Annotated in this window: 40 protein-coding genes, 3 tRNA genes and 2 pseudogenes; 15 read left to right on the plus strand and 30 right to left on the minus strand. The window is 54.2% G+C overall.

Annotation, left to right across the window (positions count from 1 at the left end; translation table 11 throughout):
* The 11 genes and pseudogenes from HMPREF9463_RS11195 to HMPREF9463_RS11510 form a co-directional block, all read right to left on the minus strand.
* Positions 1–324, minus strand: a pseudogene (locus tag HMPREF9463_RS11195) (IS21 family transposase); the annotation flags it as partial.
* Positions 325–455: 131 nt separating this feature from the next.
* The gene (locus HMPREF9463_RS08825; RefSeq protein ID WP_035138619.1) at positions 456–917 is read right to left on the minus strand and encodes a hypothetical protein; all 462 of its coding nucleotides are present in this window, start codon (positions 915–917) and stop codon (positions 456–458) included.
* A 350-nt stretch (positions 918–1,267) separates the two neighbouring features.
* Positions 1,268–1,621, minus strand: a complete 354-nt coding sequence (locus tag HMPREF9463_RS08830; RefSeq protein ID WP_035138621.1) for a DUF2304 domain-containing protein — start codon at positions 1,619–1,621, stop codon at positions 1,268–1,270.
* Entirely contained in the window at positions 1,621–2,352 is a 732-nt protein-coding gene (locus HMPREF9463_RS08835) for a glycosyltransferase family 2 protein (protein WP_232219793.1), read from the minus strand. Before HMPREF9463_RS08835 ends, HMPREF9463_RS08830 begins: the two co-directional genes overlap by 1 nt.
* Before the next feature lie 324 nt (positions 2,353–2,676).
* The gene (locus HMPREF9463_RS08840) at positions 2,677–4,653 is read right to left on the minus strand and encodes a DUF2142 domain-containing protein (RefSeq protein WP_035138622.1); all 1,977 of its coding nucleotides are present in this window, start codon (positions 4,651–4,653) and stop codon (positions 2,677–2,679) included.
* Between the two features lie 112 nt (positions 4,654–4,765).
* On the minus strand, positions 4,766–5,911 hold the full coding sequence (locus tag HMPREF9463_RS10765) for a glycosyltransferase family 4 protein (protein ID WP_084591857.1): 1,146 nt from the start codon (positions 5,909–5,911) through the stop codon (positions 4,766–4,768).
* Between the two features lie 33 nt (positions 5,912–5,944).
* Positions 5,945–6,805, minus strand: a complete 861-nt coding sequence (locus HMPREF9463_RS10770; RefSeq protein ID WP_158558654.1) for a LicD family protein — start codon at positions 6,803–6,805, stop codon at positions 5,945–5,947.
* Between the two features lie 4 nt (positions 6,806–6,809).
* Entirely contained in the window at positions 6,810–8,054 is a 1,245-nt protein-coding gene (locus HMPREF9463_RS10960) for an MATE family efflux transporter (protein WP_052044193.1), read from the minus strand.
* Positions 8,055–8,098: 44 nt separating this feature from the next.
* Positions 8,099–9,034 carry a glycosyltransferase gene (locus HMPREF9463_RS10775; protein WP_198019968.1) on the minus strand — a complete coding sequence of 312 codons (936 nt, stop codon included), beginning with the start codon at positions 9,032–9,034 and terminating at the stop codon, positions 8,099–8,101.
* A 119-nt stretch (positions 9,035–9,153) separates the two neighbouring features.
* On the minus strand, positions 9,154–11,223 hold the full coding sequence (locus HMPREF9463_RS10780) for a L,D-transpeptidase family protein (protein ID WP_084591860.1): 2,070 nt from the start codon (positions 11,221–11,223) through the stop codon (positions 9,154–9,156).
* 42 nt (positions 11,224–11,265) lie between these two features.
* Positions 11,266–13,437 carry an NlpC/P60 family protein gene (locus tag HMPREF9463_RS11510; RefSeq protein ID WP_035138635.1) on the minus strand — a complete coding sequence of 724 codons (2,172 nt, stop codon included), beginning with the start codon at positions 13,435–13,437 and terminating at the stop codon, positions 11,266–11,268.
* Positions 13,438–13,602: 165 nt separating this feature from the next.
* Here HMPREF9463_RS11510 and HMPREF9463_RS08875 point away from each other — a divergent pair, with 165 nt between their 5' ends.
* Both HMPREF9463_RS08875 and HMPREF9463_RS08880 read left to right on the plus strand, forming a co-directional pair.
* Positions 13,603–15,375 (plus strand): phosphotransferase, encoded by a 1,773-nt coding sequence (locus tag HMPREF9463_RS08875; RefSeq protein WP_035138636.1) that lies wholly within the window; start codon positions 13,603–13,605, stop codon positions 15,373–15,375.
* 2 nt (positions 15,376–15,377) lie between these two features.
* Positions 15,378–16,319, plus strand: coding sequence for a DMT family transporter (locus HMPREF9463_RS08880; protein WP_035138637.1), 942 nt, complete (start codon positions 15,378–15,380; stop codon positions 16,317–16,319).
* A 61-nt stretch (positions 16,320–16,380) separates the two neighbouring features.
* Here HMPREF9463_RS08880 and HMPREF9463_RS10525 read toward each other — a convergent pair whose 3' ends face one another.
* The 5 genes and pseudogenes from HMPREF9463_RS10525 to HMPREF9463_RS08900 all read right to left on the minus strand — a co-directional run bounded on the left by HMPREF9463_RS10525 (position 16,381) and on the right by HMPREF9463_RS08900 (position 23,947).
* On the minus strand, positions 16,381–18,522 hold the full coding sequence (locus HMPREF9463_RS10525) for a C39 family peptidase (RefSeq protein WP_052044194.1): 2,142 nt from the start codon (positions 18,520–18,522) through the stop codon (positions 16,381–16,383).
* Between the two features lie 100 nt (positions 18,523–18,622).
* Positions 18,623–19,576 carry a hypothetical protein gene (locus HMPREF9463_RS11430; protein ID WP_232219794.1) on the minus strand — a complete coding sequence of 318 codons (954 nt, stop codon included), beginning with the start codon at positions 19,574–19,576 and terminating at the stop codon, positions 18,623–18,625.
* Positions 19,577–19,603: 27 nt separating this feature from the next.
* Positions 19,604–20,356 (minus strand): annotated as a pseudogene (locus tag HMPREF9463_RS11610) (glycoside hydrolase family 25 protein); the annotation flags it as partial.
* A 262-nt stretch (positions 20,357–20,618) separates the two neighbouring features.
* Complete coding sequence (locus HMPREF9463_RS10790) at positions 20,619–22,667, minus strand: N-acetylmuramoyl-L-alanine amidase family protein (RefSeq protein ID WP_084591862.1); 2,049 nt, start codon at positions 22,665–22,667, stop codon at positions 20,619–20,621.
* Positions 22,668–22,726: 59 nt separating this feature from the next.
* Positions 22,727–23,947 carry a hypothetical protein gene (locus HMPREF9463_RS08900; protein ID WP_052044196.1) on the minus strand — a complete coding sequence of 407 codons (1,221 nt, stop codon included), beginning with the start codon at positions 23,945–23,947 and terminating at the stop codon, positions 22,727–22,729.
* Between the two features lie 360 nt (positions 23,948–24,307).
* Here HMPREF9463_RS08900 and HMPREF9463_RS08905 point away from each other — a divergent pair, with 360 nt between their 5' ends.
* Positions 24,308–24,757 (plus strand): DUF4869 domain-containing protein, encoded by a 450-nt coding sequence (locus tag HMPREF9463_RS08905; protein WP_035138642.1) that lies wholly within the window; start codon positions 24,308–24,310, stop codon positions 24,755–24,757.
* Entirely contained in the window at positions 24,757–25,734 is a 978-nt protein-coding gene (locus tag HMPREF9463_RS08910; protein ID WP_035138643.1) for a hypothetical protein, read from the plus strand. The genes HMPREF9463_RS08905 and HMPREF9463_RS08910 overlap by 1 nt, the downstream gene beginning before the upstream one ends.
* Here HMPREF9463_RS08910 and HMPREF9463_RS08915 read toward each other — a convergent pair.
* The 5 genes from HMPREF9463_RS08915 to HMPREF9463_RS08935 all read right to left on the minus strand — a co-directional run bounded on the left by HMPREF9463_RS08915 (position 25,731) and on the right by HMPREF9463_RS08935 (position 32,641).
* Complete coding sequence (locus HMPREF9463_RS08915) at positions 25,731–28,217, minus strand: glycosyltransferase family 2 protein (protein ID WP_035138644.1); 2,487 nt, start codon at positions 28,215–28,217, stop codon at positions 25,731–25,733. The genes HMPREF9463_RS08910 and HMPREF9463_RS08915 overlap by 4 nt on opposite strands.
* A complete protein-coding gene (locus tag HMPREF9463_RS10530; RefSeq protein WP_052044197.1) occupies positions 28,218–29,285 on the minus strand; it encodes a glycosyltransferase family 2 protein in 1,068 nt (355 codons plus the stop codon). It abuts the gene before it with no gap.
* 12 nt (positions 29,286–29,297) lie between these two features.
* The gene (locus tag HMPREF9463_RS08925) at positions 29,298–30,416 is read right to left on the minus strand and encodes a glycosyltransferase family 2 protein (protein ID WP_052044198.1); all 1,119 of its coding nucleotides are present in this window, start codon (positions 30,414–30,416) and stop codon (positions 29,298–29,300) included.
* Between the two features lie 74 nt (positions 30,417–30,490).
* Positions 30,491–31,531, minus strand: coding sequence for a glycosyltransferase family 2 protein (locus tag HMPREF9463_RS10535; protein ID WP_052044199.1), 1,041 nt, complete (start codon positions 31,529–31,531; stop codon positions 30,491–30,493).
* A gap of 6 nt (positions 31,532–31,537) precedes the next feature.
* On the minus strand, positions 31,538–32,641 hold the full coding sequence (locus HMPREF9463_RS08935; RefSeq protein ID WP_052044200.1) for a glycosyltransferase family 2 protein: 1,104 nt from the start codon (positions 32,639–32,641) through the stop codon (positions 31,538–31,540).
* A 256-nt stretch (positions 32,642–32,897) separates the two neighbouring features.
* Here HMPREF9463_RS08935 and HMPREF9463_RS08940 point away from each other — a divergent pair, with 256 nt between their 5' ends.
* Entirely contained in the window at positions 32,898–33,920 is a 1,023-nt protein-coding gene (locus tag HMPREF9463_RS08940; protein ID WP_035138645.1) for a glycosyltransferase, read from the plus strand.
* Between the two features lie 17 nt (positions 33,921–33,937).
* Here HMPREF9463_RS08940 and HMPREF9463_RS08945 read toward each other — a convergent pair whose 3' ends face one another.
* From HMPREF9463_RS08945 to HMPREF9463_RS08965, 5 genes are all read right to left on the minus strand, one after another.
* Positions 33,938–35,734: an AAA family ATPase gene (locus tag HMPREF9463_RS08945; RefSeq protein WP_148334221.1), complete on the minus strand. Its 1,797-nt coding sequence runs from the start codon at positions 35,732–35,734 to the stop codon at positions 33,938–33,940.
* A gap of 202 nt (positions 35,735–35,936) precedes the next feature.
* The gene (locus HMPREF9463_RS08950) at positions 35,937–37,715 is read right to left on the minus strand and encodes a VgrG-related protein (RefSeq protein ID WP_052044201.1); all 1,779 of its coding nucleotides are present in this window, start codon (positions 37,713–37,715) and stop codon (positions 35,937–35,939) included.
* A gap of 128 nt (positions 37,716–37,843) precedes the next feature.
* Positions 37,844–38,263 carry an HI0074 family nucleotidyltransferase substrate-binding subunit gene (locus HMPREF9463_RS08955; protein ID WP_035138648.1) on the minus strand — a complete coding sequence of 140 codons (420 nt, stop codon included), beginning with the start codon at positions 38,261–38,263 and terminating at the stop codon, positions 37,844–37,846.
* Positions 38,250–38,537, minus strand: coding sequence for a nucleotidyltransferase family protein (locus HMPREF9463_RS08960; RefSeq protein WP_035138649.1), 288 nt, complete (start codon positions 38,535–38,537; stop codon positions 38,250–38,252). Before HMPREF9463_RS08960 ends, HMPREF9463_RS08955 begins: the two co-directional genes overlap by 14 nt.
* 8 nt (positions 38,538–38,545) lie before the next feature.
* Positions 38,546–38,977: an RrF2 family transcriptional regulator gene (locus HMPREF9463_RS08965; RefSeq protein WP_035138650.1), complete on the minus strand. Its 432-nt coding sequence runs from the start codon at positions 38,975–38,977 to the stop codon at positions 38,546–38,548.
* Positions 38,978–39,199: 222 nt separating this feature from the next.
* Here HMPREF9463_RS08965 and sufC point away from each other — a divergent pair, with 222 nt between their 5' ends.
* From sufC to sufU, 5 genes are read left to right on the plus strand one after another with little or no spacing between them, the layout of a single operon-like run.
* Positions 39,200–40,000, plus strand: coding sequence for a Fe-S cluster assembly ATPase SufC (gene sufC / locus HMPREF9463_RS08970; protein WP_006235561.1), 801 nt, complete (start codon positions 39,200–39,202; stop codon positions 39,998–40,000).
* A 12-nt stretch (positions 40,001–40,012) separates the two neighbouring features.
* Positions 40,013–41,425 (plus strand): Fe-S cluster assembly protein SufB, encoded by a 1,413-nt coding sequence (gene sufB / locus HMPREF9463_RS08975; RefSeq protein ID WP_035138652.1) that lies wholly within the window; start codon positions 40,013–40,015, stop codon positions 41,423–41,425.
* Complete coding sequence (locus HMPREF9463_RS08980; protein ID WP_035138653.1) at positions 41,425–42,696, plus strand: SufB/SufD family protein; 1,272 nt, start codon at positions 41,425–41,427, stop codon at positions 42,694–42,696. Before sufB ends, HMPREF9463_RS08980 begins: the two co-directional genes overlap by 1 nt.
* Positions 42,693–44,018, plus strand: coding sequence for an aminotransferase class V-fold PLP-dependent enzyme (locus tag HMPREF9463_RS08985; protein ID WP_198019969.1), 1,326 nt, complete (start codon positions 42,693–42,695; stop codon positions 44,016–44,018). Before HMPREF9463_RS08980 ends, HMPREF9463_RS08985 begins: the two co-directional genes overlap by 4 nt.
* Positions 44,011–44,433, plus strand: coding sequence for a Fe-S cluster assembly sulfur transfer protein SufU (gene sufU, locus HMPREF9463_RS08990; protein ID WP_035138654.1), 423 nt, complete (start codon positions 44,011–44,013; stop codon positions 44,431–44,433). Before HMPREF9463_RS08985 ends, sufU begins: the two co-directional genes overlap by 8 nt.
* Positions 44,434–45,104: 671 nt before the next feature.
* On the opposite strand, the gene HMPREF9463_RS08995 is transcribed toward sufU, so the two are convergent.
* On the minus strand, positions 45,105–45,917 hold the full coding sequence (locus tag HMPREF9463_RS08995; RefSeq protein WP_035138656.1) for a transposase: 813 nt from the start codon (positions 45,915–45,917) through the stop codon (positions 45,105–45,107).
* A 403-nt stretch (positions 45,918–46,320) separates the two neighbouring features.
* On the opposite strand from HMPREF9463_RS08995, the gene HMPREF9463_RS09000 reads away from it, so the two are divergent.
* The 4 genes from HMPREF9463_RS09000 to dinD all read left to right on the plus strand — a co-directional run bounded on the left by HMPREF9463_RS09000 (position 46,321) and on the right by dinD (position 50,883).
* Positions 46,321–47,055: an iron-sulfur cluster assembly scaffold protein gene (locus HMPREF9463_RS09000; protein WP_006235554.1), complete on the plus strand. Its 735-nt coding sequence runs from the start codon at positions 46,321–46,323 to the stop codon at positions 47,053–47,055.
* A gap of 18 nt (positions 47,056–47,073) precedes the next feature.
* Positions 47,074–48,078 (plus strand): GGGtGRT protein, encoded by a 1,005-nt coding sequence (locus tag HMPREF9463_RS09005; RefSeq protein ID WP_006235553.1) that lies wholly within the window; start codon positions 47,074–47,076, stop codon positions 48,076–48,078.
* Positions 48,079–48,334: 256 nt separating this feature from the next.
* A complete protein-coding gene (locus HMPREF9463_RS09010; RefSeq protein WP_035138658.1) occupies positions 48,335–49,861 on the plus strand; it encodes an FAD-dependent oxidoreductase in 1,527 nt (508 codons plus the stop codon).
* Between the two features lie 161 nt (positions 49,862–50,022).
* Positions 50,023–50,883: a DNA damage-inducible protein D gene (dinD, locus tag HMPREF9463_RS09015; RefSeq protein ID WP_035138660.1), complete on the plus strand. Its 861-nt coding sequence runs from the start codon at positions 50,023–50,025 to the stop codon at positions 50,881–50,883.
* 264 nt (positions 50,884–51,147) lie between these two features.
* On the opposite strand, the gene HMPREF9463_RS09020 is transcribed toward dinD, so the two are convergent.
* The 3 genes from HMPREF9463_RS09020 to HMPREF9463_RS09030 form a co-directional block, all read right to left on the minus strand.
* Positions 51,148–51,220, minus strand: a tRNA-Lys gene (locus tag HMPREF9463_RS09020).
* Between the two features lie 43 nt (positions 51,221–51,263).
* A tRNA-Lys gene (locus HMPREF9463_RS09025) sits at positions 51,264–51,339 on the minus strand.
* Between the two features lie 22 nt (positions 51,340–51,361).
* Positions 51,362–51,438, minus strand: a tRNA-His gene (locus tag HMPREF9463_RS09030).
* Positions 51,439–51,663: 225 nt separating this feature from the next.
* On the opposite strand from HMPREF9463_RS09030, the gene HMPREF9463_RS09035 reads away from it, so the two are divergent.
* Positions 51,664–51,990 (plus strand): helix-turn-helix domain-containing protein (locus tag HMPREF9463_RS09035; protein WP_035138661.1); only part of this gene is annotated, 327 nt, incomplete at its 3' end.

Genomic DNA, 51,990 nt, shown 5'->3' on the forward strand with positions numbered 1-51,990 from the left:
GGTGAGGCCGCCGGCGTAGCCCTGGCCGAGCAGCCGCTCGAATATCACCTGCGAGTTGGTGACGCCCTTCCGCAGGAGGTCGTCCACCAGGCCGGTGTGGCCGGCGAGCACGCCCGGCGCGGCCCTCCTCCCGCTGTTCCCGTGGGGCAGGGCCCTGAACCCGTGTGCCCTGACCGTCCTCGCGCGGGAGCGGGTGAGCCCCGTCCTCCTGCAGAACTCCGCGAGGTTGCATGCCTGCGGGTCGAACCCGTCGCCCTCCTCCGCGGCCATCTCCCGGAGCGCCGCGTCTATAATCTCCTGTAGGTCATCGTGTCTCTCGTTCACCTCAATGGTCCTCCTAACGCCGGCGTGTTGGCACCACCAGCGTAGTGGCGGCGGGGAGGCACGGTGGCCATTATTCGGTGACCGGGATTGGTCAAAATAGTTTGACTATTAGCGGCTAAAATCGCCCGGCGCTAACAAAGCCCCTCCAATATATAGGGGAGCAGCAAAATAAGGCCGGCATCAGAAGTGTTAAACCACCATCCATACCCCGTGGCAATTGGAAAGACCGTATTGATAAAGAAAGAGGCCGAAAGGGGCAAACTGCCCGTAAAAATAGAAATAATCCCTAAAGTTATACTGTAAAAAACAACCTCATTGTTAAGAATTATTAGCTTCTTGACCGCATCTTTAATGCTAAAAGAAGCTCTGTCGGCTATAAACCAAACGGCTATAAACCAAACGGCGATAAACACGAAGCAGCCAACTGCAACTTTTCCAATAGGGAGAAACACTCCCTTAAAAATAAAACGGGTTAAAGGACTAGCAAAAACCGATATATCATCTGCATTATGTATTACAAAATGATGCGCAAATACACACCACATTGAGATTAACCAAAAAAGCTCGACAATGGAATTACGTTCTTTTGCCATGGAGTTCTCCGGCTGGCTTAAGTTGACTCTATGCATCGATACAAGCCAATTGGCGTACAGTAGTGGTGAATTATAACGGCTGAGACGATTTAACAATCGGACCAAGGACCTCGTCACCGCTGTCCATCCAGATGACTATTTACAGCGAAACACCCCAGTCAAATTATGCTTCGGAAAGAATATTGCTCAGGCAGTTCGATAATGAAAGGACTTTTGACTCAAGAGCGAGCCCCCACCACCGGGACCACTCGAGCATAACGGTCCCTGGGCTCCGGCACTAGATTGACAACCACCCTGGGAGACTTAATGAGGAATAGCCGAAGGAACTGAATCAAACCATCGTATTGAGCTCATTCATGATTAGACCATTTCTCAAGTTCCTTTTCGAGTAGGGCAATCCTATGAGTAAGGTTTTTAATCGCCAAAACATGACGACTCACGGCAACGCTAAGAGACAGAGAGATTGCAAGCAACAGCACGATTGCACCCAAAAAAAGGAAATTGGCTGGGTTGACAAACCCAATAGCTGTTGAGCAACTATAAATAATTTGAGGACATATATCACAAATCAAGGCCGCCATACACATCAAAATCCACAACAGAGAGTACTTAAGAAGCATCTTTCCGTTGGACACGAGCCGCAAAACATAGACGAGAAAGCCGCCGAAAAAGAGGGCCGCACCAATCCTCAAAATTAGATTCATTATTTATCTCCCCTATGAACCCAGCACACAAGAACAATGGCTAACGTGACATTGATCATGTAGTAGACGGAAGAGAAGCCCCCGATGGACGAACGTCCGCCTTGGCGTTCATTCATCTTTACAGGCGCCTCCATAACGGGAAGACCAAGCTTCATAGCCAAAGCAATCGACTCTGGCTCCGGGTAGTCATCAGGATAACTCTTGCAGAACAGGTCGATAGCATCTTTATTGCATGCCCTAAAACCAGAAGTGGGATCGGTGACCACCTTACCCGTAAGCAGCTCGAGCAAAAATGAAAGCCACCTGATTCCAACGCGACGCATAAAAGTTGACTGAAAACCATCAGTCTCAACCAGAAATCGAGAGCCTATCGCCAGGCTCGCCCCACCCTCAATCAGCTTTACAAGCTCAGGAACATAAGAAGGATCATGCTGGCCATCGCCGTCAACCTGAATGTCAATATCATAGCCAAATCTCTGAGCATACTTATGGCCCGCTTGGACCGCTCCACCGATACCAAGGTTCTGTGGCAGGTCCAATATGTTGACACCATGCTCTCGACAAAGCTCAAGCGTTCCATCTTGTGACCCGTCGTTGATTACAACATAGTCATATCCCGCAGCTTTTATAGACGCAACGGTATCGAGAATGCACTCCTGTTCGTTATAGGCAGGGATTATTACGAGAACACGCGGATATCCTTTTGAACATGTTGTTGCAGCAAGAGACAATCGAGATTCATCCATTCCAAAAAAGTTGGCTCTTAGCGACGCTTGAAGAAATTGCGACTCTTACAGCCCAACGCACAGCTTAACTCAAACTTAAGTTTACAGTATCCTGACTAGCCATCGCGAAGTTACATCTCAAGCTTAGATATTTAGCTTGCTTAACTGGGGCCCACACGGAGTCCCCACCCATCATAGCAGGGTAAGGGCCCCGTGCACCTCTGTCTCAAATGCGGAACGCATGTCCTGAGTCCTCAACGCCGTCCCATTCGAACCAATCTAATCCAACTATTATCCCCTCTTACTATAGCCATGACTTATAGCGCTAGTTTAGAAAAATCGGATATACAAAAGCTCGAAAATCACAAAATACAGCAGCCCAAATGGAATCCCGAGCATAAAGGCTGTACATTTAGTCTTCTCTTCCTCATCGCAGTAAATAGGAAACCTGAGCAAAAGACAGGCGAAAGGTATTAACAAAGGTATGAGGTATCGCGCCTGAACACCCGCAACTGTCTGGCTTCCAACTCCTGTAAAGGCGATGTATAGAGCCAAAGCAACTAAATAGCAAGTAGCAAGAACCAGGAATAGAGTCCAAACAATCCCGAAACGGCTAAACTTAAATTTAGTAACTTTTTCATTATCAATAATGCATATAGCCTCAAACAACACGATGGGAAGATATGAAAGCCATGGGAACAGATTGGACACGTCCCCAAGATAAGCCATATTCGTTGATATTGAATTGAGAAACGCCGGGGTCAGCATCGATCCAAAAACGAAATTCGAGATTACAACTATAGTTCCAACTGGATTTGCAAGCACTCCCGTCGTTTGACCAGCCGTAGAGACTTCGGAGGCACCACGTGCATCAGAAATGTTATTTACGACAGAAGAGAAATATGGCGTCAAGAAAGATAAAATCATTATGGCGCAAACGAATAGTGCAGCTCCAATCAAGATACGTCTTTGCTTGCTCGAAGTATATTTATCTGCAGGAATTAAAAGCGCAAGTCCGAATAAGGGAAAATAAATCGCTTTAGCTGCAAATCCGATTGCAAAAGATAATAGAAATCCGAAGAATGTTTTTGCAGAAATATCCTCTTCAGAAACAAGCATCTTCAACAAAAGAGCTGTTCCTAGCAAACTGAACGATATCACACAGGGATCATACGAGTAACTGGCTGCCATTAACACGGCAGACGGGAACAACGCAATACAAGTGAAAAGACATTTTCTGCAAGGGGCTATACGAATTGCGATTCCGCAGATAACTGCATACGCAAGTAAATTAAATAATTTTCCCAATGCAAATTTGATAGAAAATGGGAGATGAAGCAAGCGACCCAAACAAAGGCCGATAGATGAAGGAATATAGGCAATTTTAGAAAGAGCCACACTATCAAAACAATTAACACGTTCGATACCTTCAGCTATATTATTTTTATCGGCCTCTCTGACTAATTGCTCAACAGAGCCACGGTTAAACTCTCTTGTTTCATCTATTGGGTACTTACCCAAAGATGCATCCAAACTAAAGCCGTCCCCCCTATAAAACTGTTCGACTATCATTCGGTCAGAATTTGTTATTTCAGCATTTGTGAGGTAGGAAACACTATTTGCATTTCCATAGTGGACCTCATCATCCCATGTCAGAAAATTTGTAACGGGGAAGCAAATAATTACGGATAGACCGACCGAGACAATGCATGCGAAAGCGAACAGTTCGGGCTTCAGATAAGAAGTGCCCCCATTAATAGCAATCAACCCGATCAAAACAGTAATGGGCAAAGCAGACGCGAACAACACCGTCTTTGACTTATCGAGCGGAATGCCAATAAAAGCGATTAAAACAGCAAAGCCAACAGAAACCGTCAAAAAAAAGAAACACTTCTTAGTATCAGTTTTCTTAACCGAGGCTACAAAGCTCTTCACCAGGCCATAGCAAAGCTCAATGCCTTGAAACGCTAAAACTAAATGAAAGCATATAACAAGACTTGCGATATTCCATGCGTCAAGATCGAAGGGGCCAAACGTCTTCGCACCAGTCAATATGATTAAAACTAGCAGAAAGCTGCTGAGAATGCTGGACGCGACGAGGACGGTTATCTGACGAATAGCGTCACCACCCGACTGTGATTTCGGTTGCAAATATAAGCACGCAACAGCAACGACATCGCAAAAGAGTTCAAGAATGAATAGATTTAAATTCTTATAGTGCAATGATGTCGCAATAGCTAATAAAAGAAGTCCCAGCCCAAAGATGGCAAGCGCGTACTCGCTTTTCTTAATTGCAGGATTATTCAAAACGTGCATCTCCAACTAAAGACAAAATCGAATAGGGTAAGTCGACAATAACAAATTCGTATCTCAAATCCAACTTCACTCAAAAGCTAAGCAAAAGCCAGCCAAGTATCACTTAGCAAATACAAAACGCCTTCTCGACATCCATAGCAGTGGCATCCCAGTTATATCGATTTTCAACAAGCGCCCTAGAGTTTCGAGACTGAAGAGAAAGCAGCTTTCGATCATCAAAAAGCCTGCATAATGCCGAAACCACCTCATCAGATGCCATGGACCGAATTATTGTGCCGTAGCTATCATCTAAGATAAGCTCGCGTGCCCCGCCCACGTCTGTTACCACTGCAGGCGTTCCGCAGGCTGAAGCTTCAAGAAGTACCGTTGAAAAGCCTTCGGAACGAGTTGGAAGACAAAGCACATCTGCTTGCTGAAGTAAGGAGGAAATATCCTCTGTGTTACATCTCCCAAGCCAAAACAAGTTAGACGAACAAGCTTCCTTGACCTCATTAGCCAGCGGACCATCCCCTGCAAGAACAAAACAAATATCACGCTTGGTAATATCTTTTGTGCGAGCCGCCTCAATAATTGAATAAATTCCCTTTTCAGGAATAAGCCGCCCGACAAAAGCTACAACCAAAGATGACTGAGGGATACCTAATTCAGATCGGAAATCTCTCCCCGAAGAAATACTCCTATAGAATGAGGCATTGATTGAGTTTGAAATTACGCCTTTTGCAGTGATATTAAAGTGCTGAAGCCATTCAACACTTTTAGAAGAAATCCCATAGAAATCAGGTTCAAACGACTTTACGCGATCAGTAATCCAATCTTCATATCGGCGAACAAAATAATCAAGAAATGGCTGATTGAAAGAGAGATACGCTGAGCCGTGGTCGAGAACAACAGCCTTAGCACTATGATCCGCAGCAAACTTCAGCCCTTCGAGCGAGAGAGGGAAAAGTCTCGTGTTTATCAGAACACCATTCCACTCATAATCATCAAGGGTTTGCAGGAGTCGGTAATAATCACTGGTTTTTTTGGGAAGAGGAAGTCTTCCATCAAGTAACGGAATGCAAGGAAGACGAATTACCTCCAGGCCGTTTTCGACTGAATGACCGACTCCCACGCGCATCGAATCATTAGTAACGATAACCACCCTATCGCCGCGTGCAGTCAAGGCGTGAGCGAGACCATCGACAAAATTACCAATTCCACTAAGTTGCGGGTGATAATGGTGAGTGAAAATACAAATAGAGGAGCTCATCACATAACCTCATCTGATATAGATGTCATATCCTTAATTCTGTGCCGTCCAGACTTCCCCATCTCCAAAGTCGAGCAAGAGCGGAAGATGGGTATGTCGATTATCCGGTGACGGTATTTTTTTCCAATCGCCATACATCGTTGTAAGATATTTATCCGTCATACGAGGAACAGGGAATTCACTGCCTTCGAAAACCGCACTGCTCAGAGGGAAAATCTCTGAAATAGGCACTGGCGCCATATTCGGCCAGCTTAACGTCAGACAGTAATCAGAGACCTCACCCGTATTTGAGTCGGCAATACAGGAATCGAACAAATCCTGGTAAGAGCATGCGCCTCGAGAAACCAGTTGTTCCACCACGTGCATAGCAGAACAACCAATTTGCTCGAGTTGACCAAGGAACCCTTTATGAGGGACAACAATGGAAGAAGAATGATATAAATAGGCTCTTTTCTGTGCAATTGATGCAGTTCGGACTTGCTTTGCACGAAGGCGTTTATCTGTATAGAGCTGGTCATATGGAAAGATGTCGACAAAAATGCCCATCGAACTGGAAGCCTCTCGAGCCTCTTGATTCTCGAAGCGAGTTCCATCGCGATACACCTTAGCAAACATCGCAGCATAGCCAGTAGTATTCCGCGATGTATGGAGCGAATATCCTTCCGGTAACCCACCCTCGGCTAAAGAGCAAAAGCGGTCATAATCTGAACGCATCATTCCGATATCTATATCATCATCCCAAGGGATAAACCCCCTATGACGCATTGCTCCTAAACATGTTCCACCGTCAAGCCACCACCTGATGCCGTGCTTAGAGCAGAATGCGGCGACAACCTGAAGGATATCCAATTCAGTGTTTTGAAGCTTTAATAGCGCGTGAGCTTTAGACATCATCGGCCTATCTCTTTTCCCCGAACCATTGTTGCGTCTGTTTCCCCAAAACAGAAGACTGATAAATAAGGCAAATGGCATTGGATATAAGCGCCGATACAGTAGGGCCATTTAAGCCAAACAGCATTTGCGCAGGAGCCATAACAGCGACAGCACTAATTAAGGACAGCATGCTGCCAACAAATACCCCTCGGTAATTATCAAGAGAAACCAACAAATCGTTGACAAACCAAGCGATGCCAGTCAAAAAGGCACAAGCCAACATAGGCTGAAGGAGATCGGTATGTTTAGCTATTCCAGCGCCATAAAACAGTGACAGCAATAATTTACCGAAAAAGAAAAGGGCAACTGAAGATATGACACCGACAAAAAAGATGCCAGCAAGTATTTTACCTATGAGCGAAAAAAAGGACTTTTCTCTAGAATGGTAACGCTCTACTAGATAACCTAATAAAGGATTATAAATATAGGTCGCACCCATTTGGATAATTGCCACAGGTGCAGCAACTGATGCATAAATACCCAGAGCAGAATCTCCGTATGAATAAGATAAATACTGCCTGGGAATATTCGGCGCCGCAGAAGCAGCAATGCCGCCAAGAACGATGGGCAAACAGCTACATAGGAAGGCTCTGACCTTCGCTCGGCTAATTCCAAGCTTGATTGCAGAAATCCGATTTGATCTTGGATAATCGTAAATAACTCCGATGCCTATTGTCACTACCGTCATAAGCAACAGTGCACCTTCGAGGCTATTAAAAAATCCAAAGACAAGAATGAATGAAAGGAGAGAGCCGATGCCCTGCATTATGAGGGATTTCCCAATATAGTCCATCCTATGACCAACCTGATCATTAGCATGCATGACATCAATGACTAAGCCAGCGGTTTTATAGAGAGCATACAGAAGAATAGCGGGCACCGTACCAATACGACACGTTGCAATGGAATAGACGGCTAACATTGCAAACGCTATAAAAGTAGTAAAGAAACGAAAAGTCAGGTATTCACCAGCAGAGTTTTTCCTTTCAATATCTGCAATTTGCACCGTGTACATCCTGTATTGGGCTAATTGAGAAAACATGTTGAAAATAGACATAGCCAGCGAATAAATGCCTGCAGCACTATATCCATCAGACAGCCGAACGACCAAAATGGTGATAAGCCACTGACAGCCTAAATTAGTCAACGAACCGACGGTATTCCAGAACATATTATGTTTAATCGAAAGAGTCTTCTCTGTGGCCTTCACAAATATAAGCGCCCTTCTAAACCTGTCGAAATGAGGATACGGAGCTATCTCGCAGCTTTAAGTTCTTTTAAAATCAAAATAAACAGCCAATTCGGCACAAGACGTATAATGATATCTGCTTTAGCGATAGACGGGCAAGCTCGTCGGTATTTAAGTAAACCAATTATGGAGCGCCGCTCCCTTGCTTCAGCGAACCCCAATATTTCCTTTAGATGCGGTGAATCGGGAAATCTATCGGCAAATCGCCTAGCAGTATCAACCCTGTTTTTAACTCTTGTCGAATACCAATCATCTTTTGAAGAAACACCTGCAAGGAATCCAGTTTCGTTACCACCATGTCGACGATACTTAACCAAAGGAGTCATAGTAAAGCTGCACTTCCCCAGTTCACTGCAACCCAATGTCAACCACAAGTCATGTGCAGTCGATTCCGGAAAGGGAATCATCGACTTCGCCGCACTCGCATCTAACATGAGAGCCATACCAATGCCGTAACATACGCTTGCGGCCTGTACAGTAATATCCTCTCCAGAGCACCAATTTACTTCCGGCGAATTAGGATGAGCTTTCCTATAACTCTTTACCAGAATATTTCCGTTTTCGTCAATTACCGATCTATCACAAACATCTAGAATTGAGCCTTCTTCTAGCATATGGTTGAGCGAAACTTCAACTCTATTAGGCTCCCAAATATCATCCTGATCGCAAAGTACTACGTAATCCCCTTCCGCCAAGGAGAGCAGCGCCTCGAACGATTTGACATAACCGAGATTATTATCACCGTGATAATACCGATAGGCGTTTTTCGTTATATGCGCTTGGATAAACCGCTCTAATGAATCCGATTCAGGGCAGTCATTTCTAACTAGAAGCGTAAGCGGAAACGTTTGTTTATCTATCGAATCAAGTTGTTCCGCGAAAAACTTAAGATCGGGTTTATAAGCTGAGAGAAGTACGCATACGCCAATATCATTTCCCATTTCTATTTCCAAAAATCCTCTCAAATTCATTGCTAAAGATTATCAAAGCACCCTCAGTTAAAAGAAACTCTTTTAAAAATAGAGTATTTATCCCTGTCTCTTAAAACGAGTGCCTAATATCAATAAGTAACAACCTTCGTTCCATAGGGAATGTTATCGTAAATCCATTTTGCATTCTGAATCTCAAGGCGTACGCATCCAGCAGAGGATGGAACGCCCATCGTGGGATCCATCACGCGGTTGCTGTTGACGTAGTAGGGTGAGGAATGGAATAAGTAATCACCATAGAACTGCGTGTAGTAATAGCAAGTATATCCATGCCCAAAGGAGTTTCCCTTACCGTAGACCTGATACTCCCCTATCACCGTAGGCGTGCTAGCTTTTCCCGTCGAACATACATATCGACGGTTTAAGGACCAGTTATTCCAGGATCCAGTGTAAATACTCGTAACGCAACGTGACGTATCGACAAGTATCAGCCAATTTGTATTGCTTGAATAACTTTGAGCCTTAGCATCCATATAGTCTGACACCCACGCGCCGTTGGCCATGAAGTAATTCCAGGATCCGTCCACAACGCGCCAGCCAGTAGCCATGGCGCCACTAGCGTCGAGCCAATACCAGGTACCCCCCAGGTTAAGCCACCCTGTTTGCATATAACCAGACGAATTCAAGTAATACAAAGATCCGTTAACGGCAACCCAGCCGGTTTTCATAACGTAGGTAGATGGGTCCAAATAGAACCAGGAGCCATCCTTGTACAGCCAGTCAGATCGTGCATAGCCAGCGGTCTCATCAAAGAAGTACCATTTTCCGTTAACGTTCTTCCATCCAGCGTAGGGGGAGCCATCGGTTGGATCAGCATAGAACTTGCACCCTCCAAGCGTCACAAACCCGTGAGCTTCGGCTAATTCGCCATCACCGTTTGTTGTAAATAGCTTTCCACTACGCAACGCTCCACACAATGAGCAATCAGAACCAGCAAAAGCCTTAGACGGCTCATCCTGGACCGAGTCCTGGACATCTACCCATTCACGACAAGCAACAGCGCCTGAAGTTTTTGCATAATAGCTTTTCCCATTTACAGAAAAATGACCTAGCAGCATTTTACCGTCGGCGGCAGGATCGAGATAATAGTATTGGCTATTGTCCTTCAGCCATCCCGTCTTTACAATGCCCGACGCATGAGAAGGCTCAGCGTAATACCAGTCTCCATCGCTCATAAACCAGCCGAGTGACAGCGCTCCCGTTGAAGAAAAATGATATTGATTGGATCCGATGACAAAAAAGCCGGTAGCCATTCTATTGTCATTTGCGACATCGAGCCAATACCAAACGCCATTCACCAAACGCCAGCCCGATGCAAGTGCGCCGGAACCGTCAGCGTAATACCAGTCCGTCCCATCAAACGCCCAACCAACAGCCATTGCGCCTGAATCCGATAAATAGTAACGAGACGAACCGACAGAAACGATTCCTCTAGACATAACACCATCATTGGCGGGATCAAGCCAATACCAGTTATTGCCAGTTTGAAGCCAGCCGGTTAAGACTTCACCATTGCTACCCCAATACCATAAACCGTTATCAAGGCACCATCCATTAATCAGTCCATAGGTTCCAAGAAGATAAGGGTGCCCATCAATAACACGTCGACCAGTAGCCATAGAACAGCTGTTAAGGGAGTCAAACCAGTACCATTGACCTCCAATAAACTGCCAGCCACTTGCCAAAGCGCCTGATGGACCCGCGTAATACCACTTATTTTCAGTAAAAATCCAACCGCAGCTCATTGCGCCGTCACGAGCGGGGTCTAAGTAGTACAGCGAGTCGTCAATATTCTGCATTCCGGTCAAACGACAGCCATCTAGATAGTAATACCAGGACAAACCGTTCCATTGCCATCCAGATAGTTGTTCTGTAGTCGACGGGTCTTGGCTTTCGACAACCTGTAGACTCGAATCTTCCGTTGTCTTGCCGGCACAATCACTGGAGTCTTGAGAGCAAAAGCCACCGGCAAATGCTCCCAACCTTCCTGTCGAGTCGCGCCCTACGACACCGTTATCCGCCCCCTCTTCCACGGCATAAGCAGTGCTAGAAAATGCGGGGGCGGAAACTGAAAACAAGGCGGAAAATAGCATCAAGCCAATTACTCGCCAGCAAATTCGATGATCAATCCGGACATTCATTTCAGGCCCCTAACCGGTACCGGCTGTCTTACAGGGAATCAATTAAATAAACGGACGAGCTGCGCCGATTACATTTCCCCTTGCGCTAATAGGATGAATTCCGACACCCTGATGAGGCCAAGAGTCGATCATCATACCGCCGCCAAGTGCAATTGCGATATGCCCGCGATAATAAACAACATCGCCACGTTGAATCGAGCTCGTGCTCACGGGCATAAAGATATTGCTTCGATACCAATTCATGGAATTGTAGGTTTGGCTTGGATCCCAGCGATAGTTATAAGGGTTGTAAACACCCATATCCATGCCAGTAGCATAAAGGCACTGCAAGACAAAACCAGAGCAATCAACAGCTCCACCGGGAGCGGTAGACCAAGGCTCAATATATTGCGTACCAATATACTCATAGGCGCGCTGGATAAAGGCGTTCACGCAATCTTCCCGCGTTGCTTCGACAGAAATGCGAGAAGGGGTCACATAGGTAAAGTATCCGGTGCAATAGCTAGGCAGCTGAACAGTCCAAGAACTGACCTGAGGATACTGGGATGGATTTTGCCAGCCAACTTTGTCGCACTGACCATCGCTCCAGAAAACTCGACGAACGCCATCGATGGTTCTTGCGCCCGTTGCCATAGCGCCGCTACCGTCTAGCCAATACCACTTACCCGAATCTTTAAGCCAGCCAACATGCATGCTTCCATTGGACTCAAGGTAATACCATGTTCCATTCAGGCATTTCCAACCAGTTGCCATTTTTCCGTCAGCGTTTAGGTAATACCATGCACCGCCAGTAAAAACCCATCCGGTCTTCATCACGCCAGAATCGGCATCAAGCCAATACCAATCGCCGTCAATCTGCAGCCATCCAAGATGAATGGCACCCGTTCCGGGCTCAGCGTAAAACCTTAGATTTGCGACATTAACCCAGCCGGACGCAACCTGCCAACCATCAGCTCCAGCGGTTTTTAGGATAGTGTCGTTTTCGCGAATCACATCCTTGCAAAGATATCCATTATCATCAGCGTATCTTTGAACGCCGTCATTAACGGTAACCCAGCTTGAAACCACAAGCCTACCGCTCTGGTTTGCAAAACAATCGTTGCCGCTCACCTCAAATAAGCCCGTTTTCATGAGATGGCTAACAGGGTCCAAATAATACCAACTCGTGCCATCTTTATACCAGTCAGAAATAAGCGCACCAGATTGAGAGGCTTGATACCAGCCGTTCTCGGACTGAGCCCAGCCAACAGCCATAACCCCATTGGGGTTCAAATAATATGCTGCGTTACCAAGGTCTAAATACCCAACGAACATTTTGCCGTCGGAAGCTGGGTCGAGATAATACCAAGCGCCGTTAACGAGTTTCCAGCCAGTAGCCGCAATACCGTTGGAACAGTAATACCAATCTGCTCCGTCTTTGTACCATCCACTTGCGAGGCCATAGTCACCAAAAATGTAACTGCTTCCATCGATGTCGTGACGGCCTTTGAACATAGCCAGCGTCTGCGGGTCAAAGTAATAACGAGCTCCGCCTATCGACTGCCATGATGAAGCGAGGGCGCCAGACGAATAGGCCCAGTACCAATTCCCGTCTAGGAGAATCCAACCGGTTTTCATAGCGCCAGAAGCATCTAAATAGTATTTCCCGCTCCCGAGGTTGACAAAACCAACCTGCATAACATGAGAAACAGGATCCAAGTAATACCATGTGCCGTTTTGGTAAAGCCAACCAGCAGCTAAATCGCCTCCAGCATTGGCATAAAACCAATTTCCATCTGAGTTACGTAGCCAGCAGTTCTGATATAGCGCGCCAAAAGGCGTTGCGGCATTGCCGTCATTCGCATAAAACGAAGCAGTCGATCCGCCAGCATCGGTCACATTGAAATAACCTGTCTGCATTGCACCATCATTGGCTGGATCAAGCCAATACCAATAGCCCCCGCTTTGCAGCCAGCCAGTTTGGTGTTTACCGTTTTTTCCGTAATACCAAACTCCAGACGACTCGTCTCGTTGCCAGCCATCTTTTATGACGGAAGAATTATCAGGTTGCAAATCATCGGAAACCACAGAAGAAAAATCCGCTTTTGACTCAATACTCTGAGCCTCAACGGAATCCTGTGCAAACGCGACATTCGCACTCAGGGGCAAGCAGCAAGCAGTGATTAATGACGCAGCAGCACAAACAAGCGTGGCCTTCTTTTCGAATCGATACATAAGCGACCCTCCCAGATATCTCGTTTATTTATTTTAGTCCACATTCCAGGATTGATTTTCGTTACCGTCTGTTCAGTCTGTGTAGATAAATTTAATAAATTGAACAAATCGTTCAATCATTCTATTCTTTTTCTAAGCAATGAACATCTTAATTGGAGGCCTGTAGTGAAACTGACCAAGCGTAACTTTACAGTTCTGTACGAATACCTAAAGAACCCATATGCTAGCCAGCGAGAAGTTGCCGAGCGCACTGGCCTTTCACTTGGATCAGTAAACGCATCAAATAAAGAGCTTACGAATGAGGGCCTTCTCGAATCGGACAGCCTAACCGACAGCGGTTACGAAGCACTTCACCCCTATAAGGTTGAAAACGCAGTGATATTGGCTGCGGGGCTTTCGAGCCGCTTTGCTCCCATTTCGTATGAAAAGCCCAAAGGCCTTTTAAAGGTACGTGGTGAGATTCTCATCGAACGTCAGATTAGGCAGCTGCAAGACGCAGGTATCAGCAATATCACCGTCGTTGTCGGCTATAAAAAAGAATATTTCTTCTATCTCGAAAGCAAGTTCGGCGTCTCGATTGTCGTCAACAACGAATATGCATCCAAAAATAACCACGCATCGCTTATGTGCGTAAAAGAGCGGCTTGGCAACACCTATATTTGCTCAAGCGATGATTACCTTCTAAACAATCCGTTTGAAGCATACGTTTGGAAAGCATTTTATTCTGCTCAATATGCTGAAGGCGCCACCAAAGAATGGTGCATTCAAACCGGAGCAATGGACAGAATTACCAATGTTACGATTGGCGGTTCCGATGCTTGGTATATGCTCGGACATGTCTACTTTGATAAAGCCTTCTCGCTTGCATTTAAGCAGATTCTTGAAACGGAATATAACAAGCCCGAAACAACGGACAAGCTTTGGGAAGATCTATATATCGAGCACATCAAGGAGCTCGATATGGTTATCAAGAAGTATCCTGAGGGCGAGATCAACGAATTCGATTCTCTTGATGAGCTGCGTGCCTTTGATCCGCATTTTATCGAAAACGTTGACTCCGATATTTTCGATAACATCGAGCAAGTGCTCGGCTGCTCCAAATCAGAGATTCACGACGTTTATCCCCTTAAACAAGGTCTTACGAATCTATCGTGCCACTTTAGAACCAATGACGGAGAGTACGTTTACCGCCATCCGGGAGTCGGGACCGAACTGCTTATTAACAGAAATGGAGAAGTAGCCGCACTTAAAAAGGCCAAGGAACTCGGCCTTGACGACACGTTCATTCATGAGGACCCAAAGCGTGGTTGGAAAATTTCGAAGTTTGTACCCAACGCAAAGCAGCCTGATCCGCATGATGCTGCCCAAATGAATCGAATGATGCAGATGTGTCGTTCGCTTCACGAGAGTGGTGCAAATGTTGAAACCGAATTTGACTTCTACCTCGAAGCGAAGCGCTACGAATCACTTCTTCTGGAAAAAGGTCCCATCGACATTCCAGGCTACAGGGAAATGTCCGCCGAAATCGATGAATTGGAGCACTTTGTACAGGCCGATAATGCACCAAAATGCCTTTGCCACAATGACTTCTTTTACCTCAATTTCCTTATCGATGAGAACGACAAGTACTATCTCATTGACTGGGAATATGCTGGCATGAGCGATTACGCAAACGATTTTGGAACATGCAGTGTCTGCTGCGAGCTTTCCGAAGATGAAGTCGACCGCGCGCTTGATGCATATTTTGGGCGCAAGGCAACAAACAACGAAGTTGCGCATAACTATGCGCACATTGCCCTTGCAGGATGGTGCTGGTACCTCTGGTCTCTTCTGAAAGAAGCCGAAGGTGACTTCGTGGGCGAGTGGCTCTATATCTACTTCAATTACGGTGCCAAATACCTTAAAAAGGCACTGGAGATCTATCGGAAAGGTGAATAACGATGCAATTCGGCTTTTTTAGCGGTCTTCTTTGGGGCCTTGATACAGTGATTCTTGGAATCGGCTTGGCGCTTGCGCCCTATATTGGATCGGCGGAAGCGCTTGCATGCGCCTCCATTGCGGGATCCTTTCTCCATGATGCCTTCTGTGCAATCTGGCTCTTTGGCTACATGGGAGTTAGAGGCAGACTAAAAGACACGCTCGCTGCACTTAAAACTCGTTCGGGCAAGGTTGTCATCGCCGGCGCTCTACTCGGTGGACCTATCGGAATGACCGGCTACGTATTAGCGATTAATAACATCGGAGCTGCCTACACGGCAATCATCTCCGCCTTCTATCCCGCGGTCGGAGCGTTCCTTTCGTTCGTGCTGCTGAAGGAGAAAATGGGCAAAGGTCAGATACTTTCCCTTCTCGTTGCTCTTTGCGGCGTAATGACGATGGGCTATCTATCGGCCGGATCGAGCGAGATTGCAAATGCCCCCCTCGGCTTACTCGGCGCGGTGCTTGCCGTTATTGGATGGGGATCCGAAGCGGTGCTGTGCGCATGGGGAATGAAAGATGATGCCGTTGATGACGAAACGGCTTTGCAAATCCGTGAAACTACGAGTGCGCTTGTTTATGGAGTACTCGTACTCCCCCTCTTCGGAGCATGGCATTTCACGCTGGGTGCCATCCCGAGCATGCCCACATTGATTATTGCACTCGCCGGACTCGCAGGAACTGCATCCTATCTGTTCTATTACAAGGGCATCGCGGCAATCGGAGCAGCGCGTGCGATGGCTCTGAATATATCCTATTCGGCATGGTCGGTGGTCTTTGGCCTGATCTTGCTTGGAACAATTCCCGACGTGGCATCCGTAATCTGCTGCGTTGTAATTGTGTGCGGAACAGTTTTGGCAGCTAGTAACTGGGACGAACTATTTGGACGTAATAGGACAGCGTAGCTTGATTAACAATGTAGCAAAAGGGGAGAGCTCGTCGAGCTCTCCCCTTTTAGCATCATGGCTATTCAATTACCACGGCCTGGCTATCCATCTGTTGCCACGTGCCGAAGAACACTTGGGCATTTCGCGTAACATTGCCGTTAATCGAATCCGAAAGATAGACAATTCCCTGCTCGTCATCATAGCCTTTAAGGACTACGGCATGATTACCGCCCCACAGACCATAGGAATGCCCGTTATACCAACGCGCAGCATAACGGCCTCCTGGCCAACTTCCCCATTCGGTATTCCACATCTCAACAGGTTGACCACAGGTCAGCCTGTTCTTAATGGAAGAAATTGACGAGAAAGAGACGTCTTTTGCCTGCTTGCCACTTCCAGCAGCACGCAGAAAGTTATTACCAGCAATAGTAATCGCAGGTGCGACGCATCCCATGAGACCCCCGCTGCTACGCCTTGGATTGCCATCAAAAGCGGTAACAAAATTGCCATTGCTTCCCTTGGGCAAATAGTAATCCGCAATAATCGTCTTACCTAAACCGAAACCATAGTAGTTAAGCAAGTTTGTAAGGGCAACCGACTCACAGCCAGTAGGAAGTTCCGGGTACTGCGAATAGCACGGGACATCGACCCAAGCGCCAACCATTGCGCCGGATGAACTGAACTTGTAGTCAGTAGAGCCGATCCAATACCAACCGTTGCTCAACATTACTCCCCCACGTGCGGCATCAAGGTAATACCATGTGCCCCCACGGGAAAGCCATCCCGTTTTCATTATGCCAGAAGCGGAATCTAGCCAGTACCAGTTACCGCCATCGTTAAGCCAGCCGGTCGCCATTCGACCATCCGAGTTAAAGTAATACCAAGACCCAGCTATTTGCTGCCATCCAGTCAGAATTACCCCATCAGCAGAACAATAATATCGAGCACCCTGACTCTCAATCCAACCAGTTCTGGCATTACCGTCATCGTCAATCAGCTGGATTCCCGAATCGGTCATGATGCCTTTAAGGTCAATTGCGCCGCCGGATGACGAATGATACATCCAAGCCCCATCACCGTTTGACCAGCAATTAGCCATCATCTTGCCGGTACTATTAAATATGTATTCACATGATCCGATAGTTTGAACGCCCGTGGTCATGGCATGCGTCGAGGGATCGAGCCAGTACCACGTACCGCTTAGGTTGAGCCAGCCGGAGGCGAGGGCGCCGGAGCCAGTCGCGTAGTACCAGGTCCCGCCGTCGAGCACCCATCCGGTCGCCATCGCGCCGGAGGCGCTGAACCAGTACGCTGAGCCGTTGCACGCGTGGAGGCCCGTCACCATGGCGCCGCCCGCGTCGGGCTCGAGCCAGTACCAGGAACCGCCGGTGTAAAGCCAGCCGGTCGAGGCGATACCGTCAGCGAACCAGTACCAGGAGCCGTCGACGAAGCCCCAGCCGTTAAGGGGGCCGCAGCTGCCGAAGTAGCGGCGGACGCCCTGCGCGTCCGTCTGGTAACCCGTCAGCATGGCCCCCGTCCGGGCGTCGAAGCAGTAGGGCACGCCGCCGACGGATACGGGGCCGCGCGCCAGCGCGCCGGAGCCAGTCGCGTAGTACCAGGTCCCGCCGTCGAGGACCCACCCGGTCGCCATCGCGCCGGACGAATTAAACCAGTACAGGGAGCCGTTGCACTCGTGAAGGCCGGTAGCCATGGCATGGGTGGAGGGATCAAGCCAGTACCAGGCGCTGCCGACGTAGGCCCAACCGGAGGCGAGGGCGCCGGAGCCCGTCGCGTAGTACCAGGTACCGCCGTCGAGGACCCACCCGGTCGCCATCGCGCCGGAGGCGTCAAACCAGTACGCGGAGCCATTGCACTCATGGAGCCCGATGGCCATGGCATGCGTCGAGGGGTCGAGCCAATACCAGGCCCCATTGGTATAGAGCCAGCCAGAATGCAACGAGACCGGATTGACTGAATCCACATAGAACCAGTTGCCGTCAAACGAATTCCAACCCAGATTCCATTTGACGGATTCTTGAGCAGGACCATCATCGATTGAATCGGAAGGAGAAAGAGTCGAGGGGACGGATTGCCGCTCAAAATCAGTAGGGATGGAGGAGCTTATGGGTTCTGCGTTCGCGATATCAACCACACCGGGTCCAGCGAGCAGTAGAGTTGAAAGAATGATTAGGATTAATGTTATTTGCTTTTTCCTTGCCATGTGCAGCCCCCAGTAGTTACCAATTTTTATATAAACATAGTCTACAAATGGATAGCTAAGAGCAATATGTAATTAGAAAAAAGCAATTAAGGAAGAGTTGCTAGCCGAGCCAAGCGCCATTACTAGCAAAAGAGTATTTCACCCCATCGATTTCTTGAACACCCGTAGTCATAGCGTGCGTCGAGGGGTCAAGCCAGTACCAGGCGCCGCCGACGTAGGCCCAGCCGGAGGTGAGGGCGCCGGAGCTCGTCGCGTAGTACCATGTGCCGCCGTCGAGGACCCATCCGGTCGCCATCGAGCCGGAGCCGTTGAACCAGTACATGGAGCCGTTGCACCCATGGAGCCCGGTGGCCATGGCGTGCGTCGAGGGATCGAGCCAGTACCACGTACCGTTTAAGTTGAGCCAGCCGGAGGCGAGGGCGCCGGAGCCCGTCGCGTAGTACCAGGTGCCGCCGTCGAGCACCCAGCCGGTCGCCATGGCGCCGGAGGCGTTGAACCAGTACGCTGCGCCGTTGCACGCGTGGAGGCCCGTCGCCATGGCGCCGCCCGCGTCGGGCTCGAGCCAGTACCAGGAGCCGCCGGTGTAAAGCCAGCCGGTCGAGGCGATACCGTCAGCGAACCAGTACCAGGAGCCGTCGACGAGGCCCCAGCCGTTAAGGGGGCCGCAGTTGCCGAAGTAGCGGCGGACGCCCTGCGCGTCCGCCTGGTAGCCCGTCAGCATGGCCCCCGTCCGGGCGTCGAAGCAGTAGGGCACGCCGCCGACGGATACGGGGCCGCGCGCCAGCGCGCCGGAGCCCGTCGCGTAGTACCAGGTCCCGCCGTCGAGGACCCATCCGGTCGCCATCGCGCCGGAGGAGTTGAACCAGTACAGGGAGCCGTTGCACTCGTGGAGCCCGGTGGCCATTACACCGCCCGCGTCGGGGTCGAGCCAATACCAGGCTCCGCCCTGGCGCAACCATCCGGTATACGCTTTGCCGTCAGAGGTTGCGTAATACCAAGTGCCCTCTTTTAACTGCCAGTAATAAAGAGAGACATCAACATACGCGTAATTCATATCAACGTTTCCGCTAATACCAGAAACTTTTCCGCGGCTTGTATACTGCCAAAAGCTGTAACTGCCGGTATAGTGACATTGGGAGTTGTATTGAGCAATCCAATGATCCCAAGAACCGCTCTTAAATACAGGGTCGGTCAATATATTGTTAAACCAATTTAGGTTTGCATAAATGCCTGGCTTATATCCAGCACTAGAAATCTTATTACAGAATGTCTGAGCTCTAGATGCAATTCCGGATTGACGACCATCTGCAATAATTGTCTTGTCCTCAAGATCGTAATACACCGGTAGCCTAGGATTGTGCCCCGATAGGCAGTCAATCACCATGGACGCCTCATCGGCTGCCTGTTGATTATCAAAAGCATATGAATAGATATAGACGCCGTAAGGAATTCCGAGTCGCTCGCACTCAGAAATATTTCGATTAAATTGATAGTCAACTCGACCGCCCCAAGATGGAGCGCCAAATCCAACACGCAGAATAGCGAAATCGATACCAGAAGCCTTAACAGCATTCCAGTCAATACGTCCTTGATGCTCACTGACATCGATGCCCTGCGCCGTAGCCCCATCGGGAAGAATGTCCATGGACAATAAGGCTATTCCATCTTCTTCGGAAGAAGCATCCTCTGCGACCAATTGTCCATCCTCATAACGCCAGGAATTCTCAACTAGGGACCGCGCAGCTTCCGCGTTCGAAGGAAAAACAAACACAGAAATGGGCGCAAGGACCATCAGCACCAACAATGCCGAAAATAACTTAAGATGTTTGCTCATGTAAACCTCGTCATTCGTTCTTGTTTGCGTCTAGCTTACAGCATGGCTGTGAAAGATTCCCGAACATCCAACTGGACAAGGCGCCATCTAGGACGACAAATAACTGCACGCAATACCACAATGTAAACAAGAACTTCCCAGCAGGGTGAAACCAAGGACTCCTGGTCCCTACTCTTTGCCCAAAGAATGCCGACATCAGTTAGCTTTCAAACCAGATGTCAAAAAGGCAGGGGGCCCAGAGAGTCCCCTACAACTCGGAATTCTAACGAATCAATATTACTTTCGATGGACCCAAAGCAGTCAAACCAGAAATACGGTTTCCATAACCGTCACTATGCCAAAACAAGTTTTCGCTCGGCGAATTGCCCCAGAAAAAGCCAATGTGGCTATCGTCCGCATATGGGTTGTAAGGATTGAAGAACACAATGTCCCCCTTACGAGCCAAACCGCTACGTAACAACTCATCAATAGAGTTGAAATAAGTCACGTTTGCGCACGTATCGATAGCGTAGCCGTACCAACGATAAGCGTTAACGCAGCCGCCCCTTCCGGGACCACCACTCCAAGGGGAATGGCTCTGCTCGGCGGCAATTGGAGCTAAATCCCCGCCTGCTTTCATATATGCATGCGATACAAATCCGCCGCAGTTCATACCGGTATACCCGTCCCAACGAGGATCACCCTTTGGATGCATGCATGATTCTTGGCTAAGATGCGTATCATAGCGTGTTCCACGGTAATAGCCATCGTTCTCGTGGCTCATAAGCCAATTGACCAGGCTGGACCTATTAACCCCTAAAACAGAACCAGACGTATTCAACCATGCACCACTTGCATTGAAGTAATAGTCAACGCCATCGATTTTCAGCCACCCGTTAGCAAACATGGCGCCCGAAGGCTGGAGCCAGTACCACGTACCGCCGTCATTAAGCCATCCAGTTTTCATCTTGAATGTGGAAGGATCCATCCAATACCACGCGCCGTTGACATATTGCCAACCAGACTTAAGGACACCATTGGAAGATGTGTAGTACCAAGTGTTGTCGCTTTCGTCAGAAGCGTCATTCGACATAATCCAACCAGATGCCACATTAACGACACCGTTTGCGTCCGCATAGAAAACCGAGTCTCCAATATGAATTGTACCTGGCAATGAAGACAAGTCGGCACGATCAGCGATTACGGGAGATCCATCAGATGAAGTAGGCAACGGCTCGCTCAGTGCTCCAGACGAATTCGCCCATGAAATACCGTCGCTCAAGTTGATCCAGCACGAAGATGCCATCGCACCGGAATCATAAGAATAATAGCGCGTGTCGCCTACCGTATATTCACCAGTACGCATTGCGCCGGATACATCATCAAGGTAATACCAGGCGCTTCCGGACTTTATCCATCGCCCTCGTTGAATTGCTCCGTTTGATGCGGCGTAGTACCAAGTATCATCAGCAAGTGCCCAGCCTGTTGCCATGGCACCTGAACTCGTAAGGAAATAGGAGGATGTACCCACTTGCACAAAGCCCGTGAGCATAATATGGCTTCCTGGATCCAGGTAATACCAAGAATTCCCTAGAAGTAACCAGCCTCCATGCAGCAAGCCGTTGGAGTCAGCGTAATACCAGTTGTTGTCAATAAGCGCCCACTGGGAGGAGAGCATGGCCCCCGAACTGTTAAAGATATAAGAGGTGCCATTACATTCTTTCAGCCCGGTGGCCATAGAACCATCTGCAGGATCAAGCCAGTACCAACGACCCCCATCCGAGAGCCAGCCCTTTACCAGAGCGCCAGAGCCGGAGAAATAACGCCAAGCAGAAGTGGAGCCCGTAGAATCTAGGTACCAGCCGACACGCATTGCACCCGAAGAGGAGAATCCATAAGTCGCACCCCCGACTTGGACCAATCCATCCTGAGCCATTCGACCTTCGTCGTCGAACCAGTACCAGCTACCGTTTATATGTCTCCAAGAGGAAACAGCGATCGTTCCGTCGGACAAGCCCCAACGCCAAAAACCAGCCCCTTCTTCGGGTGATATCCACCCCTGATGCCAAACAATTTGATTCGAAACCTCAGAAGGGGTCTCATTATCCACCTGAGAGTTCTGCTCGACAGCGAAGGTCGAATCGCGCTGAGCATCAATGGCTGACTCAACAGAAGCAATAGCAACGTTAGATGCGGAACCTTCGTCAGTGTTATTCGAATCAAGGGCGTATAACATCGAGGGCGAACTCAAAAGGAGCCCCAAAGAAACAAGGCCGGAAAAGACCAGCACCCCGAATGAGCATTTCTTCATAGCAGCACGGTATCCAATCACGCAGCGACCCCGTCACCTCAGGGCAACGGGGTCTCAATCAAAACTAACTCAGTAATGTGCTAGCCAATTTGCTGGCAGTTTTTGCACTCTCGTGAAGCACCACGCCTCTGGGCCTCCTGAATAGAGATCCGCGAATAGCCCTTTGCGTCCTTACCAACGGTACGGCACTTATGCGTATGGTAAACATTGCTACCGTTCTTATACCAAACTAGGCCGTAGCCCGGAATCCACTTACCGTCCTCGCCGACATAATAGGAGCCGATCCAGGCATTAGTAGCCATGGCACCGGAAGACTGGAGGTAGTAGTCGCCGACCCAGGAGTCGTGGGCCATAGCGCCGGAACCGCTAAAGTAGTACCAGGCGCCGCCGATCTGACGCCAGCCGGTGGCCATCACGCCGGAATCGTCGAACCAGTACCAAACTCCACCAACGTTGGCCCAAGAGTTAGAGGCCATAGCGCCCGAACCTCCGAGCCAATACCACGTGCCGCCATTGCTGAGCCAGCCGGTTACCATGGCGCCCGAACCACTCGCATAGTACCAAGAGCCACCTGCCAAGAACCAGCCGGTAGCCATCGCGCCGGAATCGCCGAACCAGTACCAGGAGCCGCCCAGGCTGCGCCAGCCGTTAGCAACCATGGCGCCCGAGCCATCGAGGTAGAACCACGTACCGCCGATATTGAGCCAGCCAGTGACCATCGCACCGGAAGCGTTGGCGTAGTACCACGTCCCCGAAACGTTGATCCAGCCGGTCAGCATGACACCATACTCGTCGAAAAAATACCAAGTTCCACCGATATTATGCCAACCGGTCAGCAGTTCGCCACTGAAGGTCGCATAGAACCACTTTCCATAGATGGAGTCATAGAGCCAGCCGCTATGCTGCATGCGGCCATCGGCGTTGGCACCAGGGGTGTTCAGGAAGTAGTTCTTGCCGTCAATCTGAACTCGGCCGTATGCCATATCATGGCTTTCGGGGTAAAAGTAATACTTGTCCCCACCGATAGACTGCCAGCCCGACACCGCGATCCCGTCAGCGCCAAAATAGTACCAGACAGCTTCGTATTCGTTATGCCACTGGTTCGTGACCATGGCGCCAGTTTCGGGATCGAAATAGCGAAGGTTGCCGTCCTCGCACCGAACGAGTCCAGTCTTCGGACGACCGTCGGAACACCATTCCGTAATCGGTCCACCGTCTCCGCCACCGCCAGCAATATCAGCAAATGAGGGCACCGGGGCAACCGTCATGCAGGCAGCGGCAAATGCAACAACTCCCAGCACTGTTAGTCCGCGCCATCTTTCTCGAAGGTTTTTCATACGACATCCTTTCTCCGAGATTTAAGGCTCTCTTAAGTTATTTTTAAACTATCAATTCAGTATTTCAACGGGAAATCGATAAAAGGTGTCTTTGTGACTGCAATTTAAATATGAGTCGCCACACCTCAACCGTTACGCTGAATAGCTTCTAAGGCAAACTTAGCGCATGAACGAACTGATTAAACGAGTGAACTGATTAATAAAGCAACAAAATACAAACCTTGGTCATCAATCACATCTACCGCGGGCCGATAACGCCCGCCTAATGTGCTGCGATATAATCAATCTCACTAAATGCCAAATCAGCAAGCCGAAGGAGCTAACGTGCTAACAATTCACTATGGTGATATGGAAAACGTTATCTACAACACGTCGGTTTACTTCGATAACGTCTATTCGCCCCAGTGGTTTCAAGACTCCTTTGCCCAAAGGGTCATTAAATCCATCGATAAAGGCACCGTGGTAGGCCCCAATGCAATCGATACCAAGATTCTAGGCGTCATTCCTCCCGAGAAACTATCCAGCGGCACCAAAACACTACTGCTTATGTACTTTATGCCGCAGAATATATATAACGCCTCAAATTGCGGTGATAATTGCGCCTACTGGATTCTGAGGATCGCCGCGCAAAAGGATCTAACAATCAATCTCTACCATTTAATGGATTTCGGAAACGGAAAATTCACGGCTGCCATTGCGAACACAGGCGATGTCGTTCACACGATGTTTGACCTTGTCCCCATAGCTGGAAAATGCCTAAGGGAGAACTCCTGATGCGCGGATCATACAAGGTAACTATTCAAAATAACCGGGTTCAGTTTAAACTGACCATCAATCGAAATCTGACCATCATCCAAGGCAACAGTGCTACAGGCAAGACAACTTTGCTTGAAATGGTGGCAGCTCACGAAGATCTTGGGGCACAAAGCGGCGTAACAGTAAGTTGCAAAGTGCCCTGTAAAACAATATCTGGAAAATATTGGCGCAGAGATCTCCAAGAAATTTCCAGCAGTATTGTATTTATTGATGAGGGCAATACTTTTGTTCGATCAAGAGAATTTGCCCATGAAGCAAAACGTAGCTCAAACTACTACGTAATCGTCGCCAGAGAGTCACTGCGTCAACTGCCCTATAGCGCTGATGAAATCTACGGTCTTAAGAACACCAACCGAACCACAACGAAGTATCCCGTTTACTCTCGTGTCTACACCTCTACATATCGTATTTACGGTGATACTGATTTTAGAGGCGAGAGGCCCGAGCTTGTCATCGTCGAGGACACAAATTCGGGCTACGAATTCTTCAGTTTGCTATGCAAAAAGAGCAGCATTAAGTGCATCAGCGCGGGAGGAAAATCAAACATTTGCAACTGCATTATGGACGCACCGGAAAACGACATCCTCGTGATTGCCGACGGCGCCGCCTTTGGACCAGAAATTGCGGAAGCAGCTGCTCTATTGCGCCGAAAGAACATCAAGCTATTCCTACCGGAATCGTTTGAATGGCTCGTGTTGAAGTCGGGATTATTCAACAGCAAACACATTAAGGACATGCTGCTTAACCCCGCTGAACATATCGAAAGCTCAAAGTTCTTTAGCTGGGAGAAGTTCTTTACTGCAGAACTCATCGAATGCTCACGAGACACACGTTTTCGATATGACAAGAGCTGCTTGAACGAGGAGTACTTGAACCCCACCGCTCTTGCGGCTCTTGAAGATACTTTGCCGGAACTTGGCATTACTTCGCACTAAAACGAGAAGTACTCACTGTCGGAGGATAGGTTTGGTCCGAGCCACGGGTCGCCATCGAGGAAGAACTCAGGCCAGCGCCGCATGAACAGTGCCTGCTCGCGCTTCCAGCGGCGCAGCTTTTCCTCGTTGGCCTCTTCCCTGCCGCGCGAGGTGAACTCGTAGTGATACAGCTCGGCATAGGGCGTAAAGATGGTGCGGTAGCCCGCCTCCCACACACGAAGGCAAAAGTCCGCGTCGTTGAAGCCGACGGCGAATTCCTCGTCGTAGCCTCCGACCCGCTCAAATACGTCGCGTCGGACCATCTGACAGGCACCTGTTACGGCGCTAAAGCTGCCCGGTCGTACGGCACGAGCAAGATAGCCCTCGCGCTTTGCCGAGAAGTCCTGGTTGGCATGGGCAAGTGCGCCGCGCACCCCAACCACAATGCCGGCATGCTGCACCAGATGATCGGCAAAGTAGAGTTTGGCGCCCACCACGCCCGCATCGGGACGCTGCAGATAACCCATCATCTCTTCGATAAAGTCGGGGCTTATGACCTCGGTATCGTTGTTGAGCAGCAGCAGATAGTCGCCCTTGGCATGCTCCACGCCAAAGTTAATGATCTGGGAGTAATTGAACTCGCCCGGCCAGTACACAACGCGCGCGCTACCTTTGCCCTCAGATGCCGCGACCACGCGCTCCGGCAGGGTTTCGTAATACGCAAACGTCTCCGGGGCTTCGCTGTTGTTCTCCACCAAGACGATCTCGTAGTTGGCATACGTGGCCTTCTGGGCGATCGACATCGCACAAGCATCGAGCGTCTCAACATGGTCCTTGGTGGGAATCACAATGCTCACCAGTGGCGCAGGCTCCGGCAGCGCATAGCGCATGCGGTAGACAAACGGCGTCTCGGTCTCCTCGACCGTTCCGTGAACGCCCAGCGAGTCAAAGTGGCGCTGCAGAGCCAGGCGCCCGGCCTCGATGGCATACGGTTTGCTGTCGGCGGATCCGTCGGCGGTCGATCCCGGATGAACGCGCCAGTGATACAGCACGTGCGCAACATGCTCAAACCGCGCGTCCGCCGAAAGGCAGCGAAGCGTCAGGTCGTAGTCCTGGGCACCCGCAACGTCTTCTGGGGACGTGCCGATACGATCGATAAGCGTCTTCTCCACCATCAGGAAATGCGTCACGCAGTTATGGCTATAGAGCAGGTCGACGTTGAGTTTGGTCTTAAAGACCGGCTGGCCCCACTCCCCCGTTTTCTGGAACATGTCCTCGTCGCAGAATAGGACCTGGGGACGCTCGTCCTCGGCCGCCTTATTCAGCGCGGAAACATAGTGGAATAACGCGTCCGGCTCCAGAATGTCATCGTGGTCCAAGAACGCGATGTAGTCGCCCATCGCTTGCTCAATACCTGCGTTGGTGTTGACCACAATGCCGCCGTTGCCGGGCAGCCCAATGCGACGAACGCGCTCGTCGTGGGTGCCTGCCGCAAGATTGGCCACCGCATCCCATTCGGGCGAGGCGTCCATAAGCAGCAATTCCCAGTTGTCATAGCTCTGGGCTAGCACCGAGTCCAGCAGCTCGCGCAGGTAGACCCGATCTGTCTTGTAGCACGGCACCACAATGCTCACGAGCGGTCTATAGGCAAAGGCCGCCGAAGCGACACGCTGGCACGCCAGATCGGCCGGCTTTGCGCGATGCTGCTCAAACCAACGTCGATAAGCTGCGTCGTCTGCACGCGCGTCCTTCATGCGGTTCCAGCTGTCGTCGACCATGCCGTTGTACAGGCGACCATCCATGGCGCAAAAACCGCTCTGAATCTGCTCTGTGGGATCACTCGCAATCGCGACAAAATCCCGTATATCCTGAGGCATCTCTACGCTCAGATACGTTTTATTGACGCGGCAACCGTTGCGCTGCGGCACATCGCCCTGCGATTCAAACACATGCACGGTGGCATCGATGACATTCATATGCGCATCGAAGATCTGGAGCTCAGGTGCGCACTGGAGGTCCCCAGCCCAGGTAACCTCATAGCGCCACACCGCGCCGACGTCTGCCGGTAAATAACGAACGGCATCGATCTCATAGCGACCGCAGCACTCGCTGCGCTGTGCATCGCGAACGAGTGCACACATCGCAGGCTTTGCTTTGTAGTTAATCTTGGATTCCAGCTTGGCCACGCGGCTATCGAGGCGAATGGAGCCAAGCTTTTGGCCACCGGACACAAATGCAGCGTCGATCGCAGAGCCATCCAAAAACGGAAGCACCAAGACGGCAAGCTCGCGCTCGTAATCGGCAACGGAAGGGCAAAGCGCCAGCACACGGCCATGGTCAACCGGGAGTACCAGCGACGGCACACAAGAACCGCTCGTCGTCGCATGGGCAAACGCTTGAGAACCCTCCCGCTCAATAAGCGCGGCGACATCCTGACCGGCAAAACGAAGCAGCACAAATAGACGGCCCTGACTGCGGCAAAGCGCCAAACGCTTGATACTCATCTACACCTCTCGCTTTCCCAGGGCGTTCGCTGCCATGCGTTTGCAGGCACCCAGGCGCCCAAACCTCAAGACGTCGTAATCGAACATGAGCTTTTTGCACTCGCGGGCATTGGGGGCCTTGCTGGTAAGCGCCGCACGCACCATAACAGCAACAGAAGGAGCGCATTGTGCGAGCGCAGCAACGCTGCCCACGGCAGAGCCGGCGAGCGCCGTGGCAACGGCAGCAAACACCTTGCCGCAGTCCGAACCCAGCAACCTGAGCGCATCGTACAGCACCAGATCGCAGAGGAAGTACGCCAGGTCATCGGCATGCTGAGCATCGAGACCGTCGCGCCGCCAGTCAGCCAGCACCGCGGAGTAAATCTTCACGTGCTCCAGCAGACGTGTCTCGTCGTCGTAGCGCATGGTGTCCATGAGCGAGCCCTTGCGCGCCACGCGATAGTCATACAGCTTGTTCGAGATAAGCGCGGTCTTGTGCGAACGACCGTACACGGCAAAATCGAAGACCTGGTCCTCGCCGTACTTAACGGTTTCGTCGAACACGATCCCGTTGCCCAGCAAAAACTCACGCTTGCAGGCGGTGCGCCATGCAAAGGGGCGAGATGCTTCCTTAAACAGCAAGTCAGAGTTATAGCCTTCAAACGACACATCGCGCGGGCTCAGCACAAAGTTAAGCCACGGATACCCCGCCTCCAGCGGATACGGATTCGCGCCAAAGGTCAAAACGTCGCAGTCCTCGCGCTCAAAGGCATCGACGATCACTCGGCATGCATCGGGCGTAAAGCGGTCGTCGGAATCCAAGAACGCGACGATAGGCGCCGTGGACGCGGCGATGCCTGCATTACGCGCACTCGACAGGCCGCCGTTCTCCTTATCAACCAGCGTAAAGCGCGCGTCCTTTTCGCAATAGGCAACCGCAATATCGCGCGAGCCGTCCGGCGAGCCATCGTTGACCAGCACGCCTTCCCAATCGGGCATGTCCTGCGCAAGCAGGGAGTCCAGGCACCAGGTCAGGCACTCCTCCACTTTATAGATGGGAACGACAACGGAAATCTTGGGGGTAGCCATAATCACTCGCTCCTACTGTGCGGCGGGAACGTCATCAGGGTGCGGGTTGTCGCCGTAGGTGCGCTGATACGTCAGCACGCGCCACACCAGCGGCAGGCCGCCAATCTTAAAGTAATGCTTAAACGTATTGAGCTTGCCCGGCTTCTTAAAGTCAAAGCGCGAATCGATATAGGCGCGAGGCGACTTGACCATCAGACGCAAATCGGTCTCGCCACGCGGGTCGAACAGCGACAGGTCAAAGCAACCGGCATCCCAATCGGCCTTCAGCTCGGGTGAAGCCTTCTCCCAAAACTGCTCGCGTAGCTCATCGACCAGACGCTCATCATTCCAACGGTACGTATCGACCTTCATGCGCATTAAAATGCCCTGGAGCTGAGCCTTGAGCTCGGGACGCTCGTCCAAAAAACGTTGCATCTCGGCATATTCGTCGCACACGCAAAACACTTTGTTGGGCGAATTAACGGAGCTCTTCTCGTTATCCTGGCGATAGCACAAAATGGGAGCCGCAATAAACGCGGCACGCTCGGCGCAAGCCCAAACCTTAAAGTTAAAGCCTGCGTCCTGATACGAAGCTCCCGGCGTGGGAAGGAACCGAATCTGATTATCGTTGAGGAACTCGCGCCGATAGATAGCCGACCAAATGGAAGGTTTGCGGTAGAAGATGCCCGGGCGATCGACGGGGCGATACGCGGCGCCCGTCATATGCTCGTCGATAATCCCAAACAGCTCACGGCGCTCGCTGGGCGTGGACCAATACAGGTAAAAGTCGCCCTTCACCACATCGGCATGCTCAGCATCGGCCTTGGCGACCAGCTTTTGGAGCGAATCCTCAAACATAAAGTCGTCGGACTCAAGGATGCCCACGTACTCGCCGCGCGCCATCTCCAGGCCGCGGTTCATCGAGTCACCGTAGCCGCTGTTGGCCTTGTCGATCATCTTCACACGGGGGTCGCGCTCCATGTACTCGCGGATGATATCCGGCGAGCTATCGGTGGAGCCGTCGTTGATACAGATGATCTCGATGTCCTTGAGCGTCTGCGCCACGGCGGAATCGAGGCACTCGCGCAGGTAGCGCTCGACATTGCAAATGGGGACAAGCAGCGAAACTTTAGGGGTATCAGAGTTCTGCAAGAGAACCTCCTGTTGAATAGCGTGTAACAGGGTTATTTTAGCAGCCGAGTTGCGGCGGGCGGCAGCGCTTGGAATTAGATAAAGCGCTCCAGGCAGGCTTTGAGACCGCGAGTCGAAAGATAGAACAGCGTGGCGTCTGCCATCGTAACGCCCGAGGTCGCCGTAACGAGCTTGTGAGCAACACGGCGAACGGCGCCCTTAGCAGGCATATCCGCCCACTCCGTTCCCAAAAACGTCGTGAGGTCCATGTTGACGCGAGCCGCCACGCGATGGAAGTCATCGGCATCCAAGCGCGCCAGGTCGAACACAATGAGGTCCAAAAACCAAGTTATCAGCTCGCCGGGGCACAGGTCCAAAAGACCGTAGGCCGCCCAGTCCTCCAAGACTTCCTCGAGCATCCTCATGTGGGCGTCAAGCTTTTTGGCGCGAGCCTCGACACTGTTGAACTCGTGCGTCGCCGATTCGCTCTCCATCACGTAGTGGTAGAACTTGTCCGGCATGACAACGGTCTTGCGGGCAAGCGCATAAGCCGCAAATTGGAAGACGACGTCCTCGCCCAAAGCCAAACCGGGGGCGAAGCGAATACCTTCGCGATTGAGCAGCTCGCGCGAAAAAGCCGCACGGCAGGCATAGGGCTGCGCATTCGAATGGAACAGCAGTTGGGGATCACGGGCGCCAAAGATACCAGCTTTGGGGCTCATGAGTTGCTGGACGCGTTTGGGGGCAGCATCGGCAGGTTCACAGACGCCGCCAAAAACGGCGGCCTCGGCATCTGCAGATTCCATGGCATGCAGCACGCGCTCGATCGTCTGGGCATCGATGTAATCGTCGGCGTCCACAAAAAAGACAGTCTCGCCCTCGGCGGCATCGATTCCGGCATTTCGAGCACACGAGACGCCCGCGTTTTCCTGGTCAATCACCAGTACGCGATCGTCGGCCTGCGCGATCCGGCGCAACACGTTCAACGAATCATCAGTCGAACCGTCGTTAACGCAGACAACCTGAATCGAGCGCTCGGACTGGGCCAACAGCGAATCGACGCATCGCTGAATAGAACGCGCAGAGTTGTAAACGGGGACGACAATGGTAGCTTTAGGACACGAGACCTCTCCCATGCCGACCTACCCCCTCAGCGATTCGATAAGGAAGGCAGCAACCACGCCTGGGCCTCCAACCGAGGCGTAATACTTAGCACGCCCCAAGGCACCATCCGTCGCAAAACTCGGATGCTCGTCAACCCAGCCCTCAGGATCTTTGAGGATGGCAGCGAGATTTGCGCGCTTCCACGGCTTGAGGTCGTCAAGCGAAAAGTCCCCGGCGTCCAAGGCCGCTTGGAACTCCTTGGCCATCTGAACCAGGAACTCCTTATAGAACTTAGGCGCCAAACGCACGTAGTTCCACATATACGAATCGTACTTAATGAGTTGATTGAACTTGAGCATGCGCGCGACATCGCCGCTTGCGTGGTCACGGGCATAATCCTCTCGAATCCAACGCTCAATCTCGGCATACTCGGTATTGACGCAAAAGACCTTAGCCGAAGAATTGACCGAGGAATTCTCGTTGTCCTGGCGATACGACAACACGGCATCGTGCAGGTAAATAGCCTTATCGGCGCACGCGATCACCTTAAAGGCGAATGACGTGTCCTGAAAGGATGCCCCCGGAGTCGGCAGAAACTTAATGCCGTTGCGGTCAAGAAAATCGCGACGGTACACGGCCGACCAAATCGACGGCTTTTGCTTAAAGAACCGCGTCGTATCGCTCGGGTGCACCGGCTTGCCGCAGTCCTTGGCCTTAAACATCTCGTGCAGCGAACGGCGCTCCTCGGGCTTAGACCAGTAGAAATCAAAGTTCGCCTTCGCAAAGTCGGCATTATTGCTATCGGCAGCCGAGACAAGCTTTTCGAGTGCGTCGGGCGCCATAAAGTCATCGGACTCCAAGATGCCAACGTACTTGCCACGCGCCATCTCCAGACCGTGGTTCATCGAGTCGCCGTAGCCGCTGTTGGCCTTGTCGATCATCTTGACGCGCCTATCGCGCTCCATATACTCGCGGATAATCGCCGGCGAGTTGTCGGTCGACCCGTCGTTAATGCAGATGATCTCAATATCCTTGAGCGTCTGCGCCAGGGCGGAATCGAGGCACTCGCGCAGGTAGCGCTGAACATTGTAAATGGGAATAAGCAGCGACAGAACAGGGCTGCCAGAGGCGTTAGTAGACAAATGTGCTCCTTAGGAAATACCTGTCGTTTCATGGTATCAAAGGGTCAGCGCGCCAGCGGGCGTTTATATAATCTATGGAGCCTCTTGCGGGCAAAGCAGCCCCACGTCATGCGGCGGGCCCATGGCAGGTTCCTGCGTTTTATTCAAAGCTTGCCGCTAAGGTGCGCCGAGCCTTTACAATAGGACAGTCCCAAGGACGTATTCGATAGCTTCCGTGCAGCGCTCGCCCGCCGCGCGTGAAAGGATATATTGCCCCATGCCTTCAACCCTTCCCGCCCCCATCGACAAGCTCGCCATCGTCGTCGTTACGTACAAGCGCCAGGAACTCCTGGCCAACTTGTTCGACTCCATGACCGAGCTCACGGCAACGCCCTGGCGCATCGTGATTGTCGATAACGAGAATTCGCGCGAGACCGAGGCCATGTGCACCGCATTCAACGAGCGCCTGGCCAACCTGTGGGGCATCGACACCGAGCAGCCCGACGCGCAGGGCGGCACCGACCGTGTCATCTACGCCCCGCAGCTCGAAAACGGCGGCGGTGCGGGCGGCTTCTCCGCCGGCACTAAATGCGCCTACGACTTGGGGGCCCAGTGGTTCTGGGTCATGGACGACGACGTGCTCGTCATCCCCGAAGGCATCGAGCGCTTGGCCAAGTGGACCGACCGCTACGACGTCATCCAGGGTTCGCGCCTGGACTTTGACGGCGGCGCCTTCTTTTGGCAGTACCAGCTCATCCTTTCGCTCGGCATTCCCAACCCCGTCGCCAAGTGGGATTTAGGCCCCGAGGGCTATCGCGCCATGAACCAGCTGTGCTTTGAGGGCGGCATGTTCTCGCGCCGCGTGGTCGACAAGATTGGCCTGCCTGACGCGCGCTTCTTCATCTACGGCGACGATGCCTGCTACGGCTACGTAGCCAGCCAACACTTCCCCGCCGCCGTTGTTGCCGACGTGGTGCTCAAGCGTGCCCGCGCTGTCTCTAACTGGGACATCGCCGGTAAGCGCCAACTCAACTCCACGAGCGACACCAACCGCTACTACATCATGCGCAACCGCGGTTATCTGGCCCGCTACATGCAGATCTATGGCGACTATCACCCCATGCTGTTCCGTCTGGGCAACGCCGCGACCTTCTGCAAGGAGTTCATTCGCCTGGCCGCCGTTGACAAGTGCTTTAAGACCGGTATTCCGGCGCTGCGCCGTGGCATGAAGGACGCCCGCAAGATCGTCAAGGACCCCAACTGGAAGCCCATGCCACCCCTGAAGGACACGGAACAGTAAAGGGCTTTCGACCGCCGCTACAGACGTTGGCACACCACGGACACACGCTGCCCATCAAAACCGAACCCCCAGCGCATGCGACCCACGCCGGGTCGCGGCACACGGATTTCGTCGATGCCGTCGCGCTCTATGTCGAGTAGCGACTGCACGGCCAGCAATTCCAGGCCCAGCGCATCAACATCGGGGTCATACATCATGTTAATCGTTATCAGCGGGCGCTCGTCCAGCATGCCAATCGTATCTGCTACGTCGAACACAGCACCCGTAGGGAAAACCTGGATGTCCCAGCGACCTGCGCCACACTTTCGCCTCGAGGCAGGATTGGCATAGCCCGGCAAGCCAAAGCAGAGCCCCTGCAAGAGCAGATGATATGGCGGCGGTTTATCTGGGTCGGTCTCACCGATCCCCGCATCCCCCAGGATGCGGCTTAGCGCCCGCCTCACGGTATCCTCGTTCCCACGGCACAGCCCGTCGCGAAACGCATCGACGTCTCGAATGTCTTCGGCAGCGCACTCAAACCACTCAACAATCACTAGACGCAAGGCCTGGCGAAGCTCTTTATTGGGCAATCGCAAAGCACGGAGGCGATCGCCATGCTCTGGCTCCTCAGTCATATCCGTCGTGAGAAAACCGGACAGATACAGCGCTGTCCACATGCCATCGTCAGGCGAGACATCTGGCTCTGCAGTGCCCAAACAAAGCGGGACCTCAGCGCACCCATGGGCCTCGAGCAAATCAAACAAGACCGAAAGGCGGTCGAGATTCCACCCGGCAACTACCCTACTCAGGCAATCCGCATGCCCATACAGATCGGCGCGCACAGGCGCCGTGCAGCCTCGGTCCAGAAAACCGATCACACGCGCTGGACTCGAGCAATAGGCCCTACCAAACCGATATCCCTCGAGCCATTCACGCGCATCATCCAGGCATTCCTCGCGTCCAGCATGACTCAACAGAGCCTGGACCTCGGCATCCGAAAAACCGAAACATCGGTCACACCACGCCGACAGCGGCGTCGTCAGACAATACGAGCAGCCGCGCGAAGAAAGCGCCGCTTCGGCAGGACCGGGGCACTCCCCCATCAGACACGTCAGCCGCAACGAATCGCGCGCAGTGGCAATGGCGTCGAACAGCACGCGATCGAATAGCCCTGCCGGATCGGCGCCGGAAGCGCCCCTCGCGCACGCACGGCCCAACCACGCCGCGTCGTACCCATCAACGAGCAATACAACCTGCTCATCGCAGGCCATCTCCAGCAGCCCAATGAGCACGCCAAGCACCGAGGCGACCTCATCCTCGCTCGCCGCGCCACGCGCAACGCGTTCGATGTGACGCACCTTGTCTCGAGCTAAATCCGGAGCCTCCAAGAGCGCCAACAAGCGAGCGCACTCGCCCGAAAGGGCATCGCGCACGGCGCCGGTAACAGCGGGGCCACGCCTCGCAGCGCCAGAAAAGTCCAGCGATATCACCGGATAGCAAGCGTACTCATCCCGATAGCGCCCGCCGTCTGCATCCCAAATCTGAGCATCGGCAAACAAACGCTGACCAGCGCGACCGACCGCTGGACGCTCCAGAAAAGCCCTGAGCATCGACAAGTTCATGCTCTTGCCAAAACCCTCGGGTCGACAGCACACCACAACGGACGCGTCGCAGTCCAACACATCGGCAATAAACATGGTCTTGTCGACCAGCATGCAGCAACCAAGAGCTTCCGCATAGTCGTGCATGCCAATGGGCAAAATCGCATCGTCATCACAGCCAATCAAACGCACGCCAAAGCCGGCAGCACAACCATTATTTGCCTGTTCAGACACCAAAACGTTCCCCCTAAATCGCAACACGATGCCAATTGTAATGACCGCCTCGCGCGTACCGATGTCGCCGCGCGAACATATCGGGCAACGGTAGCAACAAGAGGTGTGAGGGGGCACACCTAATCGTTGCACAACAAAAAACGGGCCGATGCATTCGCACCGGACCCCGTCCCAACTCTTTAGTTATCTAGCAACCGAGAGGCTACTCCTCCGAGCTGTCCTCCCCAGAAGCTTTCTTCTGCTGATCAAGCTTATGCTTACCACTTACGATAGACGTAGCGCCCAGTGTGGCCAAGCTCGCGCTGGCAAGGCTCGCCATCACGATCAAGTCGCCCGTCTTGGGCATGTTGCCGCCAGATGACTTGGTTGTGGTGGTCGTGGTGGTTGTAGTGGTAACCGTTTTGGAGTCATTTTGCTCCTGGACTTGGTTGTCAGCACCGCTCTTGTCGTCGTCTTCGGACTGTTTCTTTTCGCCCTCGGTCTTGCTCTCGTCCTTCTTCTGAGCGGATTTGTCGTCCTTCGCCTCAGAGCCAGAACCCTTATCGGATTTGGTCTTCTCGGAAGCCTTGTCCTTGGAGTCGCCCTTTGCGGCCTCGGTCTTTTCCGTGGAAACCTGATCAGAGTTGTCCTTGTTCTGAGTCGAGCCGTTATTGACACCAGCCATCAGCGAAGAGCCCAGCGTAGAACCAAGCTGCACGGAGAAAGAAGGCTTCTTGTCCGGCGAAGCAACGGGAGCGTCCGGCGCCTTATTCGAGTCGTCCTTGGAAGCATCGGAATCAGGGGTTGCTTCAGAGCCGGAGCCATTGTTAGAGCCGGTGCCAACGGACGAATCGCTCGAGCCGGTGGATGAGTTAGAGGTGTCAGCGTCGGTCGAACCAGAAGCATCGCTGTCCGTATTGCCGGCAGAGCTTGAAGACGAATCGCCCGCAGCAGAGCCGTTCGAATCGGAGCCGTTCGAGGTGGAACCGTCGTTGATAGTGCCACCAGCAGAGCCATTACCGTCAGCATCGGTCGAGGGCGCATCCATCCTGTCATCGTTGGCATCGTCACTCGAGCCGTCATTCGAATCAGGCGTCGGCGAGGGCGCCGGCGTGGGCTCGGGCTGCACGGGCGTCGCGGCGGCAGCCTCGTCCTCAGCGATATAAACCAAGCAGTCCTTTAGCTCGTTGCGGTAGCGGTTCTTCCAGCCCTCATGATACTGGGGCTGACTCGAAAACTTAGTGGCGACATTGTTGACTACGCTATTGGAAAGCGCCGTCACAAACTCGCGATCGGACATATCGTTGGAAAGATTCGCCCAGCGGAAAAAGTCCCTGCAGCCACCAGTGCCGCACATGTTGGTAATGCTCCACACCATGCCCTTGACGCAGTCAGCGCGGCCCGAAATATCAATACCCAGGCCGCTCTTGAGCCACGCCTCGGTCACCGCATAGTACGAGTTGTACGCATAAGCATCTTGAAGTGCTGAGAACTCAACAGGATCGGTGTTGTAAGCACCCTGGAAGGCCTCCTGCGCAATACGGCCCAACTCGGTGAGCTGGCCGTTCTCGTACATGGCATTGCTCGTGTTGGAAATCTCGCTGCCGCGATCAATCGCATCCTTGAGCATGCTGTACTTGGCAGAATCGTAGTTGTAAACCTGCTTCATAAACGGAATGAGCGACCAGCGGCGATCAAACTGATAGTAACCCAGTGCGTTATAGCCGTCACCATACGAAAATCCCTGGTTGTAGTTACCATGGCTCTCGTACTTGGTAAAGTACTTCATCTCGGGAGTCACGTTGACAAACGAAACGCCCTGGACCGACCTCAGCACGCCCGAGAAGGACTGCTGGGTGTAGAGACCCTTATCGATATCGGTGGCATCCGAGGCAATGCCCGGCGTGGGCTCCTCGGCAGCGGCGGGTGCCGGCGCGGAAACGGCGCCAAACGAAAGCGCCAGCGTCAGGCCCGCGACAATAGCAGAATGCTTGGGCTGCATAAGATCCTCCCTGCATTGGTGTAGTTAAAGTGCGGTTTGCAAAGATAGAATTAAGTATTGCAGCTCACCCGTTGTTGCACAACAACCCCTCGGTAAACGGCAACAACCCTCCGCGAAATCTTAAGGAATTAGACAAACTGGTCATCGGGCGCCAACAGAAGCTCGCCGTAACGTTTCGTCAGCCCGTCTCTCAACTGACAGAAAGCGGGAATATATACGTTCAAGATGCGCTGAATCAAATCTTGAGCGAGCTTGTTGTCGTAGATATGGACGTTCGTATTGCGGTCTCTGAGCATATCCAGCCAGGCTGCCTCATCAATAAAGTCGTAGAATCGGTAGGACTCCTTCAAGATGGCACGAGGAGACCCCGACGCGGCAAGCGTGGCGCCCTCATACTCGAGCAGACGCTTAAGGAGCTTCCAGCTCAGTTCAAATTGAAGATTGAACTTATTAATCAATCCACTCTGAACAAAATCATTGTTGAGATCCTGATTGGGCGCATCCTCAAGATTCGCCAACGCGCTGGCAAAGTTCTCATATTTTTTCATACAGAATCACACCATCCCTGGCAATTTCATCGAGCAATTGCTGCGATAAGGGCTCATCGAGATTGACGACATCTACATCTAAAAGAGTATCAAGACGCTCCTCGATCAAATATGACAACCGGCCGAAATCCCGGCAACCTGCTACTGCGATGTCAATATCGCTCTTAGGCAAGTTGTCACCTCGAGCGCGGGAGCCAAACAGCACAACCTTCTCGGCGTCACATTCCCGAGCAAAAACTTCAATTTGCTTATACACCTTGTCGAGAGATGCCATTTGCAGCCCTACAGCTTAATGTCAAAGTTGATCTCGGGAACGGCGGCCAAGTCGGCCAACGTCACGCCGTCGACGTACTTTTCGATCACGTCGTCCAAACCGCGCCAGAACTTGACGGTCGAGCACAAATCGCTGCGGGTGCAGCTGTTGTCGATGCCATCGCACGCCACCGGAGCCGTGCTGCCCTCGACGGCACGCAGGATGTCGCCGGCGCGCACCTCGGCCGGGTCCTTCGCCATCATGTAGCCGCCGCCCTTACCGCGCACGCTCCTAAGCAGGCCCGCCTTCATGAGCGGACGAACCAGCTGCTCCAAATACTTTTGTGAAATATGCTCGCGGTCAGCAACCTCGCGAAGGGCAATCTTGCCCTCGGCGTCACCAAGCGCTGCGATATAGATCATCAGACGGAGGGCATAGCGGCCCTTAGAAGAAATGAGCATACCTACCCTCTCATCGTAGCCGAGACAAAATACCAGGCTTGTTTGTCCCAAATCTTATGCACGCGGGGCAAACAAGCCTGATTATTATGTCCCACATCTAAAAAGTCGAGTGGATTAGTCGGGTTTTCCCTTGACTAACGCCGAACCCATAGTAACTTTATTCCGAGAAGATTCCTAGGGTTTAGTACACCTATGAGTACACCATATACAGAGAGGGACAGCATGAGCGCAAATCCGCTGCTTTCCATCGAAGGTCTGACCGCCTCCGTGGACGAGAAGACCATCCTCCACAACGTCAACCTCAACGTCGCCGCCGGCGAGACCCACGTTCTGATGGGACCCAACGGCGCCGGCAAGTCCACCCTCGGCCACCTGGTCATGGGCGACCCCGTTTACACGGTCAACGACGGCCGCATCGTCTTTGACGGCCAGGACATCACTGAGCTCACCACCGACAAGCGCTCGCGCGCCGGCCTGTTCCTGAGCTTCCAGGCCCCGGTCGAGATTCCGGGCGTGCCGCTGTCGAGCTTTTTGCGCGCCAGCATCGCCGGCCGCCCCGGCCTGGAGATGAAGGGCAAGGAGTTCCGCCGTCGCGTCAAGGAGCTCGCGGCAGAGCTCAACATGGATACCGCCTACCTCAACCGCGAGCTGGGCGTGGGCTTCTCGGGCGGCGAGAAGAAGAAGGTCGAGATGCTCCAGCTCCTGTTGCTGCAGCCCAAGCTCGCCATCCTCGACGAGACCGACTCGGGCCTAGACGTCGACGCCCTGTCCACCGTCAGCCACGGCATGGACGCCTACCGCAAGAGCTGCGACGGCTCCATGCTCATCATCACACACAACACGCGCATCTTGGAGCACCTGGATGTCGACCGCGTCCACGTTATGGTCAAGGGCCACATCGTGCGCGAGGACGACGCCTCGCTCATCCCCTGGATCGACAAGAACGGTTTTGAGACCTTCGAGCGCGAGGCCGCCGAGCAGCGCGCCCAGGCCGAGGCCGCCGCTGCCGAGCAGCAGGCGTAAAGGGGCGACGCAATGACCAAGAACCGCACCGAGGTCGCGGACATCGACCGCAGCCTCTACGACTTCACCTATGGCGAGGAGGGATTCGAGCGCCTCGACGCCGGCATCACGCCCGACATCGTGCGCGAGATTAGCGCCAAAAAGGACGAGCCGCAGTGGATGCTCGACCTGCGCTTAAAGTCCCTCGAGATCTTCAACCGTTTTCCCGACCCGACGTGGGGCCCCTCCATCGAGGGCCTGGACATGGACAACATCGTCACCTACGTCAAGCCCAACACCGAACAAAAGCACGACTGGGAGTCGGTGCCCGACGACATCAAGAATACCTTTGAGCGCCTGGGCATCCCCGAGGCCGAGCGCAGCTACCTGGCAGGCGTCGGCGCGCAGTACGACTCCGAGCTGGTCTACCACAACATGCAGGACACGGCGTCCAAGATGGGCATCGTCTATTCCGGCATCGAGGAGGCCCTGCACGACCCGCAGTGGGAGCCGCTCATCCACGAGAAGTTTATGACGCTCATCCCGCCCACCGACCACAAGTTTGCGGCCCTGCACGGCGCCGTATGGTCGGGCGGCTCGTTTGTCTACGTGCCCAAGGGCACCAAGTTGGACTTCCCGCTGCAGAGCTACTTCCGCCTTAACGCCAAGGGCGCCGGCCAGTTTGAGCACACGCTTATCATCGTCGAGGACGACGCTGACCTGCACTTTATCGAGGGCTGCTCCGCGCCCAAGTACAACGTGGCCAACCTCCACGCCGGCGCCGTCGAGCTCTTTGTGGGCAAGCGCGCGCACCTGCGCTACTCGACCATCGAGAACTGGTCCAAGAACATGTACAACCTCAACACCAAGCGTGCGCGCGTGGACGAGGATGGCGACATCGAATGGATCAGCGGCTCCTTCGGCAGCCACGTGGGCTACCTCTACCCCATGAGCGTGCTCAGCGGACGCCGCGCCCGCTCGAGCTTTACCGGCATTACCTTTGCCGGCGCCGGCCAGAACCTGGATACCGGCTGCAAGGTCGTGCTCAACGCGCCCGATACTTCGGCAACCGTCGAGACCAAGGGCATCTCCAAGAGCGGCGGCATCCAGACCTTCCGCAGCTCCATCGTGGCCACGCCCAAGGCCGAGGGTTCCAAGGCAACCGTGAGCTGCCAGTCGCTCATGCTCGACGACCAGAGCCGCTCCGACACCATCCCCGCCATGGACATCCGCGCCAAGAATGTCGACATCGGCCACGAGGCCACCATCGGCCGTATCGGCGACGATAAGGTGTTCTACCTGATGAGCCGCGGTATCTCGGAGGAAGAAGCCCGTACCATGATCGTCAACGGCTTTGCCAACCCGGTCTCCAAGGAGCTGCCGCTGGAGTACGCCGTCGAGATGAACAACCTGATCAAGCTCGAGATGGAAGGAGCGATCGGATAATGAAACAGACCACGAACACCGCTGCTACCACCCTTGAGCAGGTCAATGCGATGCCGGCTGCCACATGGGGCTGGCTGAAGATGAACCAGACCAAGCTCGAGCTCTCTGACGAGCTTGCCGCCGCTCCCGCCGAGACCGTTAAGGTTGAGGGCTTGGACGAGCAATTTGCTGGCGTGGCAGACGCGTTCGACGCCGCCATGGACGCCATGGCCGAGCGCTTCCCCGAGCGCCGCGCCTCCGCGCCCGGCGATGCCGCCGACCGCGCCCGCATCACGCCCGAGACCGAGCTCGACATGCCCGCCACCTCCGTCTACCAGGCCGGTGCCATTAAGCTGGAGGAGGAGCTCTCCCCCGCTGAGGCCTTCGAGACTGGCATGGGCGAGGCTGCCTACACCTACCTGGCCGACCACGCCACCAAGCGCGTCGTCATCGATGTGCCCGCATACAAGCACGCCACGGTTACCGTGCGTGTGAGCGGTGTCGATGCCGCCGCGGCCATCGCCGCCATCGACGTCGTCGTCCGTCCCCAGTCGACGCTCGACCTGCAGATCGCCCTGGACTCCCCCGTTGCCGGCGAAGGCGTCGTGGGATCCGTGCTGCGCGTGTGCGCCCACGAGTACGCCACCGTCAACGTGGCCTGCACGCAGACGCTCGACGATAGCTGGATCGCACTCGACGATACCGGCCTGTTCCTGGACGAGGGCGCGCGCGTCAACGTGCAACACACCGTCCTGGGTGCCGGCGCCAGCGCCACCGGCCTTGCCGGCGACCTGCTGGGCGATACCGCCAAGGTCACCATCGATACTGACTACCTTGGCGCCCGCGAGCAGGTGCGCGACTTTAACTACGAGCTGCGCCACCGCGGTCGCAAGACCGAGTGCGAGATCGACGCCAACGGCGTGCTGACCGGCACGTCCAAGAAGGTCTACCGTGGCACCATCGACCTCGTGCACGGCTGCAAGGGTGCAACCGGCACCGAGCGCGAGACGGTGCTTTTGGCCAACAAGGGCGTCGACAACAAGACCATTCCCGTCATTCTCTGCGACGAGGACGACGTCGCCGGCAACCACGGCGCCACCATCGGTCACGTCCGCGACGAGCAGCTGTTCTACCTCGCCTGCCGCGGTCTTGACCAAAACGCCGCCGAGGACCTGTTCATCCGCGCCAAGCTGGAGGACGCCGCGCTTTCCGCCACCGACGAGCGCACCCGCGCCGGCATCGTCCGCCTGGGCAACAACCTGATCGACAACTTTGAAGAGGAGCTCGCATGATCGACACCGAGCACGTTAAATGCGACACCTGTACCGCACCGGAGCCTATGGAGCTCGACGCCAGCGACGAGGCCTCGCGCGGCTGGCCTACCGTCGACATCGAGACCAATCCCTACAAGGCACAATTCCCGCTTTTCCAGCAGCACCCCGAGATCGCCTTCCTCGATAGCGCCGCCACCGCGCAGCGCCCCGCCTGCGTGCTTGACGCCGAACGCGACTTCTACCAGCGCATGAACGCCAACCCCCTGCGCGGACTGTACTCGCTGTCCGTCGAGGCAACCGACGCCATCGCGAAGGTCCGCCAGCAGATCGCCGACCTCATCGGCGCCTCACAGGCCAACGAGGTCGTCTTCACCCGCAACACGAGCGAGTCGCTCAACCTGGTCGCCAAGAGCTTTGCGCCAACGGTGCTCGAGCCCGGTGACGAGGTCGTCATTACCATCATGGAGCACCACTCCAACCTGATTCCGTGGCAGCAGGTCTGCCGCGAGACCGGCGCCAAGCTCGTCTACCTCTACCCCACCAAGACCGGCCAGCTCACCACCGAGGAAGTTCTTGCCAAGGTTGGTCCCAAGACCAAGATCCTGGCCGTGGGCCAGGTCTCCAACGTGCTGGGCGTCGAGAACCCGGTCAAGAACCTCGGCAAGCTCGTGCACAAGTACGGCGGCTATCTGGTCGTCGACGGCGCGCAGTCGCTGCCGCACATGCCGGTCGATGTGGCCGACCTGGGCGCCGACTTCTTTGCCTTTAGCGCGCACAAGGCCATGGGCCCCATGGGCATCGGCGTGCTGTGGGGCAAGATGGACCTGCTCAACGCCATGCCGCCCATGCTCACCGGCGGCGAGATGATCGATTCCGTCACCGAGCAGGACGCCGTCTGGGCGCCCGTCCCCGAGAAATTTGAGGCCGGCACCCAGGACGCCGCCGGCATCTTCGCCACAGGCGCAGCACTCGACTACCTGGTCAACACGGTGGGTTACGAGAACATTCAGGCCCGCGAGCAGGCACTCGTCCACTACCTGATGGGCGAGCTCATGCAGCTCGACTTTGTCCAGATCATCGGCTCCATCTATTGGGACAATCACCATGGCGTCGTGAGCTTTAACGTCAAGGGTATCCACCCGCACGATGTCGCGAGCATCATGGACATGGACGGCGTCTGCATCCGCGCCGGTCACCACTGCGCACAGCCGCTGCTCACCTGGCTGGGCGTCGAGAACCTTGCCTGCTGCCGCGCCAGCGTGGCCTTCTACAACGACAAGGCCGACATTGACAAGTTCATCGCCGGTCTGCATCACGTTTGGAGCACGTTCAATGGGTAATCTGTACACCTCCACCACATTTATGGAGCACAACTCGCACCCCGACTATAAGTACGAGATGGACGCTCCCACGCACGAGCACGACGGCATCAACCCCAGCTGCGGTGACGAACTCACCTTGCAGCTGCGCGTCGAGAACGGCGTGATCGAGGAGGCCTCCTTTACCGGTCATGGCTGCGCCATCAGCCAGGCCAGCGCCGACATCATGGCCGACCTCATCACCGGCGAGACGGTCGAGGAGGCGCGCCGCCTGGCGGGGCTCTTCCTCGCCATGATCCGCGGCGAACAGCTCTCCGAGGAAGACCTGGAAGACCTAGACGAGGCTGCCCAGCTCCAGGACATCTCGCACATGCCCGCCCGCGTCAAATGCGCCGAGCTCGCCTGGCGCACCCTCGACGGCATGCTCGAGGGGTAAACTAACCAGTAGCGTATGCCCCGAATCCAAGGTTTTTGATTGCCGAGCCGCCCGATACGGGCGGCTCTGTTTTTCCTAATGAGCGCCGGACGCACGAAGTCCGCGCGTCCGGCGCTCCGTCTGTCATTTACCACACAGCAGACGCGAACACGGGCGTTTTCCACAGCACCAAAGGCCTGCGGCAGGGCCCCGGACCCGCCAAGCAATGCGCCAAGCCCCGTTCTGCTGAGCTCCGACTCGCTTCGCGCCTGCCGCAGAAGGGTCCCATAGGATGCTGCGTGCATTTTTGCGAGTATTCAGCACGCCAAGCTGTGTGCATACGCATCGGAAGCGTTAATCAACGTCTCCAGGCGCATAAATATTGTGTTTTAGACCAGACATCGCGGTCTGACGGGACGCAGGCACATACTCCGGGGGTGCAACGGCAGGGATCAATAGCTTAGGGGCCCGTGTGTTGCAAGATTGTGGCAGTGCCGACAGCACCACGATGCTGAAAACTCCGTTTTTTGCACGGCGCAGACGGGGGTAGGCACGGGCAAACCCGGACTGAGCTGTTATTTTATGCAAGATGACGATTGTTCTATGCATATTAAGAAGTGCAGTTACCGTACCAAGCTTTTGAACGCTGGTTGCGGCGTATGGACGACCCCAGCTGCGGTGAACAGGCGACCCTACATCACGTTTCCGCCAGCCCGCATCGCCGTTCGCGCGCGGGCGCGCACGATACGAGAGACGGTACTTTTGCCAATCCCGGTATACCGCTCAATCTGACGCACTGTAAAGCCGGCATTGTTCAATCCAACAATAACGGTATCGCGCTGCGCCGGCGGTACAGTTTTAACCCCGTTGAGCGGAACCCCTAGCTCCTTCGCCAACTTGTTGGCAAAGGCGTGGCGTTCCCACTCCGTCTCTTTCATATCGCGCAGCGCCGGTTCGCCGCTGTCGGGCGTCGAAAGCGAATAGGCAGCAAAGGCCTCGGCAGAACCAAAAAGCTCAAGCACGCAAGAAGGATCGGAAAATCCCCTCGTGGCATCTGCCGCATCACTGTCGTAAGCGCGCAGATGCTCCGCAAAGCTGCTCCAGGGGTAACGCTCGATTAGGCTCATGCCCGCCTCCTGCGGATCGGCGTGAACGGAGCGAATAGCCTCCATCACCTGCCAGTCGGTATCGAGCGAGCGCCGGTCAAAACGGTTCTGGAACAGATGCCCTGTGCGCCCCGTGCGTTTATTGAACCGCCGCGCGTACGTCAAAAGCAGCCGGTGCATCGCCGCGCTCATCGCGTCCTCGTAATCTGCAAGCACCAGACGCACGTGATTGCCCATAAGGCACCAGGCGATAACCGTCACGCCCGCCTTGCGGCAGCACTCACGCATCAGCTCCAAGAACTCCCACCGGTCTTCATCGCCCTCAAAGATGAGCTGCTTGCCCGTACCGCGGGCACAGACATGGTAAAAGCCGGTAACCGTTCTCCAAACGCGCTGCATGGCGCTCCCTTCGCCGGGATCTGCTTGCCATCCAATACAGCACGATTGAAGCGTGCCATCAAAACATTCACGCAAAACAATTCGCTCGCGCGGCCAAAGGCAGTAAACAGGCGGCGAACGGCACCGTTGCAACAGGTCAACCCCCGCAACGCTTACAAGAGCTGCCCAAAAGCTTGCCAAAGACGGACCCCCTCTACGGAAGTTCGCGACCACAGAACATAGAGTTAAACCGTTTCAATTAAAACTTCCGGACTTCTCGCTACGAAAACTGAGCCGTTCGCCGAATATTCCGTGCATTTCGCGGTATTATAGGGGCTGCATGTCATGTCCCTTTCGAAGGGTCGCCCGGCAATCGCCAGCCACGGCCCCCAGACGGGACGCCAACACGATAGAGAGGAGAGGCATGCAGTACTCACAGGAAGTGGAGAACATGTGCCCCGTTGCCAAGGGTGCATACCACGGCCCCGCACCCATCCCCGAGGAGGGCAAGTGGGTCCAGGCTAAGGAGATTTCCGACATCTCCGGTCTTACGCACGGTGTGGGTTGGTGCGCACCTCAGCAGGGCGCCTGCAAGCTCACGCTGAACGTCAAGGACGGCATCATCGAGGAGGCCCTCGTTGAGACCATCGGCTGCTCGGGCATGACCCACTCTGCCGCCATGGCTTCCGAGATCCTTCCCGGTAAGACCATCCTCGAGGCCCTCAACACCGACCTCGTCTGCGACGCCATCAACGTTGCTATGCGCGAGATCTTCCTGCAGATCGTTTACGGCCGCAGCCAGACCGCGTTCTCCGAGGGCGGCCTGCCCGTGGGCGCCTCCCTCGACGACCTCGGCAAGGGCCTTCGCTCTCAGGTCGGCACCATGTTCGGCACCAAGGCCAAGGGCGCTCGTTACCTCGAGCTCGCTCAGGGCTACGTCACCCGCATGGCTCTCAACGACAAGAACGAGATCATCGCGTTCGAGTTCCTGAACCTCGGCAAGTTCACCGACGCCGTCAAGGCCGGCAAGACCCCCGAGGAGGCCATCGCTGGCGCTATGGGCCACTATGGTCAGTGGGAGAACGCTGCCAAGTACATCGACCCGCGCACCGACGAGGAGACTCACTCCGTCGCCAGCGTGTTCCCGGTTCACGAGTAGAAAGGGAGGGAAATAACTATGACTGTTACGTTCGAAGGTTACGAGCGCCGCGCTGACAAGATCAACAAGTGCCTCGCCGACAACGGCATCGCCTCCCTCGAGGAAGCTCTGCAGATCTGCACCGACAAGGGCTTCAACCCGCGTGAGATCGTCAACAACACCCAGTCCATCGCCTTCCAGAACGCCGAGTGGGCCTACACCCTCGGTTGCGCTCTCGCTGTCAAGCGTGGCGCCAAGTCTGCTTCTGAGGCTGCCGCCATCATCGGCGAGGGCATCCAGGCCTTCACCGTTCCCGGCTCCGTCGCCGAGGACCGCAAGGTCGGTCTGGGCCACGGCAACCTGGGCGCTATGCTGCTCTCCGACGACACCGAGTGCTTCGCCTTCCTGGCCGGTCACGAGTCCTTCGCTGCCGCTGAGGGTGCTATCGGCCTGGCTCTGAACGCCAACAAGGCTCGCAAGAAGCCGCTGCGCGTTATTCTCAACGGTCTGGGCAAGGACGCCGCTCAGATCATCGCCCGCATCAACGGCTTCACCTACGTGAAGACCCAGTTCGACTACTTCACGGGCGAGCTCAAGGTCGTCGAGACCATCCCCTACTCCGATGGTCCCCGTGCCGCCGTCAACTGCTACGGCGCCGACGACGTCCGCGAGGGCGTTGCCATCATGTGGCACGAGAACGTCGACATCTCGATTACCGGTAACTCCACCAACCCCACGCGCTTCCAGCACCCCGTCGCTGGCACCTACAAGAAGGAGCGCCTCGAGGCTGGCAAGAAGTACTTCTCCGTCGCTTCTGGTGGCGGCACTGGCCGTACCCTGCACCCGGACAACATGGGCGCCGGCCCCGCCTCTTACGGCATGACCGACACCATGGGCCGTATGCACTCCGACGCCCAGTTCGCCGGTTCTTCCTCCGTGCCTGCGCACGTCGACATGATGGGTCTCATCGGCATGGGCAACAACCCCATGGTCGGTGCCACCGTCGCCTGCGCTGTCGCCGTCGAGGAGGCCCTCAAGGCCTAATCGCACCCGCGCGATGCTCATATAGTTGAGCTTTGGAGCCGCTACCCACCCGGGTAGCGGCTCTTTTTGTTTGCGCTGTCGCAGGGTAGCTAATGCCGATATATCAATTGGGGCGAAATACAAGATGTGATGAGATGGAGCGTCAGAGCGTCCATGACGCCCACCTGCCATATTTGCCCTTTACCGATTTGCCGAGTCTTTGCGGCCCCATTGCCGATCACCCGTGCGACAATGCGCCGGACGAGAAAGGAATCCGATGGAATCGACTGATGTACTGGTAATTGGATCTGGCATTGCGGGCCTTTGCGCCGCCATCGAAGCGGCACGCACGGGTGCAACCGTCACTGTGGCAAGCGCCGGCAAGACTATGAGTGGATCGAGCTTCTTCCCCGGAACCTGGGGCCTAGGGCTTATCGGGCCCGTTAACGAAGACGACGAGCAGGACCTCATCGACACCATCCTGGCCGTCGGCGGCGGCGTTGCCGACCCCGAACTCGTCCAAGCGTTCGTCCACGGCATTCCCCAAGCGATTGACTGGCTCGAGCAAGACCTGGGCGTTGAGCTCCAGCGTCCGCAAAGCGCCAAGAGTGCTCAACAAAAGCAATTTATCCCCTGCTTTGACCACAAGACGCGCATGTGGCGCGGCCTCACCCGCAAGCCCCTTGAGGACGCTCTGACGACCTGGATCGAGTCGCTCGGCATTCGCCTGCTCCCCCGCCATGAGCTTATCGACCTTGTTGAGGACACGAACGGCAGAATAACCGGAACCGTACTCTACGACCTTACCGAAAATCGAATCGTGCCCTTTGCTGCCAAGGCCACGGTCATCGCAGCCGGTGGCACAGGCGGCCTGTTCGAGCGCAGCCTTACGTCGGCTGATGTGCTCAGTTCCTCGCAGGCCATCGCGCTGGCGCACGGCGCAACACTTACTAATATAGAGTTCATGCAGATGATGCCCGGCTTCATCGAGCCCAGGCGTAACTTGGTCTTCAATGAGAAAACCTGGCGCTACGTGCACGTAGACCAGCCGGTAGATATTGCCGACGACAAGCTGGACGACCTGCTCGAGCAGCGCTCTGGATATGGTCCCTTCACGTCACGCTTGGCCTCCCGCGCTATCGATCTCGTCATCGATCAGGCAGGTGTCGAAGGCCTGGCACTCCACTACGACTTCCCCCGCGAGGATGTCCCAGAGTTTGTGCAGACCTTTGCCACCTGGCTGCAAGACGAGCACGGCATCGCGCCGACCGACGAGATGCGCGTTGCGATGTATGCCCACGCTGCTAACGGCGGCATCAAGATCGATAAGACCGCGCACACGGGCGTTGAGGGCCTCTACGCTTGCGGCGAGGCGACAGGCGGCATGCACGGCGCCGACCGCATTGGTGGCTTGTCAAGCGCCAACGGCATCGTATTCGGACGTATCGCGGGCGCATCGGCAGCCCTCACAGCGCAGAAAGAGCCTGAAGCGGCCCTGAAGACGGATATCACCCTCCCCCAGTACGGCATTGCCACAACAGATGCCGATCGCCTGACACACAGCCTTAGGCACACGATGAGCACCTTTTGCATGATCAACAGGACCGAAACAGGCCTATCCGAGGCCCTGCAACAGCTTGAAAGCCTGCAAGACAAGGCCATGGCGCTGAGCAAGCCGCATGCTGATGACAGCGAGATCGCAGCCCTCGCCCGCCTACAGTCGCAGATTCAGCTGTCGACGGAGATGGTCAAAGCCATGCGTAAGCGGACCGAAAGTCTCGGATCGCACTATCGAGCGGATTAAACCGGACACCTATCTAAAGCAGAACACAATCAATCGATATCCATGGGCCCCGTGAGCTTGAAGCAGCACGGGGCCCATTCGTGTCCGCACGACAGCGTATCCTTATTCTGAATATAGAGCGGGCAAAGCCCGCATAGAAAATAGACCAGCGAGGAGGAGATATGGACAGCAGGGATATCGAGAAATGGCGTGTCGAACTTGACAGCTACGCCCATGTGGAAGACGGCGTTGAGTATTGGCTCGCACGCGATTTAATGGAACCCATGGGGTACACTCGATGGGAGAACTTCGCCGAAGTTGTTAAGAGGGCAAAAGTCTCGTGCGAAACAAACAAAACTCCAGTTGATTCCCATTTTCGTGACACCACGAAAATGGTAACTGCCGGTGTCGCCGCTCGCGCGGTTAAAGACTACAAACTTACGCGCTATGCATGCTATTTAATCGCACAGAACGGAGATTCAAACAAGCCAGAGATCGCGCTCGCCCAGGCATACTTTGCCGTGCAGACGCGCCGCCAAGAGCTCATAGAGCAGCGCTTCGCAGAGATTCAGCGCTTGCAGGCGCGCCACTCGCTATCCGATTCAGAGAAACAGCTCTCGGGTATTGCGTTCAAACGCGGCGTGGACTCCAAAGGATTCGCGATCATCAAGTCGAAGGGCGATGAGGCGTTATTCGGCGGCAGAAGCACGGCGGAAATGAAGCAGCAGCTCGGCGTACCCAAGAGCGCGGCATTGGCGGACAGGTTAGCCGATGTCCTCATCAAAGCAAAGGACCTCACGAACTCGATGACGGCCTTCAACGCCGAGGAACACGACTTGTACGGTCTGGACCAGATCAAACAAGAACACGTCGAGAACAACACGAGCGTGCGTGGCAGCCTCATCGACCGCGGAATTGTTCCCGAGAACCTACCGCCTGCCGAGGATACAAAAAAGCTCGAGCGTCGCGTGAAGGCAGACGAGAAGAAACTCAAGGAGGGTACTGACGGTTTCACCGATCCCCAGGGTAGACTCAATCTGTGAAAGCGGCCGCGCCCTTTCGGGTTCGACCCCATGCGAGGTTAACAAAAAAGCGACCAGCCTAAGCCAGTCGCTTTAACATGCTTTGGGTGGGCCGTCAGGGGGTCAGCCTGCTGCGCAGGCGGTCGCTGCGGCGCTTCGCGCCTTGCGCGCTGCGCTGGCAAATGCTTACGCATTTCCTCAGCTCCGCGCCCCGACGGGTTCGACCCCATGTGAGGTTAACAAAAAAGCGACCAGCCTAAGCCAGTCGCTTTAACATGCCTTGGGTGGGCCGTCAGGGGGTCGAACCCTGGACCTTGGGATTAAGAGTCCCCTGCTCTACCAACTGAGCTAACGACCCAAAGCTAAAGTCCGTTGTGGCGGACTTTAGAGGAGATATCGTGTGGTGGGCCGTCAGGGGTTCGAACCCTGGACCTTGGGATTAAGAGTCCCCTGCTCTACCAACTGAGCTAACGACCCGATATCAACACGAAGCAAGAACTGGGGTGGGTAAAGGGACTCGAACCCTCGACCTACGGGACCACAACCCGTCGCTCTAGCCAACTGAGCTACACCCACCGTGTCCTGTGCGCTTCGCGCTCGACTATTATTGCAAGGAACGCCACGCGATGCAAGCCCCAATTTTCAAGAATTTTGAAAAGAGTTTTTCGCCTTGATTCTCATTTTCATTGCAACAGCCTCAGGACTCAGCGCAACGCGTTGCGCTGAGTCCTGAGGCGCGAATCCGGGTAGGCAACCCCAGAGGGGCCGGAATCCCCCGGCCCGCGATGGAGGGAGGCCGGCATGTCCAGACCCAAGCCGTCCGGAAGGTCGTACGGGAGGCTCACGAGGCACGAGAGGAACACGGTCGAGAGGATGCTCGACCGCAACCGCAGCGCCCGCGAGATCGCCGCGGAGCTCGGCAGGTCGCCCTCGACCGTGACCAGGGAGGTGGCGGCGCACCGCTACGTCACCGCGCCGCGCTCGCGCTACGGCGAGCCCGCGCCCGCGGACCTGTCGGGGGCCTGCCCCAGGCTCTCCGCGTGGCCGAGGTGCTGCAACGGCTGCTCGCACAGGAGGGGCTACGGCTGCTCGAGGAGGCCCAGGGTGTTCTACAGCGCCAGGAGGGCG

It is taken from the genome of Collinsella sp. 4_8_47FAA, assembly GCF_000763055.1.
GTDB lineage: Bacteria > Actinomycetota > Coriobacteriia > Coriobacteriales > Coriobacteriaceae > Collinsella.

Bases quoted from the DNA above. Each gene is read 5' to 3' on its own strand.
- HMPREF9463_RS09010 (WP_035138658.1), top strand. From the start codon at position 48,335: ATGGAATCGACTGATGTACTGGTAATTGGATCTGGCATTGCGGGCCTT.
- HMPREF9463_RS08830 (WP_035138621.1), bottom strand. From the start codon at position 1,621: ATGAATCTAATTTTGAGGATTGGTGCGGCCCTCTTTTTCGGCGGCTTT.
- HMPREF9463_RS08825 (WP_035138619.1), bottom strand. From the start codon at position 917: ATGGCAAAAGAACGTAATTCCATTGTCGAGCTTTTTTGGTTAATCTCA.
- HMPREF9463_RS09000 (WP_006235554.1), top strand. From the start codon at position 46,321: ATGCAGTACTCACAGGAAGTGGAGAACATGTGCCCCGTTGCCAAGGGT.
- HMPREF9463_RS10530 (WP_052044197.1), bottom strand. From the start codon at position 29,285: ATGGCTACCCCCAAGATTTCCGTTGTCGTTCCCATCTATAAAGTGGAG.
- HMPREF9463_RS08985 (WP_198019969.1), top strand. From the start codon at position 42,693: ATGATCGACACCGAGCACGTTAAATGCGACACCTGTACCGCACCGGAG.
- HMPREF9463_RS08915 (WP_035138644.1), bottom strand. From the start codon at position 28,217: ATGAGTATCAAGCGTTTGGCGCTTTGCCGCAGTCAGGGCCGTCTATTT.
- HMPREF9463_RS08910 (WP_035138643.1), top strand. From the start codon at position 24,757: ATGCGCGGATCATACAAGGTAACTATTCAAAATAACCGGGTTCAGTTT.
- HMPREF9463_RS08995 (WP_035138656.1), bottom strand. From the start codon at position 45,917: ATGCAGCGCGTTTGGAGAACGGTTACCGGCTTTTACCATGTCTGTGCC.
- HMPREF9463_RS08960 (WP_035138649.1), bottom strand. From the start codon at position 38,537: ATGGCATCTCTCGACAAGGTGTATAAGCAAATTGAAGTTTTTGCTCGG.
- sufB (WP_035138652.1), top strand. From the start codon at position 40,013: ATGACCAAGAACCGCACCGAGGTCGCGGACATCGACCGCAGCCTCTAC.
- dinD (WP_035138660.1), top strand. From the start codon at position 50,023: ATGGACAGCAGGGATATCGAGAAATGGCGTGTCGAACTTGACAGCTAC.
- HMPREF9463_RS11510 (WP_035138635.1), bottom strand. From the start codon at position 13,437: ATGTATCGATTCGAAAAGAAGGCCACGCTTGTTTGTGCTGCTGCGTCA.
- HMPREF9463_RS09005 (WP_006235553.1), top strand. From the start codon at position 47,074: ATGACTGTTACGTTCGAAGGTTACGAGCGCCGCGCTGACAAGATCAAC.
- HMPREF9463_RS10765 (WP_084591857.1), bottom strand. From the start codon at position 5,911: ATGAGCTCCTCTATTTGTATTTTCACTCACCATTATCACCCGCAACTT.
- HMPREF9463_RS10525 (WP_052044194.1), bottom strand. From the start codon at position 18,522: ATGGCAAGGAAAAAGCAAATAACATTAATCCTAATCATTCTTTCAACT.
- HMPREF9463_RS08965 (WP_035138650.1), bottom strand. From the start codon at position 38,977: ATGCTCATTTCTTCTAAGGGCCGCTATGCCCTCCGTCTGATGATCTAT.
- HMPREF9463_RS08940 (WP_035138645.1), top strand. From the start codon at position 32,898: ATGCCTTCAACCCTTCCCGCCCCCATCGACAAGCTCGCCATCGTCGTC.
- HMPREF9463_RS08880 (WP_035138637.1), top strand. From the start codon at position 15,378: ATGCAATTCGGCTTTTTTAGCGGTCTTCTTTGGGGCCTTGATACAGTG.
- HMPREF9463_RS10535 (WP_052044199.1), bottom strand. From the start codon at position 31,531: ATGGGAGAGGTCTCGTGTCCTAAAGCTACCATTGTCGTCCCCGTTTAC.
- HMPREF9463_RS08980 (WP_035138653.1), top strand. From the start codon at position 41,425: ATGAAACAGACCACGAACACCGCTGCTACCACCCTTGAGCAGGTCAAT.
- HMPREF9463_RS11430 (WP_232219794.1), bottom strand. From the start codon at position 19,576: ATGAATTACGCGTATGTTGATGTCTCTCTTTATTACTGGCAGTTAAAA.
- HMPREF9463_RS08955 (WP_035138648.1), bottom strand. From the start codon at position 38,263: ATGAAAAAATATGAGAACTTTGCCAGCGCGTTGGCGAATCTTGAGGAT.
- sufU (WP_035138654.1), top strand. From the start codon at position 44,011: ATGGGTAATCTGTACACCTCCACCACATTTATGGAGCACAACTCGCAC.
- HMPREF9463_RS10780 (WP_084591860.1), bottom strand. From the start codon at position 11,223: ATGAATGTCCGGATTGATCATCGAATTTGCTGGCGAGTAATTGGCTTG.
- HMPREF9463_RS08950 (WP_052044201.1), bottom strand. From the start codon at position 37,715: ATGCAGCCCAAGCATTCTGCTATTGTCGCGGGCCTGACGCTGGCGCTT.
- HMPREF9463_RS10775 (WP_198019968.1), bottom strand. From the start codon at position 9,034: ATGGGAAATGATATTGGCGTATGCGTACTTCTCTCAGCTTATAAACCC.
- sufC (WP_006235561.1), top strand. From the start codon at position 39,200: ATGAGCGCAAATCCGCTGCTTTCCATCGAAGGTCTGACCGCCTCCGTG.
- HMPREF9463_RS10770 (WP_158558654.1), bottom strand. From the start codon at position 6,805: ATGATGTCTAAAGCTCACGCGCTATTAAAGCTTCAAAACACTGAATTG.